General features: G+C 63.9%; 63 protein-coding genes (2 of these 63 cut by a window edge). 33 read left to right on the plus strand and 30 right to left on the minus strand.

Annotated features, from left to right (window positions below):
* The 4 genes from B9Y97_RS04485 to B9Y97_RS04500 form a co-directional block, all read right to left on the minus strand.
* Window positions 1–1,311 carry the 5' portion of an efflux RND transporter periplasmic adaptor subunit gene (locus tag B9Y97_RS04485; protein WP_085525622.1) on the minus strand. Its footprint begins 42 nt before the window's first position, so only the first 1,311 of its 1,353 coding nucleotides appear in the window; it begins with the start codon at window positions 1,309–1,311; the stop codon falls past the left edge of the window.
* Window positions 1,308–1,895, minus strand: coding sequence for a TetR/AcrR family transcriptional regulator (locus B9Y97_RS04490; RefSeq protein ID WP_085525623.1), 588 nt, complete (start codon window positions 1,893–1,895; stop codon window positions 1,308–1,310). The genes B9Y97_RS04485 and B9Y97_RS04490 overlap by 4 nt, the downstream gene beginning before the upstream one ends.
* A complete protein-coding gene (locus B9Y97_RS04495) occupies window positions 1,892–2,239 on the minus strand; it encodes a hypothetical protein (RefSeq protein ID WP_139828224.1) in 348 nt (115 codons plus the stop codon). Before B9Y97_RS04495 ends, B9Y97_RS04490 begins: the two co-directional genes overlap by 4 nt.
* A gap of 288 nt (window positions 2,240–2,527) precedes the next feature.
* Window positions 2,528–3,196: an ArsR/SmtB family transcription factor gene (locus tag B9Y97_RS04500; RefSeq protein WP_085525625.1), complete on the minus strand. Its 669-nt coding sequence runs from the start codon at window positions 3,194–3,196 to the stop codon at window positions 2,528–2,530.
* 87 nt (window positions 3,197–3,283) lie between these two features.
* On the opposite strand from B9Y97_RS04500, the gene B9Y97_RS04505 reads away from it, so the two are divergent.
* Genes B9Y97_RS04505 through B9Y97_RS04530 form a run of 6 tightly spaced genes read left to right on the plus strand, consistent with a single transcriptional unit; the run spans window position 3,284 to window position 7,274 of the window.
* A complete protein-coding gene (locus B9Y97_RS04505; protein WP_085525626.1) occupies window positions 3,284–4,138 on the plus strand; it encodes a sterol desaturase family protein in 855 nt (284 codons plus the stop codon).
* A complete protein-coding gene (locus B9Y97_RS04510; RefSeq protein WP_085525627.1) occupies window positions 4,135–5,445 on the plus strand; it encodes an MFS transporter in 1,311 nt (436 codons plus the stop codon). The genes B9Y97_RS04505 and B9Y97_RS04510 overlap by 4 nt, the downstream gene beginning before the upstream one ends.
* Window positions 5,438–6,157 (plus strand): DUF1499 domain-containing protein, encoded by a 720-nt coding sequence (locus B9Y97_RS04515; protein WP_085525628.1) that lies wholly within the window; start codon window positions 5,438–5,440, stop codon window positions 6,155–6,157. The genes B9Y97_RS04510 and B9Y97_RS04515 overlap by 8 nt, the downstream gene beginning before the upstream one ends.
* A gap of 9 nt (window positions 6,158–6,166) precedes the next feature.
* The gene (locus B9Y97_RS04520; RefSeq protein ID WP_085525629.1) at window positions 6,167–6,520 is read left to right on the plus strand and encodes a DsrE/DsrF/TusD sulfur relay family protein; all 354 of its coding nucleotides are present in this window, start codon (window positions 6,167–6,169) and stop codon (window positions 6,518–6,520) included.
* Complete coding sequence (locus B9Y97_RS04525) at window positions 6,520–6,816, plus strand: rhodanese-like domain-containing protein (protein ID WP_085525630.1); 297 nt, start codon at window positions 6,520–6,522, stop codon at window positions 6,814–6,816. The genes B9Y97_RS04520 and B9Y97_RS04525 overlap by 1 nt, the downstream gene beginning before the upstream one ends.
* Before the next feature lie 32 nt (window positions 6,817–6,848).
* Window positions 6,849–7,274 (plus strand): rhodanese-like domain-containing protein, encoded by a 426-nt coding sequence (locus tag B9Y97_RS04530; RefSeq protein WP_085525631.1) that lies wholly within the window; start codon window positions 6,849–6,851, stop codon window positions 7,272–7,274.
* A 4-nt stretch (window positions 7,275–7,278) separates the two neighbouring features.
* On the opposite strand, the gene B9Y97_RS18320 is transcribed toward B9Y97_RS04530, so the two are convergent.
* Together B9Y97_RS18320 and B9Y97_RS04540 are read right to left on the minus strand one after the other, a co-directional pair.
* Window positions 7,279–7,380, minus strand: a complete 102-nt coding sequence (locus B9Y97_RS18320; protein WP_254900847.1) for a YnfA family protein — start codon at window positions 7,378–7,380, stop codon at window positions 7,279–7,281.
* 94 nt (window positions 7,381–7,474) lie between these two features.
* A complete protein-coding gene (locus tag B9Y97_RS04540) occupies window positions 7,475–8,011 on the minus strand; it encodes a Crp/Fnr family transcriptional regulator (RefSeq protein WP_176224298.1) in 537 nt (178 codons plus the stop codon).
* A gap of 68 nt (window positions 8,012–8,079) precedes the next feature.
* On the opposite strand from B9Y97_RS04540, the gene B9Y97_RS04545 reads away from it, so the two are divergent.
* Window positions 8,080–9,297, plus strand: a complete 1,218-nt coding sequence (locus B9Y97_RS04545) for an acetolactate decarboxylase (RefSeq protein WP_085525633.1) — start codon at window positions 8,080–8,082, stop codon at window positions 9,295–9,297.
* Window positions 9,298–9,599: 302 nt separating this feature from the next.
* On the opposite strand, the gene B9Y97_RS04550 is transcribed toward B9Y97_RS04545, so the two are convergent.
* Window positions 9,600–10,055, minus strand: a complete 456-nt coding sequence (locus B9Y97_RS04550) for an Lrp/AsnC family transcriptional regulator (protein WP_085528105.1) — start codon at window positions 10,053–10,055, stop codon at window positions 9,600–9,602.
* A 108-nt stretch (window positions 10,056–10,163) separates the two neighbouring features.
* Here B9Y97_RS04550 and B9Y97_RS04555 point away from each other — a divergent pair, with 108 nt between their 5' ends.
* The 3 genes from B9Y97_RS04555 to B9Y97_RS04565 all read left to right on the plus strand — a co-directional run bounded on the left by B9Y97_RS04555 (window position 10,164) and on the right by B9Y97_RS04565 (window position 14,560).
* The gene (locus B9Y97_RS04555; protein ID WP_085525634.1) at window positions 10,164–11,366 is read left to right on the plus strand and encodes a methionine gamma-lyase; all 1,203 of its coding nucleotides are present in this window, start codon (window positions 10,164–10,166) and stop codon (window positions 11,364–11,366) included.
* A 16-nt stretch (window positions 11,367–11,382) separates the two neighbouring features.
* A complete protein-coding gene (locus B9Y97_RS04560; protein WP_085525635.1) occupies window positions 11,383–13,749 on the plus strand; it encodes a 1-deoxy-D-xylulose-5-phosphate synthase N-terminal domain-containing protein in 2,367 nt (788 codons plus the stop codon).
* A gap of 298 nt (window positions 13,750–14,047) precedes the next feature.
* The gene (locus tag B9Y97_RS04565; protein WP_254900965.1) at window positions 14,048–14,560 is read left to right on the plus strand and encodes an RNA polymerase sigma factor; all 513 of its coding nucleotides are present in this window, start codon (window positions 14,048–14,050) and stop codon (window positions 14,558–14,560) included.
* A 163-nt stretch (window positions 14,561–14,723) separates the two neighbouring features.
* Here the strand turns inward: B9Y97_RS04565 and B9Y97_RS04570 are convergent, their stop codons facing one another.
* Together B9Y97_RS04570 and B9Y97_RS04575 are read right to left on the minus strand one after the other, a co-directional pair.
* A complete protein-coding gene (locus tag B9Y97_RS04570) occupies window positions 14,724–15,407 on the minus strand; it encodes a hypothetical protein (protein ID WP_085525637.1) in 684 nt (227 codons plus the stop codon).
* The gene (locus B9Y97_RS04575; RefSeq protein WP_085525638.1) at window positions 15,400–15,735 is read right to left on the minus strand and encodes a hypothetical protein; all 336 of its coding nucleotides are present in this window, start codon (window positions 15,733–15,735) and stop codon (window positions 15,400–15,402) included. Before B9Y97_RS04575 ends, B9Y97_RS04570 begins: the two co-directional genes overlap by 8 nt.
* Window positions 15,736–15,998: 263 nt before the next feature.
* Here B9Y97_RS04575 and B9Y97_RS04580 point away from each other — a divergent pair, with 263 nt between their 5' ends.
* A complete protein-coding gene (locus tag B9Y97_RS04580) occupies window positions 15,999–16,325 on the plus strand; it encodes a hypothetical protein (RefSeq protein ID WP_085525639.1) in 327 nt (108 codons plus the stop codon).
* Window positions 16,326–16,527: 202 nt separating this feature from the next.
* Here the strand turns inward: B9Y97_RS04580 and fghA are convergent, their stop codons facing one another.
* The 11 genes from fghA to B9Y97_RS04635 form a co-directional block, all read right to left on the minus strand.
* Entirely contained in the window at window positions 16,528–17,373 is an 846-nt protein-coding gene (gene fghA, locus B9Y97_RS04585) for an S-formylglutathione hydrolase (RefSeq protein ID WP_085525640.1), read from the minus strand.
* Complete coding sequence (locus B9Y97_RS04590) at window positions 17,373–18,482, minus strand: S-(hydroxymethyl)glutathione dehydrogenase/class III alcohol dehydrogenase (RefSeq protein WP_085525641.1); 1,110 nt, start codon at window positions 18,480–18,482, stop codon at window positions 17,373–17,375. Before B9Y97_RS04590 ends, fghA begins: the two co-directional genes overlap by 1 nt.
* Window positions 18,483–18,612: 130 nt before the next feature.
* Window positions 18,613–18,834, minus strand: coding sequence for a hypothetical protein (locus B9Y97_RS04595; protein ID WP_176224300.1), 222 nt, complete (start codon window positions 18,832–18,834; stop codon window positions 18,613–18,615).
* 124 nt (window positions 18,835–18,958) lie between these two features.
* Complete coding sequence (locus tag B9Y97_RS04600) at window positions 18,959–20,185, minus strand: cytochrome P450 (protein ID WP_085525642.1); 1,227 nt, start codon at window positions 20,183–20,185, stop codon at window positions 18,959–18,961.
* Between the two features lie 10 nt (window positions 20,186–20,195).
* Entirely contained in the window at window positions 20,196–21,539 is a 1,344-nt protein-coding gene (locus B9Y97_RS04605) for an MmgE/PrpD family protein (RefSeq protein ID WP_085525643.1), read from the minus strand.
* The gene (locus tag B9Y97_RS04610) at window positions 21,536–22,651 is read right to left on the minus strand and encodes a CapA family protein (RefSeq protein ID WP_085525644.1); all 1,116 of its coding nucleotides are present in this window, start codon (window positions 22,649–22,651) and stop codon (window positions 21,536–21,538) included. Before B9Y97_RS04610 ends, B9Y97_RS04605 begins: the two co-directional genes overlap by 4 nt.
* A gap of 1 nt (window position 22,652) precedes the next feature.
* Window positions 22,653–23,609: an ABC transporter ATP-binding protein gene (locus B9Y97_RS04615; RefSeq protein ID WP_085525645.1), complete on the minus strand. Its 957-nt coding sequence runs from the start codon at window positions 23,607–23,609 to the stop codon at window positions 22,653–22,655.
* Complete coding sequence (locus tag B9Y97_RS04620; protein WP_085525646.1) at window positions 23,606–24,571, minus strand: ABC transporter ATP-binding protein; 966 nt, start codon at window positions 24,569–24,571, stop codon at window positions 23,606–23,608. Before B9Y97_RS04620 ends, B9Y97_RS04615 begins: the two co-directional genes overlap by 4 nt.
* On the minus strand, window positions 24,568–25,398 hold the full coding sequence (locus tag B9Y97_RS04625; RefSeq protein WP_085525647.1) for an ABC transporter permease: 831 nt from the start codon (window positions 25,396–25,398) through the stop codon (window positions 24,568–24,570). The genes B9Y97_RS04620 and B9Y97_RS04625 overlap by 4 nt, the downstream gene beginning before the upstream one ends.
* The gene (locus tag B9Y97_RS04630) at window positions 25,398–26,321 is read right to left on the minus strand and encodes an ABC transporter permease (RefSeq protein ID WP_176224301.1); all 924 of its coding nucleotides are present in this window, start codon (window positions 26,319–26,321) and stop codon (window positions 25,398–25,400) included. Before B9Y97_RS04630 ends, B9Y97_RS04625 begins: the two co-directional genes overlap by 1 nt.
* Window positions 26,322–26,382: 61 nt before the next feature.
* The gene (locus B9Y97_RS04635; RefSeq protein WP_217809438.1) at window positions 26,383–27,873 is read right to left on the minus strand and encodes an ABC transporter substrate-binding protein; all 1,491 of its coding nucleotides are present in this window, start codon (window positions 27,871–27,873) and stop codon (window positions 26,383–26,385) included.
* A 216-nt stretch (window positions 27,874–28,089) separates the two neighbouring features.
* Here B9Y97_RS04635 and B9Y97_RS04640 point away from each other — a divergent pair, with 216 nt between their 5' ends.
* The gene (locus B9Y97_RS04640; RefSeq protein WP_085525650.1) at window positions 28,090–28,761 is read left to right on the plus strand and encodes a GntR family transcriptional regulator; all 672 of its coding nucleotides are present in this window, start codon (window positions 28,090–28,092) and stop codon (window positions 28,759–28,761) included.
* A 1-nt stretch (window position 28,762) separates the two neighbouring features.
* Here the strand turns inward: B9Y97_RS04640 and B9Y97_RS04645 are convergent, their stop codons facing one another.
* Both B9Y97_RS04645 and B9Y97_RS04650 read right to left on the minus strand, forming a co-directional pair.
* Window positions 28,763–29,920: a CaiB/BaiF CoA transferase family protein gene (locus B9Y97_RS04645; protein ID WP_085525651.1), complete on the minus strand. Its 1,158-nt coding sequence runs from the start codon at window positions 29,918–29,920 to the stop codon at window positions 28,763–28,765.
* 88 nt (window positions 29,921–30,008) lie between these two features.
* Entirely contained in the window at window positions 30,009–30,500 is a 492-nt protein-coding gene (locus B9Y97_RS04650) for a MarR family winged helix-turn-helix transcriptional regulator (protein ID WP_176224302.1), read from the minus strand.
* A gap of 134 nt (window positions 30,501–30,634) precedes the next feature.
* Between B9Y97_RS04650 and B9Y97_RS04655 the strand changes: the two genes are divergently transcribed.
* From B9Y97_RS04655 to B9Y97_RS04690, 8 genes are read left to right on the plus strand one after another with little or no spacing between them, the layout of a single operon-like run.
* Entirely contained in the window at window positions 30,635–31,702 is a 1,068-nt protein-coding gene (locus B9Y97_RS04655) for a 2-hydroxyacyl-CoA dehydratase family protein (RefSeq protein WP_139828225.1), read from the plus strand.
* Entirely contained in the window at window positions 31,699–32,946 is a 1,248-nt protein-coding gene (locus B9Y97_RS04660; protein ID WP_085525654.1) for a 2-hydroxyacyl-CoA dehydratase family protein, read from the plus strand. The genes B9Y97_RS04655 and B9Y97_RS04660 overlap by 4 nt, the downstream gene beginning before the upstream one ends.
* On the plus strand, window positions 32,943–34,064 hold the full coding sequence (locus B9Y97_RS04665) for a CaiB/BaiF CoA transferase family protein (RefSeq protein ID WP_254900848.1): 1,122 nt from the start codon (window positions 32,943–32,945) through the stop codon (window positions 34,062–34,064). The genes B9Y97_RS04660 and B9Y97_RS04665 overlap by 4 nt, the downstream gene beginning before the upstream one ends.
* Window positions 34,061–35,047 carry a CoA transferase gene (locus tag B9Y97_RS04670; protein WP_085525656.1) on the plus strand — a complete coding sequence of 329 codons (987 nt, stop codon included), beginning with the start codon at window positions 34,061–34,063 and terminating at the stop codon, window positions 35,045–35,047. Before B9Y97_RS04665 ends, B9Y97_RS04670 begins: the two co-directional genes overlap by 4 nt.
* Window positions 35,044–36,237: a CaiB/BaiF CoA transferase family protein gene (locus tag B9Y97_RS04675; protein ID WP_085525657.1), complete on the plus strand. Its 1,194-nt coding sequence runs from the start codon at window positions 35,044–35,046 to the stop codon at window positions 36,235–36,237. The genes B9Y97_RS04670 and B9Y97_RS04675 overlap by 4 nt, the downstream gene beginning before the upstream one ends.
* Window positions 36,238–36,262: 25 nt before the next feature.
* Window positions 36,263–37,258, plus strand: coding sequence for a TRAP transporter substrate-binding protein (locus B9Y97_RS04680; protein ID WP_085525658.1), 996 nt, complete (start codon window positions 36,263–36,265; stop codon window positions 37,256–37,258).
* Between the two features lie 52 nt (window positions 37,259–37,310).
* Window positions 37,311–37,799, plus strand: a complete 489-nt coding sequence (locus B9Y97_RS04685) for a TRAP transporter small permease (protein ID WP_176224304.1) — start codon at window positions 37,311–37,313, stop codon at window positions 37,797–37,799.
* Window positions 37,796–39,091, plus strand: a complete 1,296-nt coding sequence (locus B9Y97_RS04690; protein ID WP_085525660.1) for a TRAP transporter large permease — start codon at window positions 37,796–37,798, stop codon at window positions 39,089–39,091. The genes B9Y97_RS04685 and B9Y97_RS04690 overlap by 4 nt, the downstream gene beginning before the upstream one ends.
* Before the next feature lie 455 nt (window positions 39,092–39,546).
* Here the strand turns inward: B9Y97_RS04690 and B9Y97_RS04695 are convergent, their stop codons facing one another.
* From B9Y97_RS04695 to B9Y97_RS04705, 3 genes are all read right to left on the minus strand, one after another.
* Window positions 39,547–40,260 carry a 5-formyltetrahydrofolate cyclo-ligase gene (locus B9Y97_RS04695; RefSeq protein ID WP_254900849.1) on the minus strand — a complete coding sequence of 238 codons (714 nt, stop codon included), beginning with the start codon at window positions 40,258–40,260 and terminating at the stop codon, window positions 39,547–39,549.
* Window positions 40,261–40,388: 128 nt separating this feature from the next.
* Window positions 40,389–40,877 carry a hemerythrin domain-containing protein gene (locus B9Y97_RS04700; protein ID WP_085525661.1) on the minus strand — a complete coding sequence of 163 codons (489 nt, stop codon included), beginning with the start codon at window positions 40,875–40,877 and terminating at the stop codon, window positions 40,389–40,391.
* A 15-nt stretch (window positions 40,878–40,892) separates the two neighbouring features.
* On the minus strand, window positions 40,893–41,285 hold the full coding sequence (locus B9Y97_RS04705; protein WP_254900850.1) for a group III truncated hemoglobin: 393 nt from the start codon (window positions 41,283–41,285) through the stop codon (window positions 40,893–40,895).
* A 147-nt stretch (window positions 41,286–41,432) separates the two neighbouring features.
* On the opposite strand from B9Y97_RS04705, the gene B9Y97_RS04710 reads away from it, so the two are divergent.
* The 4 genes from B9Y97_RS04710 to B9Y97_RS04720 all read left to right on the plus strand — a co-directional run bounded on the left by B9Y97_RS04710 (window position 41,433) and on the right by B9Y97_RS04720 (window position 43,386).
* Window positions 41,433–41,849 (plus strand): Rrf2 family transcriptional regulator, encoded by a 417-nt coding sequence (locus tag B9Y97_RS04710; protein WP_085525663.1) that lies wholly within the window; start codon window positions 41,433–41,435, stop codon window positions 41,847–41,849.
* Window positions 41,850–41,920: 71 nt separating this feature from the next.
* The gene (locus B9Y97_RS04715) at window positions 41,921–42,154 is read left to right on the plus strand and encodes a hexameric tyrosine-coordinated heme protein (RefSeq protein ID WP_085525664.1); all 234 of its coding nucleotides are present in this window, start codon (window positions 41,921–41,923) and stop codon (window positions 42,152–42,154) included.
* A complete protein-coding gene (locus tag B9Y97_RS18425) occupies window positions 42,136–42,309 on the plus strand; it encodes a DUF6522 family protein (RefSeq protein ID WP_369596648.1) in 174 nt (57 codons plus the stop codon). Before B9Y97_RS04715 ends, B9Y97_RS18425 begins: the two co-directional genes overlap by 19 nt.
* Window positions 42,310–42,555: 246 nt before the next feature.
* Complete coding sequence (locus B9Y97_RS04720; protein ID WP_085525665.1) at window positions 42,556–43,386, plus strand: DEAD/DEAH box-containing ATP-dependent helicase; 831 nt, start codon at window positions 42,556–42,558, stop codon at window positions 43,384–43,386.
* A 208-nt stretch (window positions 43,387–43,594) separates the two neighbouring features.
* Here the strand turns inward: B9Y97_RS04720 and B9Y97_RS04725 are convergent, their stop codons facing one another.
* A complete protein-coding gene (locus B9Y97_RS04725; RefSeq protein ID WP_085525666.1) occupies window positions 43,595–43,891 on the minus strand; it encodes a hypothetical protein in 297 nt (98 codons plus the stop codon).
* A gap of 31 nt (window positions 43,892–43,922) precedes the next feature.
* On the opposite strand from B9Y97_RS04725, the gene B9Y97_RS04730 reads away from it, so the two are divergent.
* From B9Y97_RS04730 to B9Y97_RS04765, 8 genes are all read left to right on the plus strand, one after another.
* Window positions 43,923–44,120: a hypothetical protein gene (locus tag B9Y97_RS04730; RefSeq protein WP_254900851.1), complete on the plus strand. Its 198-nt coding sequence runs from the start codon at window positions 43,923–43,925 to the stop codon at window positions 44,118–44,120.
* 37 nt (window positions 44,121–44,157) lie between these two features.
* On the plus strand, window positions 44,158–44,466 hold the full coding sequence (gene cas2, locus B9Y97_RS04735) for a CRISPR-associated endonuclease Cas2 (RefSeq protein WP_254900852.1): 309 nt from the start codon (window positions 44,158–44,160) through the stop codon (window positions 44,464–44,466).
* A 455-nt stretch (window positions 44,467–44,921) separates the two neighbouring features.
* Window positions 44,922–46,121, plus strand: a complete 1,200-nt coding sequence (locus B9Y97_RS04740; RefSeq protein WP_085525667.1) for a tyrosine-type recombinase/integrase — start codon at window positions 44,922–44,924, stop codon at window positions 46,119–46,121.
* Window positions 46,081–46,626 carry a hypothetical protein gene (locus B9Y97_RS04745; RefSeq protein WP_139828226.1) on the plus strand — a complete coding sequence of 182 codons (546 nt, stop codon included), beginning with the start codon at window positions 46,081–46,083 and terminating at the stop codon, window positions 46,624–46,626. The genes B9Y97_RS04740 and B9Y97_RS04745 overlap by 41 nt, the downstream gene beginning before the upstream one ends.
* Before the next feature lie 96 nt (window positions 46,627–46,722).
* A complete protein-coding gene (locus B9Y97_RS04750) occupies window positions 46,723–46,950 on the plus strand; it encodes a helix-turn-helix transcriptional regulator (protein WP_085525669.1) in 228 nt (75 codons plus the stop codon).
* A 6-nt stretch (window positions 46,951–46,956) separates the two neighbouring features.
* A complete protein-coding gene (locus tag B9Y97_RS04755) occupies window positions 46,957–47,163 on the plus strand; it encodes a hypothetical protein (RefSeq protein WP_085525670.1) in 207 nt (68 codons plus the stop codon).
* Window positions 47,164–47,274: 111 nt separating this feature from the next.
* The gene (locus tag B9Y97_RS04760; protein ID WP_085528107.1) at window positions 47,275–48,234 is read left to right on the plus strand and encodes a DNA-primase RepB domain-containing protein; all 960 of its coding nucleotides are present in this window, start codon (window positions 47,275–47,277) and stop codon (window positions 48,232–48,234) included.
* On the plus strand, window positions 48,231–49,217 hold the full coding sequence (locus B9Y97_RS04765; RefSeq protein ID WP_085525671.1) for an AAA family ATPase: 987 nt from the start codon (window positions 48,231–48,233) through the stop codon (window positions 49,215–49,217). Before B9Y97_RS04760 ends, B9Y97_RS04765 begins: the two co-directional genes overlap by 4 nt.
* 394 nt (window positions 49,218–49,611) lie before the next feature.
* On the opposite strand, the gene B9Y97_RS04770 is transcribed toward B9Y97_RS04765, so the two are convergent.
* Together B9Y97_RS04770 and B9Y97_RS17890 are read right to left on the minus strand one after the other, a co-directional pair.
* The gene (locus tag B9Y97_RS04770) at window positions 49,612–49,842 is read right to left on the minus strand and encodes a hypothetical protein (protein ID WP_085525672.1); all 231 of its coding nucleotides are present in this window, start codon (window positions 49,840–49,842) and stop codon (window positions 49,612–49,614) included.
* Between the two features lie 268 nt (window positions 49,843–50,110).
* On the minus strand, window positions 50,111–50,425 hold the full coding sequence (locus B9Y97_RS17890) for a hypothetical protein (protein WP_139828227.1): 315 nt from the start codon (window positions 50,423–50,425) through the stop codon (window positions 50,111–50,113).
* Window positions 50,426–50,805: 380 nt separating this feature from the next.
* Here B9Y97_RS17890 and B9Y97_RS04775 point away from each other — a divergent pair, with 380 nt between their 5' ends.
* Window positions 50,806–51,045, plus strand: a complete 240-nt coding sequence (locus B9Y97_RS04775; protein ID WP_085525673.1) for a hypothetical protein — start codon at window positions 50,806–50,808, stop codon at window positions 51,043–51,045.
* A 240-nt stretch (window positions 51,046–51,285) separates the two neighbouring features.
* Here B9Y97_RS04775 and B9Y97_RS04780 read toward each other — a convergent pair whose 3' ends face one another.
* Entirely contained in the window at window positions 51,286–53,418 is a 2,133-nt protein-coding gene (locus tag B9Y97_RS04780) for a Druantia anti-phage system protein DruA (protein WP_085525674.1), read from the minus strand.
* A 63-nt stretch (window positions 53,419–53,481) separates the two neighbouring features.
* Window positions 53,482–53,551: the 3' portion of an ATP-binding protein gene (locus B9Y97_RS04785; RefSeq protein WP_085525675.1), read on the minus strand. It continues 1,745 nt past the right edge of the window; 70 of the gene's 1,815 nt are visible here — the last part of the coding sequence; its start codon lies beyond the right edge, outside the window; the stop codon is at window positions 53,482–53,484.

Consider the following 53,551-nt stretch of genomic DNA (forward strand, 5'->3'; position numbering starts at 1 on the left):
GACCGGCGCGAGAAGCATCCCCGGCAACGCGAACGGGATATCGCTCGCCACCACGCGGGCACCTGCGTCGAGCCCCTCGCCGATCACCGCAAGCTCATCCTGTGTCAGCAGCGGGGCAACCGTCGCCGCGACAAGCCGGTCGTCCGCGCCGACCAGCCAGAGGCTATTGCCCGACAGGGCCGCGCGCGGCACCACCAGGCCCTCGACAGGCTTCCCGGCAATCTCGACCTCGACGAACATGCCCTTGGTCAGTGGCGGGCGCTCGGCAGGGGCGGCACCGGAATAGGCATCCTCGACCTCGACGATCACCCCGAGCATACCTGTCCGGGGGTCGATGGTTTCGCTCACCCGGGCAACGCGTGCGGGCCAGGTGAGGGTTTCATCCCCCAGAACAAGCCGCACCTCCGCCTTTAGCGAAAGGCTCTGGAGCAGCATGGTCATCGCCGCCGGGTCGGCGGCGAAGGCTGCGGCGTCGGGGGCGGCATGGCGCAGGAGCGCGCGCAGACGGGCGACCGGAACCTGAGCTTCCACCTCGGCCACGCCGGTCCCGTCCAGCGTTGCCGCCACTTCGCCCGACCGCAGGAAGCGCCCCGCTTCCACCGTGACCGAGGCCACCCGGGCCTCGATGGGCAGGGTAAGCGTGGTGCGCCCGAGGTTCAGCCGGGCCGCTTCTGCGGCAGCGCGCGATACGGCGATCTGTTCCTGCTGCACCGCGCGCTGGGTGGGGATGAGCGCAAGCCCCGCCTCGATCCCCTGTACCTTCTGACGCTGGACCAGCTCGGCGGACCGGGCATTGTCGAGCCCCGATTGTGGCAGGTTGCCGCCTTCGAACAGGCTGCGGGCGCGGGCGAGATCGGCTGCCTTGAGCGCAAGCGCCTCGCGCTCGATCTCGAGGGCGGCGCGTTGGTTGTCTTGCGAGACCGCGAGTTCGTCCAGCTTCGCCTCGGCGGCGCGCAGGTTGGCCTCGGCCTGGGCGAGCGCGAGGTCGTAATCCTCCTCGGCGATGCGCAGCAGCGGCGTGCCGGCAGGCAGGGCCACCCCGCGTTGCAGGCCGGGGTTCGTCCAGGCCACCGTGCCGGAAACCTGGGCGATAGCCTCGAAGGTTTCCGCCGGGGTCACCAGTCCGTAGCCGCGCAGCGTGGGAGCCACCGCCCCGGCGCGCGCAGGGATCACGCGCACCGCGACCGCCCGCTCGGCGGCCACGACCTGATCCGGCGGTGCCTTGGTCTGAACCGTGAAGGCGAGATAACCCACCCCCGCCCCGATCAGCGGCAGGGTGAGCAGGATCAATTTCAAGGCGTTGCGCATCATGCCTCGCTTTCCCGCGCGAGGGCGGAGATTTGCAGAGTGAGGAGCCGTTCGCCCTCATCCAGGAGTTTCGTGGGGTCGCGGTTCAGCAAGAGACGTAGGACGAGGCTCTGCATGACGCCCATCAGCAGGGTTGCCATATCGTTCGGCGAGATATTCCCGCCCAGCGCACCCTCGGACCGGGCGTCGGCGCAGAGCCGAACGAGGACCGTCTGGAAAGCCAGAATGCGCTCCTGCATCGCCGCGCGGACGGCGGCTTTTTCGTCGTCTATATCGCGTGTGACCATGATCTCAGGCAATGCCGGCGTGCGACTTACCAAGGCGAGATGGCCAAGCACGAGGGCGCGCAGCCGGTCGATGGCGGGGGCTTCGAGGGACACGGCGGCGTCGATGTTGGCGGCAATCTCGCCGCCCAGCCGGTCGGTGATTGCGCGCCAGAGATCGGCCTTGGATCGGAAGTGCCGGTAGATCGCAGGTTGGGTCAGACCAAGGCGCCGGGCGATGGCCACTGTGGTTACCGCCTTCGGTCCGCCATCGAAGGCGAGCGCAAGCGCGGTATCGAGAATCTGGGTGCGGCGATTGCTCATCCACGGGCCCTTCGCGCGAACAGGGCGACAAGGAGCCAGAACGCCATCCGGACGCCCAGCGCGACGGCGGTCCGAGGCTCGACCTGCGTGCCGCGCAAAGCCTCGACGGCGAAGCCGAGGGCGGCGATCAGGGTGGCGGCGGCGATGGCGAGCGCCAGTTGCCAGGCCCAGGGGCTGCCGATGAAGAGAAGAACCGCTGCCGCGATATAGCCGAAACCGAGGAACAGGTTGGCCCACAGCACCAAGGGGATCGTTGCGCCGGCAAGGCCTTGTCCCGGGCCGAAAAGCACCGCCCCCGCAGCGACGATCGTCAATACCCCAAAGCCCGCGGCCACAAGGGCCACCACACCTGTGATCCGGGAGCGCGGGTTTCGAGAATTGGCCATGGTCGGGCTTCACAGTCTGGTGAGTCGGCAGTGTTATACCGATATAACACGACCATGGCGAGGCCCTTTTTTGAAACCGGCGGCGGAGCGGACTTCCTTGGTTGAGGCCGGTATCGTTTCAGCCTTCGGCCCGCTGGAAACCGAGAACCCGACACGCGCGCAGGGCCGCAGTGCCGTCGGGCTCATGCGCAGGCGCGCTTGCCCTGAACATGTCGCCCCCACGATCCTTGTGCAGTTGCCTGTGCTCTAGGAAGCGGCACGCAACGCAACCTTGCGCCCCTCCTCGCGCCATTCCGGCAGGCCACCCTCCATGCGCCGGGCGTTCAGGCCGTGGCGTCTCAACGCGGTGACGGCCTGGTGGGCGTAGACGCAATATGGCCCCCGGCAATAGGCAACGATCTCGGAGTCCGGGTCCAGCGTGGGCGCAATCCGCTCGATGTCTGCAAGCGTCGCGTTCAGCGCGCCGGGAATGTGGCCCGCGGCGAATTCGTCGGCGGGCCGAACATCGAGCACGGTGACGGAGCCTGCGGCGAGCCGTGCCGCCAGATCCTTCCGGTTCACCGGTTCTGGTGCGTCCTCGCCGCCCGAGAGCCCCCGCAGGATGCGCTCGACCTGCGCAAGGTTGCGCTCGGCGACGATGCGCAGAAGGTCCATCAGCTCCAACGTCTTCGAATCAGTCAGCCGGTAGATCATTGCCTTGCCGTCGCGGCGGCTGGTCACGAGGCCCGAGCGGCGCAACTGCTGCAGATGCTGCGAGCAGTTGGCGATCGTGAGGTCGGTCTTTGCCGCGAGCGCCTCTACCCCGCGTTCTCCTTGCGCCAGTTGTTCCAGCAGCGAGAGCCGCGCCGGCGCGGAAAGCGCACGGGCGACAAGCGCATATTCTTCGAGCAGAGCTGCCTTCGGGTTGGTTGACACGGGTCTTCTCCAGTCGTTAGATCATTCAAGCGACTATTTGAATGATAACGATTCCATCGCATCCCACAAGGCTTAAGTCGAAATCCCATGTCCGAGACCATCCTTGCCGCCGAACCGACCATCCGCCTCGCTGCCTTTCTCGGCATCCTCGCGGTAATGGCACTCTGGGAGGTGGCCGCGCCGCGCCGGCGGCGAGAAATCCCGCGCGTTGTCCGCTGGACCAACAACCTCGCGCTCGTGGTGCTCGACACCGCGATCCTGCGGCTGACCTTTCCCATCGTCGCGGTCGGCCTTGCGGTCATGGCCGAGGACCACGGCTGGGGATTGTTCAACAACGTCAATGCGCCCGTATGGGTTGCCATCGTCGCCTCGATGCTGCTGCTCGATCTCGCGATCTATCTTCAGCACGTGATGTTCCACGCGATCCCTGGCCTCTGGAGGCTGCACCGAATGCACCATGCCGATCTCGAATTCGACACGACGACAGGCTTGCGATTCCACCCGGTTGAAATCCTGATCTCGATGGGCATCAAGCTGGCGGTGGTCGCGTCCCTCGGCCCGCCCGCTATCGCGGTGCTGCTGTTCGAGGTGCTGCTGAATGCCACCGCGCTGTTCAACCACGCCAATATCGACCTGCCGCGTCCGGTCGACCGCGTGCTGCGCCTGTTCGTGGTGACGCCGGACATGCACCGCGTCCACCATTCCGTCGATCCGCGCGAGACCAACTCGAACTATGGCTTCAACCTGCCGTGGTGGGACAGGCTGCTCGGCACCTACATCGCCCAGCCCGCCAGGGGGCATCAGGGCATGGAGATTGGCATCGAGCAGTTCCGCACCAGGCGCGACTTGTGGCTTGACCGGATGCTGATCCAGCCCGTCCGCGGCCCGGCATCGGGCCACGCGCTCGATCCGCGCATCACCAGCAAGGAGACACCCGAATGACGACCGGCAACCTGCAACGCGGCATCCGCGAGAACCTTGGACAGGTCTCGCATCAGCTTATCCAGGTCATGTTGGTCGGCTTTGCCATCGGCATGACACGCACCGTCGTTCCGGCGCTGGGCGAGAGCGAGTTCGGGCTTGAACGTGGCTCATTCCTGCTGCTCGCCTCCTTCGTGGTGGCCTTCGGCGCGGTAAAGGCGGTGATGAACTTCGTCGCCGGGCGCTGGTCGGAGCGGATCGGACGCCAGCGCGTGCTGTTCTGGGGCTGGGTGGTGGCGTTGCCGATCCCGGTGATGATCTGGTATGCGCCGGATTGGAGCTGGATTGTCGCCGCGACCGTATTGCTCGGCGTCAACCAGGGCCTTTGCTGGTCGATGACACAGACCGCGAAGCTCGACATCACCAAGGCCGAGGAACGCGGGCTGACCATGGGGCTCAACGAGTTCTCGGGCTATGTCGGCGTGGCGATTGCCGGTATTGTAACGGCCTATGCCGCCGAAGCCCTGGGTGCGCGCGTGGGCTTGCTCGTTTTCGGCATGACCGTCGTCCTGCTGGCGCTGGTGCTCACCGTGGTCTGGGTCAAGGACACGCTGCCCTGGGCCAAGGCCGAAACCGCCGCGCACAAGGCAGCACCGCCGAAATCGCTGCCGCGCTACCCTGTGGGCGTCTCTGAGCATCCCACCACCGGCGAGGTGTTCGCGCTGATGAGCTGGCGCGACCGGCGGCTGTTCGCGATCAGCCAGGCAGGGCTCGTCGAGAAGTTCGTCGATGCGCTGGTCTGGGCGTTGTTCCCGGTTTTCCTCGTGACGCGGGGCGCGAGCCTGCCTGAAGTCGGCTGGATCGTCGGCGTCTACGGTTTCGTCTGGGGTGGGTCACAGCTCTTCACCGGGCGGCTCTCGGATCATGTCGGCCGGTTCTGGCCCAACGTTCTGGGTATGTGGATCAGCGGCGCAGGCGTCGCGATGGTGGTGCTGGGCGAGGGCAGCCTGTGGTGGTCGGTTTCGGCCGGTGTGGCGGGCTTCGGCATGGCGCTGCTCTATCCCAACCTCTCGGCGGCCGTGGCCGACATCACGCCGCCCGCATGGCGCGGATCGGCGATCGGCATCTACCGTTTCTGGCGCGACCTCGGCTACGCCATCGGCGCGCTCGGCCTCGGGCTGGCGGCCAGCCTGACCGGCGCGGCAGAGGCGGCGTTCTGGTTCGTCGCGATCTCGATGTTCGTCTCGGGCGCCGTGCTGTTCTGGCTCGGAGAGGAAACCCACCCGCGCCTGAACCCCGCCGATCAGCCGGAGACCGTTGATGCATAGCGCCTCGGCCCGCCGCCTCGGCCTGCTTTCGATCCTGTTGGGGCTCGCATCCCTCGGGCTTCTGGCGGTGTCGATCCGGGGTTTCCGGGCGGGTGGCTGGCCTTGGCCACAAGCCTATGAGCTTGCCGGTTGGGGGGTATGGGCGGCAACTGGCGGTGTTGTCGCCGCCCTTGGCGGGCTGGTGGCCCGGGGGCGCAACCCGCGCGGCGGGGGTGGTATCGTCCTGTTGGGGCTGATCCTGTCGCTGCCCGTCGCGGGCCTCGGTGCCGCCTTCGAGATCACCGCCCGCACCACGTCGCCGATCAACGACATCTCGACCGACACGGACGATCCTCCCGTGTTCTGGTTTACCGCCACGCCCAGCGATTACCCGGCGGAGAACACCGGGCCGCAGCGCGCTGCCTATCCGGATGTGCGCCCGCTGGATCTGCCGGTCGCCGCAGACGAGGCCTTCGCGGCGGCGCTTGCCCTCGTGGAAAACCACGGCTGGGAGGTGCTCTCCGCCGACCCTGCGGAAAGCCAGATCGAGGCCATCGCCACCAGCCGCCTGTTTGGCTTCGAGGACGAGGTGGCGATCCGCATCACGAAGACCGACACGGGCACCCGCATCGACATGCGCTCGCGCTCGCGTCTCGGCCAGATCGACCGCGGCGCGAATGCCCGGCGGATCGAAGCATATCTCGAAAAACTTGAAACGCGCGCCCAAGACTGAGGACTGACCATGAAACACCTGATCCTGCTCAATGACCCGCCCTATGGCACCGAGCGCAGCTTCAACGGCCTGCGCATGGCCCATGCGCTCGCCAAGAACGACCCGGAGGCGGAGATCACCGTCTTCCTGATGGCCGATGCGGTGCTCTGCGCCAAGTCCGGGCAGACGACGCCCGATGGCTTCTACAACCTCGAGCGGATGATCCGCCGTGTCTTGTCCGCCAAGGGCCGCGTGTTGATGTGCGGCACCTGCATGGATGCGCGCGGCCTCGCCGAAGGCGACATGATGGCGGGGGCGACCCGCTCGACGATGGACGAACTTGCCCAGGCGACGCTCGCCGCCGACAAGGTGCTGGTGTTCTGATGGCCGGGATGCTGACGCTCGGTGCCCTCGCGGCCGACCCTGATCGCTTCCACCTGATCGACGTCCGTGATGCCGAAGACTACGCCGCCGCGCATGTCGCGGGCGCCGTGCATGTCCCGCTGTCAGACCTCGCGGCCCGGGCAGACGAAATCCCCGCCGGAAAAACGCCGGTGACGATCTGCGGCAAGGGCGGCGGGCGGTCCGCCGAGGGCGCGGACATCCTGGACAAGCTCGGCCACCCGGGTGCCCTCTGGCTCGAAGGCGGCACGAACGGCTGGCTTGCAAAAAACACCTGAACACCACGTAACCGGAACGGAGGAGACCCCGGATGACCCTGAAACACCTTCTCGCGGCGGCAAGTGTCGCGCTCGGGCTGCACGCAGCGCCCGCGCTGGCACAGGATGCGGCCGTCGAGGCCATGCAGGAATACATGATGTTCTCGGACTACGAGTCCGGCATCATCCTGCCCCAGCAACTTGATCAGACCGTCTTCGAGACCGCGCTCTTCGTCGACACCCGCGACGCCGGCCAGTTCGGCGAAGGCACGATTCCCGGTGCCGTCAACATCGAATGGCGCGAAGTGCTCGACCGGATCGACGAGATCCCCGAGGACGGCATGACCATCCTGTTCTGCAACACCGGCAGTCTCTCGGCGCAGGCGGCCTTCGCGTTGCGCGTGGCCGGGCGGTCGAACGTCGTCGCCATGCAGACCGGCTTCACCGGCTGGCAGCAGGACGCGGCCTACAAACCGTAAGCCGTCATCCGCGTTGCGGCAGCAGGATCACCGCGCTGCCGATCAGACAGAGCGCCAAGCCGGCCAGATCCCAGAGGTCTGGCCGGTTTCCCCCGATCGGCCACATCCAGGTTATCGAGGCGGCGACACAGATCCCGCCATAGGCCGCTTATGTCTTCCCGCGATCTCGGCAACGGCTGCGGCAATGAACCAGACATAGCTCATGCGGATGGCGCTTTCCGGCGTCGGGCCAGTTCGCGGTAAAGGGCTTCACGGGAAATCCCCAGTTCATTCGCCACATCCTGCCAATGGCCCTTTTCCGGCAACTGGTTTCCCTCTGCGATCCAGGCATCCAGCCGGTCGGCCACCCGTGGCAACGACCGGATTTCAGACCTGAACCGAGCGGCCTGAACGCCCCGGGCCAGCGTGGCAGCCCAGTTGGCCGCGAGGTCGGGGTTGGCAGCCAACGCCGATAGAAACACGGATCTCGGCAAGGCGAGAAGGACGGAGTCCGTCGCGGCAATCGCGTCACAATGGTAGGTTTCCGAATAGGCCGACGCTTCGGCCACGACCATTCCCGGCATGGCTCGCTGCAAGACCATTTCCGAGCCGTGCATCGTGTGACGGCACAGGTGGATCTGTCCCTCGGCAACCATGAACATCTCCGAAACTGGTGCCGTGCTGCGGAACAAGACCGCTCCCGCATGGAGATCAACGGATCGTGATCCTGCGAACAGGGTTTCAAGGCTTCCCGACATGATTGCGATCATATGACGGGGGCATCGGTCCTGCAATATGGGCGAAACAGGAAACGAGAGACCACCCGATGAAGCTGATCCCACTCACATTGATTGCTGCAACCTTGCCCTGCCTTGCACTTGCGCAGGAGCTGACGGTGCATGGCAATTTCCGCCACATGATGCACACAGGCGAAACCGGGGGCACGGTAGCGCTCGATACGCTGAACGCCCCTTCGGCATGGGGCGTCGGGGCCACTGCCGGCCTGCGCGGCGAAGTGGTGATCCGTGACGGTTCGGTTCTGGTCAGCCGTGGCGACGACCCCGAGGCGCGCGTGACGCCGCCGGAAGCCGGGGAGGAGGCGGTCATCCTCGCCTTTGGCACGGTTGCCGACTGGCAGTCCGTTACGATCCCGCATGACATGGCACCCGACCGGTTGGCGCATTTCATCGAGATGCAGGCGGAAAGCCTTGGTCTCGATCCGGCGGGCGGATTTCCGATCCGCGTGCAAGGCCGCTTTCCACAACTGGTCTGGCACGTGGTGACCGGCGAGGCCCCGGCGCCGGGCGCGCAGGGAGGTCATGGCGCGGAAAACGGCGGAGGCCATGCCAACAGCCAGTCGGGGATGAACCTTTATGACGAAGCGGGCTCCAGCGGCGAGATCATCGGGGCCTACACCGGTGCCGCGCTGGAAGGCGTTGCCTCGCATCCGGGCGAGCGCCTGCACCTGCATTTCGTGTCGGCGGACGGAACGCGGTCAGGCCATGTCGACGAGATCCTGATCCCCGCAGATGCTGTGCTGTTGCTTCCCACGGCTTCGCCTTCCGCAGCTCATGATCATGATGCGCATGACGCCGCGCCCACCCTGCGTGAAGGTGGACAATCCGCCTTTGCCGCCATTCAGGAAATCACCGCCGCGCTGATGGCCGACCCCGCGACGGACTGGAGCAGGGTCGATATCGAGGCCCTGCGCCAGCACCTCATCGACATGGACAACGTGACCCTGCGCGCGGCGGTCGCCAGCGAAGAGATCGACGGCGGGGCGCGGTTCACAATCACCTCCGCCGATCCGGCTGTCGTGGCGTCGATCCGCGCGATGGTGATCGCCCATGTGGCCACGATGAACGGCGTGGAAGGCTGGACCATGCAGGCCGAAGAGACCGCGGGCGGCGCGATCATGTCCGTGACCGGACCCGACGCAGCCCGCATTCGCGGCCTTGGCTTCATCGGGTTGATGACCGTGGGCATGCACCATCAAGCCCATCACCTGGCGCTGGCCTCTGGCCGCAACCCGCACGACCACTGAGGCTTGCCCCAAAAAGCCCCGGTTTGGTCCTTGCCGCCCGAGCCGGGGCCGCGATGTTGGGTAAAGGCTATTGGCAAGCGCAGGGCGCGACGGAGATCGTCGGGGCCGGCTCATGCGGATGGGAGCTTCGAGACCGACGATGCGCCCGAAACTTGCGGACGTCAGATCGAGATCTCTCGCTGATAGCAAGCCATCGGGCTGCCTTTCCCTGGGGCGGTCAACACCCCCACCGAAACGCGAGGCCGCTCGCGAGCGCGAGAGACTTGCGTTCTCAGGCGCAACTGCTTCACAGGATGCGGGATCTACCGCATCGGAAATACCATGCGGTCCTTCACGGTGCCGTAGGCAAAGCTCGTGTCGATCGACCCGATGCCTCCGACTCGCTGCAGTCGCGCGCGGATGAACCGCTCGTAATCATCCAGCGACTCCACGACGACGCGCAATTGGTAATCGGTCTGGCCGGTCATCACATGACATTCCAGCACCTCGTCCATCTGACCGACCTCGCGTTCGAAGGTCTGGACGGTGGCTTCATCGTGCCGCTCCAGCCGGATGCGGACGAAAGCGGTGATCGGCAATCCGTAGGCGCGGGCGTCCACCCGCGCTGCATAGCCGAAGATGACGCCGGTCTTCTCAAGGTTGCGCAAGCGGCGGAGGCAGGGCGAAGGCGAGAGATTGACCGCCGCCGCCAGATCCTGGTTCGACATGCGCCCATCGCATTGCAGGGCCCGGATGATCTGGCGGTCCTTATCGTCCATTCCGACCTCGATTTGGCAGTATATGCCAATTTGATCGCAGATCAGGGTCACAAACGCAATCCGTAGGCGCCAATCTCGCGATAACCTGCCACAAACAGGAGATCGAACATGACTCAATCCCAAGGCTTCGCAACCCGCGCCATTCACCTCGGCTACGACCCGGCCGACCACGAGGGTGCCCTCACGCCTCCCCTGCACCTGACCTCGACCTTTGCCTTCGAGTCGGCCGAGGCAGGGGCCGAGATCTTTGCCGGGGAGCGCGCGGGCCATGTCTATTCACGGATCTCGAACCCCACGCTCGACCTGCTCGAACGCCGCGTTGCGGATCTGGAAGGGGCCGAGGCAGGGCTGGGGCTGGCCTCGGGCATGGGGGCGATCACGGCCGTGCTCTGGACGCTGCTCTCGCCGGGTGATGAGGTGATCGTCGACACGACGCTCTACGGCTGCACTTTCGCCTTCATGCACCACGGGTTGCGCAAGTTCGGCATCACCATCACCCATGTCGATCTGACCGACCCGGCCAACCTCGCACCCGCCATGACCGACCGCACCCGCGTGGTCTATTTCGAGACGCCCGCCAATCCCAACATGCGCCTGGTGGATATCGAGGCGGTCGCCGCCGTGGCCCACGCGGGCGGCGCGCAGGTGGTCGTCGACAATACCTACGCCACGCCCTACCTGACCCGGCCCATCGCGCTCGGGGCCGACCTGGTGCTGCATTCGGCCACCAAGTACCTCGGCGGTCATGGTGATCTGGTCGCGGGCATCGTGGTCGGCCGGGCCGAGGCGATCACCGAGATCCGGCTGGTGGGCATGAAGGACATGACAGGAGCGGTCATGGCCCCCTTCAACGCCATGCTGATCCTGCGCGGCCTGAAAACCCTCGCGCTTCGGATGGAGCGGCATTGCACCAGCGCGCAGGCGGTGGCCGCGTGGCTGGAGGATCATCCCGAGGTCGCCACGGTGCATTATCCGGGGCTGGAGAGTTTCGGCCAGCACGCGCTGGCCTGCCGCCAGATGGCGCGCCCCGGCGCGATGATCGCCTTCGAGCTGAAAGGCGGGCTGGAGGCGGGGCGGCGCATGATGAACGGGCTGCGGATGATCGCGCGGGCGGTGTCGCTTGGCGATGCCGAAACCCTGATCCAGCACCCGGCTTCGATGACGCATTCCACCTATACCCCCGAAGAACGCACCGCCCATGGCATCGCCGACGGGCTGATCCGCCTGTCGGTGGGGCTCGAGGACGTGGCCGACATCCTAGCCGATCTGGATGGCGCGCTGGCCCCTCTACGCGCTATGGGTAACGCCTGAGACCTGCGAGGATACGATGAACTCCGACGCACACCACCTGAACACCATTGAGCAGCGGCTGTTGTGGCTGTCGCATTGGATGATCCACCATGCAAACCACAACCGCCCCAAGGTGGATGGCATCAAGACAGGCGGCCACCAGGCGTCCTCGGCGTCGATGGTGTCGATCATGACCGCGCTCTACTTCTCGGCGCTGCGTCCCGAAGACAGGGTGGCGGTGAAGCCTCACGCGTCGCCGGTCTTTCACGCCATGCAATATCTCATGGGCAACCAGACCCGCGCCCGGATGGAGGCGTTCCGGGGCTTCGGCGGGGTGCAGAGCTACCCGAGCCGGACCAAGGACGTCGACGACGTGGATTTCTCCACCGGCTCGGTCGGTCTTGGCGTAGCGATCACGTCTTTCGCCTCGCTGGTGCAGGATTACGTCGCGGCCAAGGACTGGGGCGCGGGGCTGCCGATGGGGCGTATGGTGGCGCTGGTGGGCGATGCGGAGCTGGACGAAGGCAATATCTACGAGGCGTTGCAGGAGGGCTGGAAGAACGACCTTCGCAATTGCTGGTGGATCATCGACTACAACCGCCAGTCGCTTGACGGGATCGTGCGCGAGGGGCTGTTCGGCCGGGTCGAGAAGATCTTCGACGCCTTCGGCTGGGACGTGGTGCGGGTGAAATATGGCGCGCTTCAACGCGCGGCTTTCGAGGAACCGGGCGGGGAGGCCTTGCGCGACTGGATCGACCGTTGCCCGAACGCGGAATATTCGGCCCTGACCTACCGCGGCGGCGCGGTCTGGAGGCAACGGCTGATGGACGATCTCGGCGACCAGGGCGACGTGACCGCGCTGATCGACCGGCGCTCGGACAGGGAACTGGCCGCGCTGATGGAGAACCTCGGCGGCAACTGCGTGCAGACCATGGCGGAGACCTTCGCCGCCGTCGACCACGACCGCCCGACCTGTTTTCTTGCCTACACGATCAAGGGCTGGGGCACCCCCATCGCGGGGCACAAGGACAACCACGGCGGGCTGATGACCAAGGCCCAGATGGCCGAGTGGCAGCAGCATATGGGCGTGCCGGAAGGGCAGGAATGGGAGCCCTTCGCCGGGGTCGCGGACCCGGACGCCCTGCGCGCCTTCCTCGACCGGGTGCCCTTCTTCGCCAAGGGGACGCGCCGCCATTCCGACGACAAGCTCGCGGCACCCCGGATCTCTGTTGCGACCGACCGCGAGACCTCGACCCAGATCGCCTTCGGCAAGATCCTCGACGACCTCGCGAAGGGTGACAGCGGGTTCGCCGACCGGATCGTGACGATGTCGCCGGACGTGACCGGCACCACCTCGCTCGGCCCCTGGGTCAACCGGCGCAAGCTCTTTGCGCGGAAAGCCCTTAAGGACGCCTTCATCGAGCACCGCATCCCCTCGACCGCGAAATGGGAGTTCACGCCGCAGGGCCAGCACATCGAACTCGGCATCGCCGAGATGAACCTGTTCCTGCTGCTCGGTGCCGCCGGCCTGTCGCACAGCCTGTTCGGCAAGCGGCTGATCCCCATCGGCACGGTCTACGATCCCTTCGTCCATCGCGGCCTCGATGCGCTGAACTACGCTTGCTACCAGGACGCGCGCTTCCTCATCGTCGGCACGCCCTCGGGCGTGACGCTCGCGCCCGAGGGCGGTGCGCATCAGTCCATCGGGACGCCGCTGACCGGTATGGCGCAGGACGGTCTGGCCAGTTTCGAGCCGGCTTTCGCCGATGAATTGGCCGTGATCATGGAATGGGCCTTCGACTACCTGCAGCGGGATGGCGAGGACGACCCGGACGAGCGCACCTGGCTGCGCGACGAGACCGGCGGCTCGGTCTATCTGCGGCTGACCACGAAACCGCTGGAACAGCCGGGCAAGCGCCACGACGACGCCTTCCGGCAGGGCGCGATCGACGGTGCCTACTGGCTGCGTCCGCCCGGCCCCAACTGCGAGGTGGTGATCGCCTATCAGGGTGCCGTGGCCGACGAGGCGATCGCGGCGGCGGGCATGATCGGCGGGGTGCGGCGCGACATTGGCGTGCTGGCCGTGACCTCGGCCGACCGGCTGAACGCAGGCTGGACTGCGGCGCAGCGCGAACGCGCGCGGGGCAATCCGGCGTCGGTGAGCCATGTCGAGCGGCTGCTCGCCCCCTTGCCACGGCATTGCAGCCTTGTCACCGTGCTGGACGGCCACCCGGCCACCCTGAGCTGGCTCGGTTCGGTCGCGGGGCATCGTGTCATTGCCCACGGGGTTGAACATTTCGGACAGACGGGGACGATCGGCGATCTCTACCGGCATTTCCGCATCGACCGCGACGCGCTGGTGGCCTCGGTAAACGGGCTGACGAGCGGCGCCCGGTCTGGGTGAGCTGCGTGTCCGGGATACCAAGCATGGCCCATCGCCTGTCGCTGCACGGTGCGGCTGGTCTTGAGCCGGTCAGAAGATCTTGAATGCGCTCCCGCCCTGTCCGGAGCGTGGCCGACATCCACCCGCGCGTTCCTGACATCGCACAACGAAGGGCCGGTCCCGCACGGAGGCAACCCGCTCAATACGAGCATGCGCAAGCATCGCAGGAGGCCGGTTTTGCAGCGCCACCCGCAGCCCGGTATGACCGTTCAGCCGCAATCCGACGAATGACCGGCCCCGGCACTTCTGCCGCCGGCCACTGTCCTGCGCGTCCCTTCAAGTACAGCCGTCAGAATGTGCGGCCTTTGAAGAGCTCTACCGCAAGCATAACGCGGCGATGGTGCGGATGTGCGCCGGGCTCATGCGCAATCATGCGACGGCGGAAGAACTGGCGCAGGAAATCTGGATCGCGGTGCTCAAGAACATCGGCGGGTTCGAGGGGCGGTCGTCTCTGGCGGGCTGGATCTTCACTATCCTGCTGAACAAGGCCCGTTCGCGGCTGAAGCGCGACGGGCGCAGCGTGTCGTTCGACGAGATCGGCAAAGACAATGGTTTGCAGGCCGCGTTTGACGGGCGGGGGCGCTGGAAAGACATGCTTGGGCTGTGGAACGAATTCACGCCGGAACGGGTGGTGGAAGGCCGCAGCGTGCTCGAACATGTGAACGCCGCGATCGAGGCGTTGCCCTCGGCTCAGCGGGCGGTGCTGATCCTGCGTGGCCAGCAGGGGCTCGATGCCGCCGAGGCCTGGCCTTCGGGATCATGGCACCGATGATGACGCGCGCGCTGCACCTCGTTTTCGGGGCCGTCCCGGACGGTGTATTCCAGGCGCTGACCAACGGTCGCAGCGTGCCGGCCTGAAGTCCTTGGCCCATCCATCGACCACGGGTGGGCCCAATGTCTTTACTTCACACCACCCGGCACGCACGGGATCGCCCTCACTTCAGCCAGCCTGTCGCATCAGTCCCGAAGCACCAATACAGCAGCGGCACCGGCGCAACGGCAAGGGCCAGCGTGGCGACCGTGCCCAATGGCGAAAACAGGCGGCTGAAACCGGCGAGAAACAGGATACCTCCGCCGCCACCAGCCGCCGCGTTCCCCGGAATGTTCACCAACAGCGCAACCACAAGGTAGCGAAACCGCAGGAGGGGCCGCAGCCGCACCGGCGTGACACTCCGCAGCAACTCAAGCCGCGCATCGGGGCCGAGCGGCGCGACACGTGCGAGCAGATGGCAGGCGCGGGTGAGGCGCAGATCGGCGAGGACCCGGTGCAGGAGCGCGTAAGGCACCAACGCCCCGGCGGCATAGGCGAGCGTGAGCCCGCACAGCGTTGCCAGATAGATCCAGGGCGCGATCGTCGGCCCCTCGATCGCCATCAGTGCCAAGCCGATCTCGACCCCCGGCACAAACGGTACCGCGATCATCAGGGCGTAGAGTGCAAGCGTGCCAATTATGAGCATGGGCATCAGCGTTCCCGCCGGTCCCCCTGTGCCCAGCCGGAGGCGGGCCCAGCCAAGCCCGAGATGCAGGCCCCAGACCACCGCGGCGACCACGCAGAGCCGCACGAGGTTGCGGCGCAGCGCCCCTGATGTCGGCAGGGTATCCAAGCGGCGGTCAACCATCCCGGTTGGTCCCGGCACAGCGGTCGAAACGCCCGAAGCTCGCGCGTGTGTCCCGCCCGCCCACAGGCACCGGGCGCGAACCGCTTTCGAGGCTTTGAGGTGTGTCGACGCCAGAGCCAACACCGCGCCCGGCGTGGTTCAGGCACAGCGTTTCACCGGCCGCGTGGCTGCGCCCGGCGCGCCCAGCCGGGTCGATCCCGCGTGCCGTGACCTGAGACCGCTCCGCCGTCGCATTCGAGAAGCGCAGCAACGCGGTGTCCGGCGATCCGGCAAGCATTGCGCCGGGGGCGGCGTCGATGACCAGAGCTATGAGCACGCGCCTGTTCATGAGAACTCCCGCGACCAACCTCGGGCCCGGCATGGCCCGCGGCAACAAAACAACGCGTGATCTCGCACGGAGGTGATCGCGCGGCATCGGTTACCGAAACGTGGCCGGCGCGTGAAAAACGACTGCGCCGCGTGGTCGTCCTGTGGCCAGTCACACCAAAGGGAGGACAGCCATGAAACACGTTATTATCGCCGCCGTGCCCTTCGCCGCCGCGATTTGGGACCCAGGCCGATGCCGACTACGCGGCGCTGATCCGGGAGGCGATGCAGGCCGTGCGCCTCGCCGGGCCCGGCATGATCCACCACACCCCCTACGAGGGCACCGACCCGCACGGCATGCAGCTCGAAACCTTCTACTCCACCGCCACGGTCGACGGTCACGAGGGCGATCTGATCGTCAAGCGCAACTATGGGCCCGAAGGGGTCAATCCGCACCGCCTGACCTGGGCCGCTTCCCCGGACGTGCCCGACAAGGCCGGCGCGCGCGCCACAGCATGCAGGCCAAGGCGACGACGACAAACCGACCGAAGCACCGGAACCGGCCGGTTAACCCATCCGCGGCGAGGGAGGCCACAACGCAATGCTTGCTGAAACGGAAGGCCTTGCGCTGTTGGTGTCTGCCGGACCGAATGCCGAAACCGAGAACAAGAGGCTGATGACGATGGTTGGAAGACTGAGATTCATACTGCGCGCGAATTATCTGAAACCTTGGATCGGTGCTTGAACCTGTGTCGACGGCCATTGTGCGCCTGCGGCGCGATCCCCCAGGGTGTTTGAAAACCATTCGCGCGGGTCAGGCTCTCAGCCGATCGGCGTGCCAGGCGATATGGTCGGGCATGAAGGTCGAGATGAAGAAATACGAATGGTCGTACCCTTCCTGCATTCTCAGTGTCAGATTGATGCCCGTCCCGTCACAGGCCCTCTCGAGCAGATGCGGGCGGAGCTGTCCTTCGAGGAAACCGTCAGCAGTTCCCTGGTCGACGAGAAGTTCCGGCACGCGCGCGCCGGCCTCGATCACGGCGCAGGCGTCGTGGTCGCGCCACTTGGCGCGGTCGGGGCCAAGATAGCCGGCAAGTGCCTTTTCGCCCCAAGGCACCGAACTTGGAGCCACGATCGGCGCGAAGGCCGACGTGGCACTATAGCGGCCCGGATTGCGCAGCGAAAGCGTGAGCGCACCATGGCCGCCCATGGAATGGCCCATGATCGACTGGCGCGTCAGGTCGGCCGGGAAGTGCGCGGCGAGGACGCCCGGCAACTCGTCTTCGAGGTAGCCCCGCATCCGGTAATGCCGATCGAAGGGCGGCTCCGTCGCATCGAGGTAGAACCCCGCCCCGAGACCGAAATCATAGGCGCCCTCGGGGTCGTCCGGCACGTCCGCACCACGGGGACTGGTGTCGGGCGCGACGAAGATCAGCCCGTGTTCGGCGCAGGCGGCCCGAAATTCACCCTTCTCGGTAACATTGGCCTGGGTGCAGGTGAGCCCGGAGAGATACCAGACTACTGGCAGCGTCTGGCCCGGTGCATGGTCAGGCACGAAGACCGAGAATTCCATCGGCGTGCCCGTCGCCGTTGAGGCATGACGGTAGACGCCCTGCACCCCGCCATGAGCCTTCGCGGTCGAAATCGTCTCCAACGTCATCAGAACACCACGACCGAGCGGATCGACTTGCCCTCGTGCATCAGGTCGAAGCCCTTGTTGATCTCCTCGAGCGAGAGCACGTGGGTGATCATCGGGTCGATCTCGATCTTGCCGTTCATGTACCAGTCCACGATCTTCGGCACGTCCGTGCGCCCCTTGGCGCCCCCGAAAGCCGTGCCTTTCCAGACCCGGCCGGTGACGAGCTGGAACGGGCGGGTGGAGATCTCCTTGCCGGATTCGGCCACGCCGATGACGGTGGAAACACCCCAGCCACGGTGACAGGCCTCAAGCGCGGTGCGCATCACGTCGGTGTTGCCGGTACAGTCGAAGGTGTAGTCGGCGCCACCGTCCGTCAGCTCGACAAGGTGCGCGACGAGATCGCCTTTCACCTTGGTCGGATTGACGAAGTGAGTCATGCCGAAGCGTTCGCCCCAGCTTTTCTTTTCGTCGTTGATATCGACGCCGATGATCTTGTCGGCCCCGACCATGCGGGCGCCCTGGATCACGTTGAGCCCGATCCCGCCGAGGCCGAACACGATGACATTGGCACCGGGCTCGACCTTGGCAGTGTGGATCACGGCCCCGACCCCGGTGGTTACGCCGCAGCCAATGTAACAGGCCTTGTCGAAGGGGGCATCCTCGCGGATCTTTGCCACCGCGATCTCGGGCAGAACGGTAAAGTTCGAGAAGGTCGAGCACCCCATGTAATGGTAGATCGTCTGCCCCTTGTAGGAGAAACGCGAGGTGCCATCGGGCATGACCCCCTTGCCTTGCGTCGAGCGGATCGAGGTGCAGAGGTTGGTCTTGCCCGACGTGCAGCTTTTGCATTCGCGGCATTCGGGCGTGTAGAGCGGGATCACGTGATCGCCGGGCTTGACGGATTTCACCCCCGCGCCGACCTCGCGCACGATCCCCGCGCCCTCGTGGCCGAGCACGGAGGGGAAAATACCCTCGCTGTCGAAGCCGTCGAGCGTGTAGGCATCGGTGTGGCAGATCCCGGTGGCCATGATTTCCACCAGCACCTCGCCTTCTTTCGGACCTTCGAGATCAAGCTCGACGATTTCGAGCCGTTGCTTCGCCGCGAAGGCCACGGCTGCACGGGTTTTCATGTGTTTGTCTCCTTGGTGATCGCTGGCGGCGGGACCCGGATGGCCCGCCGGAAAGATGCAAGTTCGCCCGACACTTCTGTTGCGCGGGGTCTCGGTTTCTGCGCCGGATGCGGTGCCCGGCCACCTGCGCTCAAGCGCCGGGATCGACCAGCACCTTGCACTGGGTGGTGCGCTGCCGCAATGCCTCGAAGGCGTCGGGCATGTTCAGAAGCGGCACCTTGTCGGAAACCAGATGCTGCGGGGCGTATGTGCCCCCGTCAAGCGCCCGGATCGCCATTTCGAACTCCGGCATGGTGAAAAACACCGACATCACGATTTCAACTTCCTTCGAGATCGCGCGGAAGCTGTTCATGTGATCGGGCGCGGTGCAAAGACCAAGCACAACAACCTTGCCGCGCGGCGCGACGACCGCCTCAAGGCCCGGTGACCGGGTGAACCGGCCTTGGCCGCACTTCGCGATTGTCCGGCCTTTTTTTCTATTTCACCGGGGTAATCGCCAGCGGGACGCTGAGCGGCCCGTATTCCGGCCATGTCGTCATCGGGATCGGACCGGTGATGTCGAACCGCTCGATGTGCCGCACGAAAAGCTCCAGTGTCGCCGTGATCATAACCAGCGCAATGCCGCGCCCAGCGCACATGTGCGGGCCGCGCCCGAAGGCCAGATGTGGCGGTTCACTCTGCCGGTCGAGGCGAAATTCGTCGGGTTCCCGGAACACCGCCGGGTCACGATTGGCGGCCGTGAAGGCCAGCGCGATCGGCTCGTCCTGGCGGATGGTGCGCCCGCAGACGGTGACTTCATCGACGGGCGTGCGGGCGAAACCGCGATAGGGTGTATAGAGGCGCAGAAGTTCGTCCACCGCGGCCGGGATCTTGTCGGGCTCCTTGCGCAGCAAAGCAAGGTGCTCGGGATGGCGCTCAAAGTGGATGGCCATGGAGCCGATGAAGGTGGTCGGCGCGATGATCCCGACCACAAGCAACTGGCGCACCGTTCCGAGGATACCATCATCGGGCAGCGGTTTTCCTTCGTGCCGCATGGCCAGCATTGCGCTGACCGGATCCGAGCCCGGATCGCGGGGGGTGGCCTTGCGGTCCTCGATCAGCCGTGCGGCAGCCTCGTAGAGCACGAGCGAGGACTTCTGGATCATCTCCATATCCATCTTCTCAAGCGCGATGGTGAAGTCATTGCCGATCCGGCGGATGGTCTCGGCATCCTCCGCCGAGATCCCGAAAAACTCCGCCAGCACCTTGGCGGGCAACGGATAGCCAAAATCGCGGCAGGCGTCGAATTCGCCACGGGCAAGCAGGGGCTGGAAAAGCTCCTCGGCCATTTCGCGGATCGACCCTTCCCAGAACTCCATCCGCTCGCGGCGGAACAGCGGCGTCAGAGAACGGCGGTAGGGCGTATGTTCCGGCGGATCGAGATGAAGCGGCGGTCGGCGCCCGGTGGTGGCGACGCGGGGCACGACGTTCTGAACGGTCGTCGTGTATTCTGAGGGGGTTGAGATGGCGTGCTCGACATCCTCGTAACGGGTGAACAACCAAAAGCCCCCGAGGTCATTGGAATGCGCGACCGGACAGCGCCCGCGCAGATCTGCGAAGAGGGCGTGAACGGCGTCGAAATCGTCAACGCTCGCATCGAAATCGTGCGCCTTCGAGAAACGGTCGGTGTTGCGGGGCTGCGGGCGGTTATCGAGGGGGCGCATGGCGTGTCCTTCAGTTGGGCCGAGCCGTCGCGAGCACGGTCATCAGGGCGCTGACCGGCAGCGATGGGTCGGCAGTTTCGAGAGAAAGCAGCGTGTCGAGTGCCTGCGACGGGCCGAGGCAGTCGCGCAGTTTCGGGGATATATCGGTGTAGCTTGCCGTGCCGGCCCGCAATTCGGGTGGCGGCGGCAGGGTGCGATCGCGCGTGGTGCCGTCCTTGAAGACAAGCCGCGCCTTTCGTCCCATGGCGTCGCCGCAGGCACCAAGCTCGACCTTGTCGGCCAGTGCCAGCGTGGGAACATCCCGCCGCGCCGTATCGGAAAATGCGTCAAGGCCGGGTGCGCCGTGCAGTAAAGCGCGGGCGAAACAGAAGGGAACGGAGAATTTCGCCGTTATCGCAGAGCCAGGCCTGATTCGATCCGCGCGCGGCGCAAAGAGCATGTCATCGGGTGGTTCAACGGTGAAAACCACGGCTTCGAGATCATCCGGCACGATACCCTCGCGGCGCAATGCAAGTGCCAGCGCGATGGCCGGATGGGTGCCCCGACAGCAAGGCCAGAGCTTCAGGGAAAGCTCCGACGTCAGGAAGGTCTTGCCAAAGGAGGCGAAGGGGGCTGGATCCGGTGCCGCGCAGGTCAGCAGATGGACAAGGCCGCCTTCCTCGCTGAGCGGATCGGCAGTTCCGGTCACACCGGCGCGGGCCAGAAGCACCGCCTCGGTTGCGGCGCGCGCGGCGAACCCATCACGGACGGCACGCAGATCGGAGGCGGGGCTTCGCTTCAGCGCGTCGGTCAGGGCGAATTGCACTTGCACCAGCGAGAGAGCCGCCACCGTTTGATCGGGCGAGAGGCCCAGCAGCTTCGCCCCCGCCAGAGCCGCGCCCACGGCCCCTATCATCGGCGGATGATACCAGCCGCGCCGGCCGGGATCGGTGGTCAGTGACAGACCGATCCGGCAGGCCAGATCGGCACCGAGTGCCATGGCCGGCAAGATGTCACCCAGCGTCTTGCCTTCCGCCTCGGCGATCGCCAGCACGGTCGGGATCACCGCTGCATTGGGATGCAGCCCCACCTGATCGAAGGTGTCCTCGAAATCCAGCGCGTGGGCGAGCGCGCCGTTGGCAAGCGCTGCGGCGGGCACCGGTGCGGTCCCTCCCGCGAGCAAACTCGCCTGCCCCGGACCATAAAGCCGTGCTTGCGCTGAGAAGGGCACCACCACGGGTTCGTGCCGCAGTGCGCCCAGCATCACGGCCAGCCCGTCGGCAAGGCACAGCCGGGCGGCATGACGCGCCTCGGACGGCAGCGTGTTCCATCCGCAGGCGCCCACGCGCACCGCGATATCCCGTGTCAGGTTCATGCCGGTTCCGGCCGGATCGTATCGCCCAGAGCTTCATAGCGTGTGGGCAGATCCGCGATCGCGGTGATTTTGCGCAGGTAGGCCAGGATGCGGTCGAACTCGGGCTCTCGTTGCGACACGAAGCGCGGAGCGGAATCCTTTTCGATCCAGACCGGAACCAGTGCGAGATCGCGTAGACCTTCGCGCGTCAGCGTGGCTTCAACCGCGATGCTCATGCGGCTATCGGGGGGGAAGTTGTAGCTTGAGGTGAAATCCGGCTCCCAGCCCGGGCTCAGGGCCTGGATTTCGCGAAACCCCCGCGACGCGGCGTGTTCCGGCGTCATCCACAGATCCAGCGCGAAATTGGCCAGCGAATGCACGATGGGCTTGCCGCGATGGAACTCGATCCCTTTCAGAATATGCGCGTGACATCCCAAGACCATGTCCGCCCCCGCGTCGATGGCTGCGCGCCCGACCGCGCGCTGGTAATCGGGGATCACGGCGGGCACGAAGTGGATGCCCGCGTGGTGTGACAGGATCACGATGTCCACCTGCTCTTTCAGAGCGCGGATCGAGCTGGTCAGGGCCTCGAGATCTTCATTATGCGGAAAGGTGTGCACACGGGCGGGCGTGCCGGGCTGGTCGTGTTCGATCTGCTCGTAGACCGTGTGCCCTCGCATCGGCGCGCAGCCGGGCTTGTCATGATCGGCCCAGTAGTTCTGTGGCAGGATCGAGTTGACGGCGAGGAACCCGACGCGCACACCGCCGCGCGCCTCGATCACGGGCGCACGGGCCTCCAAGATATTCGCCCCGGCCCCCATGTGCCGCGCCCCCGCGCGGTCGAGATTGGCCAGCGTGTCGAACATCCCTTCCGGCCCCCAGTCCATCGTGTGGTTCCCGGCGAATGACACGATGCCAAGGCCGGTATCGACCAGTGCGTTGGCGATCTCGGGCTTGCCCCGCATCGTGTGGCGCGCCTGCGGAACGCGCTGTCCGCGCGTGGTCAGGTTCACCTCGAGTTGACAATAGCCGAGATCGGCGGCGCGGATCCGGTCGCGAACATGGGCAAAGATCGACTTCGGATCGTCGCGGTCCGGGGCGATGTCGCCCACCGCCATGAATCGGCAGGTCATGTCACCAGCCTCCCTGGTTGACCATGTGACAGGCAACCGCCCCGCCCGCTTCGTCGGCCTCCGCCCTGGGGCGCACGCTCCTGCAGATCTCGCGCGCGAATGGGCAGCGCGTGTGATAGGCACAGCCCGGCGGTGGCGCGAGCGGCGATGGGATCTCTCCCTCCGGCGGGACAGCCATGGCGGGCGCGTCGGGATCGGCGGGCAGCGTCGCGGCGAGCAGCGCCTGTGTATAGGGGTGGCGCGGTGCCGTGCAGATCAGGTTGGCCGGGCCATGCTCCACGATGCGTCCAAGGTAGATCACCACGACTTCGTCACACATGAATCGCACCGTTGCGAGGTCGTGGCTCACGAACAGCGTCGCGAGCCCGTATTCGTCCCGAAGCTCCGTGAGCACGTTGAGGATCTGCGCCCGGATCGAGATGTCCTGAGACGAGACCGGTTCGTCCAGCAGCATGAGCTCCGGCTTAGATGCGAGTGCCCGGGCAATCGCGATGCGTTGGCGCTGCCCGCCCGAGAACTCGGCCGGAAGCCGGTTGGCATCGCGGGCCGTCAGGCCCACCGCCTCCAGCACCTCGTCGACGCGGGCGTCGATCTGCGGACCGCTCAGGTCGGTGTTGGCTGCCAGCGGTTCGCGGATGATCCGGCGCACACGCAGACGGGGATTAAGCGAGGAATAGGGGTTCTGAAAAACCGGCTGCACAGCGCGGCGATAGGCGCGGCGCTCAGCGACGGAAAGCATGCGAAGCGGTTTGCCCTTGAACCGAACCTCGCCCTCCGTGGGGGTGTCGAGCATCAGGATCAGCCGGTTCAGCGTGGTCTTTCCGCAGCCTGACTCGCCCACCACACCCAGGGAATGGCGCGGCATGCAATCGATGCTGACATCGCTGAGGGCATGCAGGGGACCGCCACGCGTGCGGAAGGTGCGCCCGAGGGCATGTGTCGATAGAATAGCGTTCATGCGGCGGCCTCCTCGCGGGCACGCCAGCAGGCGGCTTCGTGGCGGGGGGCCAGCCTCTCCATCGGCGGTTGACGTTGGCAATCTGGCCCCGCCATTGGACAGCGCGGGTGAAAGGCGCAGCCGCCGGGACGGTTGCCGATGGAGGGCGGCGCGCCCTCGATCACCGGCAGACGGTCCGGCGCGGTCGAGGTCGAAGGCACTGCCGCCAGCAGCGCGCGGGTATACGGGTGTCGCGGATTGCTGAAGATTTCTCGCACCGGCCCGGTTTCCACGATCCGGCCCGCATACATCACGGCGACACGATCGCAGATGCGTGCGACCACGCCGAAATCGTGGGTAACGAACAGCATCGCCATTCCGTGGGCCCCTTGAAGTGCACGCAGCAGTTCAAGGAACTGATACTGGATGGTGGCATCGAGCGCGGTGGTCGGCTCATCGCAGATGATCAGCCGCGGCTCCTGCGCCAACCCGATGGCCGATACCACGCGCTGCCGCATCCCGCCCGACATCTGGTGCGGGTAGGACCGCAGCCGCTCGGCAGGTGACGGGATTCTAACCTCGGCCAGCGCGGCCTCGGCCGCTTGCATCAGGTCGCTGCGCCCCGCGCGGCGCAGCGCCTCGGTCAGTTGCGAACCAATCGAAAAGACCGGGTTCAGCGAGGCCATGGGATCCTGGAGGATCATGGAGATCTCGGCCCCGCGCAACGCGCGCAGATCCCGCCCCCGCATCGTCAGGATATCGCGCCCGTCCCACAGGATCTCCCCGCTGGTCCCTTCGGCAAGGCGCGGCGGCGTCAGGCGCAGCACCGACATGCCCAACGTCGATTTGCCCGACCCGCTTTCGCCGACAAGACCGAGCGTTTCGCCCGGCATGACATCGAGCGAAACCTCTTCGAGGATCGTTGGCGCAAGTGCATCGCGCCCCAGTCGAACAGTGAGATTTCGGATGGATAGAAGGGTCATGCCGTGCGCCCCCTGAGCGCGGGATTGATGCGATCCGTCAGCGCGTCACCGACGATATTGACTGCCATCACGACCAGCAGGATCGCGATGCCGGGGAACAGCGATACCCACCATGCGGTGACAACATATGACCTTCCGTCGGCCACCATGGATCCCCATGACGGGTTCGGCGGCGGCACGCCTACCCCGAGGAAGGAGAGCGACGCCTCCAGAACGATCACCACGCCAACCTGTAGCGTCGCCACGACGATCAGGGCGGGCGCGATATTGGGCAGGATATGCCGCGCGATGATCCGCACGTGGCCCAGACCGGATGTGCGGGCGAGATCGACGTAGTCCTCGTTCTTCACGCGCAACGTCTCGCCTCGCGCCATGCGGGCATATTGCGACCAGAGCACGAGGCTGATCACCAGCACGATATTCCCGAAGGACGGCCCCGAGACGGCACCGACCAGCAGCGCAAGCAGAATGACGGGCAGCGAAAGGGCAAGGTCAACGAGCCGCATCAGGACACGGTCGAGCCAGCCACCGACATAGCCCGACAGCATGCCGAGCGCGGTTCCGATGCTGCCCGCGATGGCAATGACGACGACACAGACAGTGAGCGAGATCCGCGCGCCGGAAACGATCCGGGCCAGCATATCGCGGCCCAGCCGGTCGGTGCCGAGCAGATGCTCCGACGTTCCACCTGCCCAAAGCGGCGGCTCCAGCCGCGCACGCAGGCTCCCTTTCAACGGGTCGTGCTCGACAAGATAAGGGCCGAAGACCGCCGTCAGGACGAAGAGCGCGAGCAGGACAAGCGCGGCGCGGAAAGTGACGTTTTGCATCAGCCGCGATCCCTCATGCGTGGGTCGATGGCGAGATAGAGCATATCGACGCAGAAATTGGCGAGGATGAATGAGGCGGTAATGACCAGCACGACGGTCTGGATCACCGGGAAATCGCGCGAGACGATGCTCTCATACGCAAGCCGCCCGATCCCGGGCCAGGCAAAAACGGTTTCGACCACCACCGCGCCGGTGATCATCGTCGCGAAGAATGCGCCCATGAAGGTCACGACCGGAATGAGGCTGTTCGACAGCGCGTGCTTGAGGATCACCGTGGCCTCCGGAAGACCCTTGATCCGCGCGAGCTTGATGTATTCCGAGCCCAGCGCATCGAGCATCGAAGCCCGCACCAGCCGGGTCACGGCGGCGAGGGTGAAGGTTCCCATCGTCAGCGCGGGCAGGATGTAATGCGCGGTCGTCCCATAGCCCGAGGTCGGCAACCAGCCCCATTGCACGGCCACGATGTAGATCAGAACGATGCCAAGCCAAAAGGCCGGGACCGACTGGCCCAGCAGCGCCACGATCCGCACCAACAAATCCACGGCACTGCCGCGCGTTATGGCGGCAAGCACCCCCATGGCTATACCGGTCACCAGGGTGAAGCCAAGCGCCACGCCGGCCAACGACAGCGAGGCTGGCAAACGGTCCAGCACCAGTTCCAGTGCGTCGCGTCGGCCCGCAGCGACCGATTGCCCGAAATCCCCGGTCAGCGCATTGCCCAGGAAGGAGATGTATTGCTCCCACAGCGGACGGTCGAGACGAAGCTGCGCGATCAGCAGGTCACGGTCTTCGGCCGTGGCACCATCGCCCAGCAGCAGCGCCACCGGATCGCCGGTGACGCGGCTCAACAAGAAGATTGCGAGGCTCATCAGCAGAAGCGCGGCAAGCGCCTCGGCCAGACGGCCCATGATCAGGCGAGTCATTCGGTGCATTCCAAAGAGTCAAGGTTGAGGCGGGCGGGACGCGACGCCCCGCCCTGCGTGATCACTGGGCCTTTCCGGCCCGATCGAAGTTGTAGACATAGGAGGTGTCGATCGACCAATCGCTTACATCTGCCCCTACACCGTAAGGCTCGTTGGCAAGCACCATGAAGATCGCCCCGGCCTCGTCGCGGATATACTGCCCGATATCGGTCAGTTTCTCCCGCCGTTCGGCGCGGTCGGTCTCGGCCGCAAGGCTCGCCAGCTTGGCCTCCAGCTCATCGGAGGTGAAGGAGGCGAACAGCGACCGCTCGGAGAACCCTGCCTCCACCCCGTTCTCGGGGTTGGGGAAGGGAAAGCCCCGATGCGTCATGGCGAAGTCGAGCTTGCCACCGCCGGTCCATTCCGAACGGACGCTGGGCCAGTCGGTCGGCTCAATGGTGGCGTTGATGCCGACCTCGGCGAGATAGAGCGCCGCGGCTTCGGCCATCAGCGGCAGCTCTGCGCCGGGCGTGGTGGTGAAGGTTTTTAGCACCATGTCGAACCCGTCCGCATAGCCCGCCTCGGCCAACAGGTCCCTCGCCTTGTCCGGGTCATAGGGATAGGGCGGCACGCTATCCCACGCGGCGACCGGCGTGTCGCCACTGGCCACGGTGCCCTGCCCCGCGAAAAGCTCATCGATGATCGTCTGCTTGTCGATGGCATAATTCATCGCCTGCCGCACGCGCTTGTCCGCCCAAGGCAGCTCGGCGTTGAACCGCTCGGGATCGGACTGCACCACGCCGCCGAGCCGAATGACCGGAGACCACGTCTTCTCCGCCGAGACAATGCGAATGCCTGCCTCTTCCAGGCCCGCGATGCTGTCAAAGTTCACCGGCGCGATATCCGCCTCGCCTGCGCGTAGCATGGCGACGCGCGTCGCCTCCTCCGGCACGGCGCGGAAGCTGATACGCTCCCACTGCGGGTCGACACGCCAATGATCGCCATCGCGGCGCACCATGTTGATCTCGGACCCGTCGACCAAACTTTCCAGCACATATGCCCCGGTGCCCACCGGCGGCGCGGAATCAACCGCTTCGCCCTGAGATTCCGAATAGCTCTTGCAGACGATGCCAAGCTGTTGCGCCTCGCCGAAATACCCGGCATCGAGCAGGAAATCCGGTGCCGAAAGGTTGACCACCACCGTGCGTTCATCCGGTGTCTCGACCGTGTCGATAATCCGCCGCATGGTCGAGGCCGGGCCGGCGCGGCTGTCCTCGGCAATCAGCCGTTCGATAGAGTATTTCACGTCTTCCGCCGTGACCGTTCCACAGCTTTCGTCCGAGAACGGCACGCCCTCGCGAAGGGTGAACGTCCATCTCGTGCCGTCGTTCTCGACCGTCCAGCTCTCGGCAAGTCCGGGCTCGGTATTTCCTTCGGCGTCGAGATAGACGAGGTATTCATAGACCGTGTCGAGGTAGGTCTTGCGTTGGCCAGACCCACCCCATGGCGTCATCGTCTGTTCAGAAAAGGTTGGCAGCGCGACGACGAGCGTGTCGTCCTCCGACTGCGCCATGACGGGCAGTGCGACGGCGCAGGCGGCAAGAGCCGCCAGGCTTCCGCGAATAAATCCATGGTCTTGCATCGTTTCCTCCCTGTTGATGCGCGCATGTTTGTTTTTTGTTTTCCAAAAGTTTCATTTGGAAACTGTATTTCTGTCAACAATTCTTTTAGGAAACTTGCCTGAGAGGCGGATATCTGGCCATTTTGTCGACAAAAGAAGGATACGACCATGCAAGAGATCGGCACACCTCACCCGTCGAACACCACGGAAGACATCGTCGCGACGCTGAAATCGCGAATCTTCTCGGGCGAACTGCGGCCGGGGACTCGCTTGATCGAAACCGAACTCTCCAAGGCTTTCGATGTCGGACGGGGTCGCATCCGCGAGGCGTTTCGCGTTCTTGTTGGCGAGGGACACCTGGAATCCCTCGCAAACCGCGGCGTCGCGGTGCGCCGCTACACCCGGGCTGAACTTCTCGACATGGGCCGGGTCCGCGAGGTGTTGGAAAGCCTCGCCGCCCGCCTTGCCGCCGAGAAGCCCTTGACCGACGAGCGGCGCACCGCCCTGCGCGAGGCGCAGGAGCGGATGGACGCCGCGGAGGCCGCGCAAGACCTCGAGACCTACAGCCGCGAGAACCGCGCCTATCACACCCTGATCGAAACCATCGCCGACAACGCGCATCTGGCCGACCTGATCGAACGGGTGCGCATTCCCTATCTTGGGCTACGCCTGCCCCGGATATTCGAGATCGAACAGATGCGGCAATCGAACGAGGGCCATCGGTTCGTCACCTACGCGATCCTCGCAGGGGCTCAGGACGTCGCCGAAGCCGCGATGCGCAGCCACATTCGCGCTGGAAACACGCACACGGCGGCCCTGCCCGACGATGTCTTCGACTGAGTCAACCGGCATCCGCAGAGATCCCGAGCGCCTCCAGCACCTCGGCGGTATCCGCCCCGAGCCCCGGTGCGACCTGGTCGACACCCGGCCCGTCGTGATCAAAGCGGAACCCCGCATTCAGAACCCGTGAGCCATCGCCAAGATCGAGGAACAGGCCGCGCTGTTGAAGTTGGTCCATCTCGATCGCCTCGGCCAGCGGCCGCACCTTGCCCGCAGGCACCCCGGCCGCAGCCAGGGCTGCCTCCCAGTCCGTGGCGCTGCGCGCGGCAAAGCGCTCGACAAGCAGGGCCCGCAGCGCCGAGTCATGGGTCATGCGCGCCTCCGGCGTGGCAAAGCGTGCGTCCTCGAGCAACTCCGCGCAGCCCAGGGTTCTGAACAAGCGGGCTACCTGAACCTGCTGCACCGCGCCGATGGTGATCTCCCCTTCGGCCGTGGGAAACGTGTCTGCCGTGGGTGCGCCGGAAAAGCCCCGGTTGCCAGCCCGCACCGGTTGCTGACCCGTCAGGATCATCGGCATCACAACCGAGCTCATCATCACCATTGTCGCATCCAGCATCGACACGTCGATCACCTGCCCGCGCCGCTGCGGATCACGCTCGCGCTGCAGGACTGCCGAGAGAATCGCGAAGGCGGAGAGCAGCGCCGAATAGGTATCAACGATGGGAAAGCCGATGCGTTCCGCCGGTTCGCCCTCCTGCCCGGACAACAGCATCAGGCCAGACACACTCTGGATCACCTGGTCGATGGCGGGAAAATCGCGCATCGGCCCGCCCTGCCCGAAGCCCGACACCGAGCAGCAGATCAGTGACGGATGCGCGTGGATCAATGTCTCGACCCCCAGCCCCAGCCGGTCCGCGACGCCGGGGCGGAAATTCTCGACGAAAACATCTGCCGAGGCGACCAGCCCCCGCGCAGCGGCGCGCCCGGTCTCGGACTTGAGGTCCAGCACCACGGATTTCTTGCCCGCGTTGGCCCCCACGAAAGGCTCCGCCATCCCGCGTCGCGCCGGATCACGGGTGTAGAACCGCATCGGATCACCGGCGGGCGGCTCGACCTTGATGACCTCCGCCCCCAGCAGATTCAGGAACTGCGTTGCCAGCGGACCAGCGATGACGTGGCTGAAATCTGCCACGCGGATCCCCTCGAGCGGTTTCGCCATGCCATTCTCCTCAGCCTGTCAACCGGCCCGAAACACGACCGCGCCAACACCAATTTGGTTTCAAAGAGAAACCGTTTGTCAAAGGCTGTCAAGGGTCCAGACGATTCGACGGGTCTCTCCTGCCCGAAGCGGAGTCGATCAGCCGCCACAGAAGTTCGAACAATAGCGCACGCTCGGCCTGTGACAGCGGCGCGAGCAGTTCTTCCTGCATCCGCGACATGTCGAGACGCATCCGACCGACCCGTGCCGCACCCGCCTCGGTCAGGTAAAGGGCGTTGAGCCGTTTGTCCGTAGCTTCCTTCCTGCGCTCGATCAGCCCCACGCACTCAAGCTCGTTGACCAGCTTGGTCAGGGCGGATTTGCGAAGCACGATGGCTTGGGCCAGGTCCTTTTGACTCAAACCCGGATTGATCGCGATCAGGTTCAGAACCGCCACCTCACCACCGGCCACCTCGTGCTTGGTGAAGAACTCTTCGTTGCGTTCGAGTATTCTTGATCGGAGAATGCGCGTGACAAAGGAAATGTCGGAATAGAGGTGGCCAAGGTCGAGCCTGCCTTCGGGTTCTTCTTCATACTCCATGGCCATCCTGTCCCCATGTTTTCCATTCGCTATGCCGAATGTCTCCCACTTGTCAAATATGGGTGTTGACAGGATCTAAAAAAGGTTTCCATGATGAACCAAATGAAACGGACACCAACGCAGGGGAGGGCGCGGTGCCAGTTCATGCCACGTTGCAACAAGCCTTTGCCGAACGCGCCGATGGCGTGCAAGCTGATGGCGCCCCGCTGGTAGGCGTCTTTGGCGAAGGCGTTCCCCTGCCCCTCGTCGCTGCGCTCGGCGGACTCGCGGTCGATGTCAAGGCACCGCCGCTGTCGGACGAGACGGAAGGTCCGTATTCCGATCTTGTCGCGTCGGTTACCGAACCCTTCCTCGATCCCTTCACCACCCGCTTCCTGCACCGCTTCGCGGCCGGCGCGTTCGACAGGTTCGCCACGCTGCTTTTCGCGCGTGACGACGTGGCCGCGCTGGCTGCCTATCAATACGCGCTGGAATTGCGCCGGCAGGGTCGGGTTCCCGGTGCCGCTCCGCGACTTCACCTTTGGAATCTGCTGCACACCGACAGCATTCCCGCCGAAACCTTCAACCGACATGAACTCGAGCGGCTCGTCTCGCATCTGGAGGAGACCCTTGCGACCCGGTTGGACCATGACCGGCTGTCCGAGGCCATCGAGGCCGAGAAGAGGCGTAGCGCGGCGCTCGATGCGCTCCCTCCCGGCGGGCGCGACGTATTCATCGCACGCAATGCGGGCCGCTGGATGACCCCCGCGACCCACGCCGCCTTGCTCGACCCGCTGCCGCGCCCGCGGCCCTCCGGTCCGGCAATCGTGTTGCTGGGAACGGCATGCGATATTCCCCTCCTGCACGACCTCTGCGCCGAATTCGGACAGGTCCGCGCCGACATTCAGGACTATGGCCGACGCGCCCCGCAGCCAACTGGCGCCGCCGATCTCCTGCGCGACATCGTCCACGATCCGCTCGCGCCAAGGGCCGCGCCACCTGCACGCTTCACCCGTGCGCTGCACGACACGATCAAGAGTGCCGATCTGGTCATCGCCAGCCTCGACACCAACGACGATTCCTTCGGCTGGGACTTGCCGCGTTTGCGCGACGTTGCAACCGCCCGGGGCGCACGGTTCCTGAACCTCGGCTTCCGCCCTTTCCGCCCCGACGAGGCGTGGAGGGCGATGGCCCGCGCAGGCATCGCGGAGGCGCTCGCATGACCTGTGCCAACACCGCAACCGCCTTCCAGCGCGACTGGCTCAAGGGCCTGCGAGCGCGCATCACCGATGGGGCCGCGTTCGCCTTCGTCAACGCCGATACGCCTCACGAGCTGTTTCACTTCATGGACACGCCCATTGTGACAAACCAGTGGTGGTCTGCCGTGATATCTGCAAAGCAACTGGCACCGCATTATTTCGACCGGATGGAAGGGCTCGGGTTCCATGCCCATCTGCCACGCTATTCCAGCCTGCCTCTGATTGCGCAGATGGAAGGTGATTTCGACCGCCAGCCTTGGGGCGGCCTGCCCGCCCCCGCCATCCTTTGCGCAAGGGCGAGTTCGGACGAGCATCCACGCCTTTTCCAGCTTTGGGCCGAACTGACCGGCGCCGAACTGCACCTTCTCTCCGCGCCTGCCACGCCGGACCCAACGCCCGACTGGTGGATCCACGCCCGCGAAGACTGGGAAGACTTGTACGGAACCGCACGGCTGGACCTCATGGTAGCCGAGATGGAGGATCTCATCGCCGCTCTGGAACGTCTTACCGGGCGAGTGTTCGACCACGAGGGTTTTGCTGCCTACATGGCGCGGATCGACGAACAGGAGCGCGTGCTTGACGAGGTCGCCCAGTTGATCGCCGAGGCCGCTCAATGTCCGATGGGCATCGCCGAGCAGATGCCCAACGTGATGATTCCGCAATGGCATCGCGGCTCTGACTGGGCGATGAGCCATGTCCGGGCCTTCCGAGACGAGGTGGCCGGACGGATCGGGCGGGGCGATGCAATCTGTGAGAACGAACGCATCCGCATGATGTGGATCGGTGCCGGCCTGTGGTTCGACACCTCCTTCTACCGTGCCTTCGAAGAGACGCATGGCGCGGTCTTTGTCTGGTCGATGTATCTGCCGTTTGCCGCCGATGGCTATATCCGCGCTGATCACGGCGATCCGTTGCGCGCACTGGCCGCACGGGTCTCGGCGATGAACGAACAGCTTCATCAACCGCCCTGGGTCAACGAATGGCTCGTCCGGGAAGCGCGGCGCTGGCGCATCGACGTGGCGGTGATGCTGGTGCCGGAACATGACCGATTCTCGGGATACGGATCCTATTTTGCGCGCGAGGCGCTTGTCACGGCGGGCATCAAGGTTGTCGAGGTCCATTCGGACATGGTCGATCCCCGCGACTGGGATCGCGCCGCCATGGAGGCGCGCGTCAGCGCGGCGCTGGATGAGTTGGAGGCCGGATGATGGGAGCGCTCGACGGGCTCAAGGTGGCGGATTTCTCGTGGGTGGGTGCAGGCCCACGTGCGACCAAGGATCTCGCCGACAACGGGGCGACGGTGGTCAAGATCGAGTCGGCCCGTCGTCTCGATCTGGGGCGGCGCTCACCACCCTTCGCCGGCGGCGACGGGCGCAACCCCGATGCCTCGGTGTTCTTTGCCCAGACCAACACCTCGAAGCGCAGCGTGACGATCAACCTGTCGGACCCACGCGGCGTGGATGTCGCGAAACGGCTCGTCGCCTGGGCGGACGTGGTGGTGGAGAATTTCGGCCCCGGCTACATGGATCGTATCGGGCTCGGCTGGGACAGCCTGCAGGACATCAGGCCCGGGATCATCCTCGCGAGTGTCTCGGTGGCCGGACGCACCGGGCCGATGGCGGGCTTTCGTGGCTACGGCAATTCCGCCGCCGCCTGGTCGGGCCATTGCGACATGACCGGCTGGCCGGGTAGCGAGCCGCATATGCCGCCCTTCGCCTATGGCGACGTGGTGGCGCCGATGATGCTGACCGTGGCGATCCTTTCGGCCTTGGAGCATCGTGACAGGACCGGAGCGGGCGTCTGGGTGGATGTCAGTCAGATCGAAGCGATGGTGCAGGTCGCGGGCGACCTGTTTGCCGAAATGCCTGCGGAGAAGCCCGCCAATGACGATCCGGACATGACGCCCCATGGTGTCTTCCCATGCCGCGATAGCCAATGGATCGCCATCGCCTGCGAGAACGACGCGCAGCGGGCGGCGCTGGAAGAGATCCTCGGAAACGCAGCGGTCGCGGAGGCGACGGCCGGCCGGGACGCGTCCGCGTTGGAGACTGATCTGGTCGCGGCAGGCATTCCGGCAGCAGCGGTGCTGGACGGAAAGGGCGTGTCGGAGCACCCTGCCCTGAACGCGGCGGGTCATTTCGTTCGCGTCGAACACCCGGTGATCGGCCCGGCGAAGATGCCCGCGCCGCCCTACACATTCAGCGACACGCCGGGCGATGTGCGCCCGTCGCCCTGCCTTGGCGCAGACAACGCAGCCGTATTCGAGAAAATCGGACTGACCGAGGCGGAAGTCGCCGAACTGGTGGCCGAGGGGGCATTGGCATGAAGTTGCTGGAAGGCATCAGGGCGGTGGTCTTGGCCGACCACCTCGTGGATTTCGGTGGCAGCATCCTGGCGCGGCTGGGGGCCGAGGTCGTGCTCGCGCAGGCGGCTCCGCTCACCCCGGCGCGCGCGAAGGCCTGGCACAAGGGCATGGTCCGCAGCGACGCACCGCTGGAGACGCTCCTCGACGACGCCGACATCCTGCTCGACGACCGCCGCAGCACCCCCCGCCATCACGTGGACGCCATGGCGGCACGGTATGAGCGCCTTGTGCATGTGGTCGCCACCGGCTTTCCCGGCGAGACACGCCCGGTCACCGACCTGACGCTGATGGCGCAGTCGGGGCTGATGCATGTGACCGGCACGCCCGACCGACCGCCGCTACGCCTGCCGGGCGAGCAAGCCTATGCGCTGACCGGTATCCAGGCGGCGACTGCCGCGCTCATGGGGCTTCGGGCGCGGCGCCATACCGGCCGGGGCCAGCGCATCACGCTCTCGGCGCTGCAGGCCACCGCGCTCGCCAATTATCGCGAGGCGGTGATGTACGAACATACAGGGCGGATCGGCACGCGTCGCGGCAACATGTTGGTGCGCGGCAAGTCCGGAGTGCGCCAGATCTGGCCCTGCGCGGATGGCTATGTAACCTGGTCGATGATCGACAATCCCGGCATGATGCGCGCGCTGGTCCGAGTGATGCAGACCGAGGGCGCGGCCGGTGAACTGGCGCAGATCGACTGGGAAGAAATCCTAGTCGCCGACACGGATCAGGCGGTCATCGACCGCTGGCAGGATGTTGTCGCGGCCTTCTTTGCCCGCCATGACCGAAAAACGCTGGCGGATTGGTCCCTCGAACATGGCTGGGGACTGTCGCCGATCATCCGGTTGAGCGAAGTGCGGGACACACCCCAACTGAAGGCGCGGGGCGTGTTCGACCCCGACGGGGTGCCGGGGGCGATCTTCGCCGTCCATGCGGGGCGCAGGCCATGACTGCGCTGACGGGTCTTCGCGTTCTCGACTTCTCGCGGCTCCTGCCGGGGCCCTACTGCACCTGGCTCCTTGCCGACCAGGGTGCCGAGGTGATCCGGGTGGAGCATCCTCGCGAACTGGCCAAACAGGCGAAAGTCTTCGGTTGGGACCGGCTCGACGACGCCGGGCGCGCGCGGCAACGGGCACGCGACATGCTGGCGCGGGGCAAGAAATCCATCTGCCTCGACCTTGGCGAATCCCGGGCCCAGTCCGTGCTCAGACGCTTGGCGGCAACCGTGGACGTGGTGGTCGAGGATTACCGCCCCGGCGTCCTGGACCGGCTGGGGCTTGGCTATGACAGGTTGTCGGCTGAAAATACCGCGCTCGTTTTCACATCGTTGACCCTCTGCGGCCAGACCGGACCGCTGCGCGACAAGCCCGGGCACGACCCGGTCGCATTGGCGCTCGCCGGGGTGTTGAGCCGCACGGGCGAGAATCCGGACGCCCCCGGCCTGCCCGGTTTTGCCGCCGCAGACGTGACCACGGGCGCACATGCCGCTTTCGCCACGCTGGCCGCCGTGATGCAGGCGCGGTCGACCGGCAAGGGACAGCATGTCGACGTGTCCATGACCGACTGCGCGCTCGTCCTGCTGGCCAACCTCATCGCCCGCTACGAAGACCTGTCAGACCTTCCACCGCGCGGCTCGAGGCGGGCCGACGTGGGGCTCTGGCGCTGCGCGGATGACCAATGGCTGGTGACCACCGACATGGAGCCGCGCTACTGGTCCGCCTTCTGCACCGCCATCGGCAAACCGGAATACGCTGCTTGGCAGATGGACGAAAGCCGCCGAGCCGAGATCCGCGCCGGGCTTCAGGCAATCTTCGCCACGCAACCCCGCGCGCACTGGCTGAAGCTTCTTGAAGCGGCTGGCACGCAGTTCGCCCCGGTCAACAGCCTCGCCGAGGCACTTCAGGAACCGCATCTGCGCGCGCGCGGCATGGTGATCGCGCTCGAAGCACCCGGAGGATCCCTCACGCAAGCCGGGCCACCTGTGCGGCTGGGGCCTTTCACACCGCCTGATCCGGCGGTGTTACCAGGAACCCATACTGGCGAGGTCCTGCGCGGCCTCGGCCTTTCGGATAAGGACATAACCGCGCTGGTGCCCGTGCCCGCGCAACAGACCGGGCCATCAACCCCGGCACACGACTGACCCACAATCCAGGGAGGACCAAACCATGCTCAGAACAACCATAATTGCCACGCTCTGCATATCCGCGCTGCCCGCCTGGGCAGCCGATTTCAACCTGACCTACGCCTCGCCTTATACCGAGACGCACCCCTACGGCGCGGCCGATGCGGAGTGGATCGCGCGGATTGAAGAACAATCCGGCGGGCGCGTGGAAATCACGCCCTATTGGGGCGGTGCCCTTGTCACCTCGCGCGAAGGAGTGGACGAACTGGCCGCCGGCGTCGCAGATGTCTCCTATATCGCGCCGATCTATGCGCGCTCTGGATATGACATGAACCGGCTCGTGCCTGGGATGTTCTACGGCTACACCGACCCCGAGAAGGTTCTGGACGTCTACATGGACCTCGTTGAGGAATTCCCCGTCTTCGGCGAGGAATTGAACGGCGTTCATGTCGTTGGCTACAACGTCGGGACACCGATGCACCTGTTGTTGCGCGATGCGCCCGTCGAGACGTTGGATGACCTTCAAGGCCTGCGTATCCGCTCGGCGGTGGATTTCATCGGCCCGCTCGCGGCCTTCGGCGCCGAAGGCGTGACCATGCCAATGACCGAGACCTATCCCTCGCTGGAGAAGGGTGTCGTGGATGGCGTGATCGCTCCCTACGAGGCGTTGAAATCTCTGAGCTTCGCGGAGGTGGTGAATTTCTATTCCGAACTGCCGCATTCCCGCGGTGCCTATCCGTCACGCGCAGTCAACGGCGATGTCTGGGCCAGCCTGCCGGAAGACATCCAGCAGGTATTCGACGACAACGCCGAGTGGCTGAGCCTGCGCACGCTTGAACTGGCCCAGGAGGCCGAGGACGCGGGCCGGGAATATGGCCTGGAGCAGGGCGTGCAATTCAATGCCGTCGCACCGGAGGTTGTCGCGGAATATTCCGAAACCTTCGCGCCCGCGATCCGCACGGTCGCCGAGCAACTCGACGCCATGGGCAAGCCGGGCACCGAGGTGCACGAAGCGATCCGCGCGGCATCTGGCGAATAGGCGGAATGGGGGGCGCAAGGCCTGCGCCCCCCGCTTTCGGAAAGGAAGAGCCATGCGGCCGGTCGAAAGATTTCTGGGCGTGATCGTGCAAGGGGCGGCGGTTCTCGGCATAGTATCACTGTTGGCACTGATGGCGTTGACTGTCGTGACGGTGACATTTCGCGCCATCGGGATCGCCTTTCCCGGCACCTATGTGCTGGCAGAGTTGCTGCTGATCCCCACCGTTTCCTGTGCGCTTGTCTTCGCCGCGCGAGAGGACGCCCATACCCGGGTCGATCTCCTGGTTCAGAGTTTCAACCGACGCCTTTCGGGCCTGTCGAAGGGGCTCACGCTGCTGGCTGGCACCGTCTTCTGGGGCTTCGTCCTCTATGCCGGGATCGAGGAGGCACTGCGCCGTGGAAAACAGGGTGAGGTAACGCCGCTGCTCGATATCCCGGTCGCTCCGTTTCGATGGCTCATGGTCACGGCGATAGCCGTGCTGATTGCCGTTTGCGTGCTGGGAGCGACCCGGCTCATCGCCGGATGGGAGGCTCGGAAATGACACCGGTTCTGGCTGGAGTGATCGGAATCGCAGCGATGTTCGGCTTCATCGCTTTCGGCATGCCCATCGGCTTTGCGATGGGGCTGGTCGGGGTGATCGGCTTCGGGCTGCTGATCAGCTTTCACGCCGCCGTCATCAAGGTCGGGGTGATCGCTTTCGACCTGGCCACGAACTACGCCATCGGAACGGTGCCGCTCTTTTTGTTCATGGCGCATGTGCTGTTCGCCTCTGGCATCGGGAAAGATCTCTACGATTTCGCGGCCCGGATGCTCGGGCACCGCCGCGGCGGGCTGGCAATGGCGACGATAGGTGCCTCGGCCGGCTTCGCCTCGGTCAATGCCTCGTCGCTGGCGACCACCGCGACGATGGGGCTGGTTTCGCTCCCGGAGATGCGCCGTCATGGCTACTCGCTGTCACTGGCCTCGGGGTCGGTCGCGGCCGGCGGCACCATCGGCAGCCTGATCCCGCCCTCGGGAATGTTCATCATCTACGGCATCCTGACCGAGACCTCGATCGGCGACATGTTTGCCGCCGGCATCATCCCGGGTATCCTGCTTGCGCTTTTCTACATGTCGGTCATCGCCATCCGGTGCCGGATCAAGCCCGCTCTCGGTCCGGCAGGCCCCCGATACGACTGGCGCGAGCGCTGGCAGGGTTTTGTGCGCACGGGCGATGTCATCCTGCTGTTCATCTTCGTGATGGGCGGCATTCTCTGGGGCTGGTTCACACCCACCGAGGCAGGGGCCATGGGCGCCTTCGGAGCACTGCTCATCTCCGGTCTGCGCGGCAAGCTCAACCTGTCCGCCTTGCGCACCGCCGCCTTCGACACCTTGCGGACCACGGGGATGATCTTCGGCATCCTGTTCGGCGCACTGGTTTTCAACGCTTTTGTCACCGTCACGACGATCCCGCTCAACCTGGTCAACTGGGTCGGCGCCGTCGACCTTCCGCCACTGGCCGTGCTCCTGATCATCCTTGCGCTCTACCTGTTCCTCGGAATGATCCTCGATGCTTCGGCGATGATGACGCTCACCGTACCGCTGTTCTTTCCGCTGGTCACCGGGCTGGGATACGACGCGGTCCTCTTCGGCGTTCTGGTGGTTCGGATGACCGAGATTGCCCTGATCACGCCACCGGTGGGAATGAACGTCTACGTGCTGAGTGGCGTTGCCCGCGATATTCCGCTGACGACGATCTTCCGGGGGACGGCACCTTTCGTCCTTGCCGACTTGATTCACGTCGCGCTGTTGTTGGCCGTGCCCGCCCTTGTCCTCTGGCTTCCTTCGTTGTGATGCACAAGCCCAGATCACCGGGGGGCGGATCATCAAGGGTGCGATATCGAATTTCTGACGCCACCGGTCCATGCACCGCTATCTTGGTGCAGACGCCCTGACGGTCGGCCAGCCAGCGCATCCGGCATTCCGAAATCGGCTGCACCGTCTTATCCGTCGAAACAGCGCATCCGCCGCCGTCTGCAACGTCCCCCAAAAACGGCGAGGGTCGCCAGAACCTGCCGCGAGGGGGCACGACATGATCCGCGCCCATCTTCATCGGTGAGCCGGGGATGCGCGGCGCGCGCCGACCTTCAAGATCAGGTGCCAATAGGCGCGGCTATCTGGAAGCCCTGTTCGATGGACAGCGACGCCGCCAACTGGCTCCGCGCGTGGACGCCGATCCGGGTTTCGCGCGGACGAAGATCGACGACCTCGGCGGGCGGAGGCGTGTTTCAGAGCATTTAGCTGTTCTCCTATGGCTGTTCTGCACTTTCATGGGGGAACATGACCTGCCCCCCTTCCTCGGTGAGGATCGCGTCGAGCCGGATGTCGTGAGGTTGCGGATAGATCGTCGCAAGTTCAGCCGCCTGCAGGCCCACGCCGATCACGAAGGGGCTTGGAGACAGGTAGGCGAGCGTGCGGTCGAAGTATCCGCCGCCGTAGCCGAGCCGATAGCCCTCCCGATCCCAGCCAACAAGCGGGGCCAGCGCTACATTCGGGGTCACCACCTCTGCCTCTGGAGGCGGAACGGGAATGTTCCAGTCGCCCCGAACCATCTGCGCCTCGGGCGTCCAGCGGCGGAAAACCAGCGGGGCCCGTTTTTTCTCGACCAGGGGCAGCGCGACCCGCACACCAAGCCCATGCAGGTCAGCCATCAGGCGGCGCAGGTCGGGCTCGCCCTTGATCGGCCAGTACGACGAGAAGACGAGGTCCTGCATGTCGCCGAAGCGGGTCGCCAACAGGTCTTTCAGGTGCCGGGCCAGAGCAGCGCTTACAGACTTGCGCGCCTCAACACTCATCGCCTGGCGCTCGGAACGCAATCGCAGCCGCTCGGCTCGGCGCCAAGGCCCAACGTCGCGCAGCTGCTCAGGGTCGTCGCCCAGCGGATCGACATGGTCAGGCGCCAGATCGCCCGCCATGCAGGGCGGTGAAGCGTAGCGGCCTGCTGTCCGGTCATTTTCGCGCATTTGTCGCCTCATCGTGTCTGAAGCCTTCGGACCGAAAATCCGCCAGCAAGGCTGCCACCTTCCCCGCCATCCGGCGACGGCGTGGAGCCGCTCGGCATGGGCGCATGCTTGCCTGCAGGAAGTGATGGTCACGCATGAGCCCTGTCACCGGGCTCGAACTGCGCGAACAGCACGTCGTTTTCCAGCCGTATATGTTCCTCGAGATCGGTGAGGAATTCGTCCAGACCGGCATAGAGGCTGGTCCAGGTGCGGCAGGCACCATCCGGCAATGTCAGATCGCATGTCAGCCCGCGGATTTCGGCGACAACTGCCGCATGATCGTCGTGATCAGCGCGCATCGCGGTAATCGGGTTCTCGATGCCGGGCCCACCACCCTTGCGGATGACAGGAAAGAGGATCAGCTCTTCCTTCTTCATGTGCACCTCCATCGCGCCGATCATGCGGCGCAGGACGGTAGAGAGACCTTCGGGCAGGTTGTCGTCGCCGATGTGCACAATCTCGACCTTCTCGGCCATCTCTGCGAGAGGCGGCAGTTGTTGGCGATGGCGGGCATGATAGCGCGTCTCGATAAACCGGGTCAGTTCGGCAGCATCATCGATCGGGGCGATCTCGGTCATCGGAGCATCCTTTCGTCAGCGAAGGTTGGGGACGGCGTCGGGGGCGGTCTGCGCTTCCTGCACCGCGATGTGGAGCGAGCGGGCGATCCGTTCGGCGCGCTCGATGACGTACCAAGCGCCCGCAGGCGTGCAAACCTCGTGCGCCGTCTCACGGAACAGCCTCAACCAGCGCTCGAAATGCGCCCCGTCGATCGGCAAGGGCGTGTGCGCCGGCACAGGTCGGCCGTGGTAACGCCCTGTCATCAGCGCGACCGAGGACCAGAACGCGACCATCCGATCCAGATGCGGTTCCCAGTTGGAGATGCGTGCCGCAAAGATCGGACCGAGCACCGCGTCGCGGCGGACCTTGCCGTAAAAGGAATGGACCAGGTCGCGCAGGATGCCTTCGTCGAGGCCGGTTTCCGTCATGATGGTCGCCGTCATCTCCGGCCGGGCGGAGGCGGGCTTCAAGGACGGTTCGGACGCGGACATGAAAGCCTCATGGTTTAAGTCTTGCAATCAAGCCTAGGCCTGGTAATAAGTATTGTAAATACCAATTCATGCGAGTTCGCGGCGATGCGCCTCACCTCCTTCACCGACTACGGCCTGCGCATGCTGATGCGCATGGCAAGCGCCCCGGGTCAGGCCTTCTCGACCGCTGACCTGGCCGACGAGTTCGGCCTTTCGCGCAACCATCTGGCCAAGATCATTCAGCGACTTGCAAAGGCCGGGATGATCGAGACGCGCCGTGGCGGAGGTGGCGGCGCAGCGCTTGTCAGGCCGGCGTCGGAGATCCGGCTCGGTGCCGTGGTGCGGCTGCTGGAGGACGGCCAGCCGCTCGTGGAGTGCCTGAGTGCCGACGGCGGTGCCTGCACGATCGATGGCCGTTGCCGGCTCAAGGCGCGCATGCGGTCCGCGGAGGCGGCCTTTCTCGCCGACCTCGACCGCGCAACGCTCGCCGATATCGCGCTCGACCCGATACCGGCGGGCTGACGGAAATTCGTCCTGACGGTCACCACCGGCGGGCGTGAAAAACACCAACCACAGAATGGAAGGAATGCCCGATGACTACATGGCTCCCCACCCTGAGAACCGCAACGCCGCAAGAGGGGTATGAACTGGCGGTCAAGTTGTCCCGTGTCGCCATCAAGATGACCCAGCCCGACGCGGAGGTGCGAGAGAAGCTGCGCCCGGTCTACGCCGAGGATGCGGATGCATTGATCGCCTCCAGCCAGATCGTTGCAACCCATTTCGCCACCGTGGCGGCGGCCAACGACTATTGGAAAGCGACGACGTAACGATCGTCGCGCGCAAGTCCCGGGGTGTCGTCATCAACGCCGCGCGGCCGGCGGCCGCGTTTGGCCTTTCGCAGGACGAAGTTCAGGCACGGCTGCGCGCGGGTCGAGTCACCTCCTGCTGCGAGGCCGACGTGGGAGACGACGTCTTGCGTTGACGTCTGACTTTCCCTCACGCTTTCCGTGTTCGAAATCCCAGGTGGGCGGGGGAACCATCGGTAGCCTTCCCGCCAGAGGAATCCGCGGCCGCGCCGCTTCCTTCGAGAGGGAGAGGCGTCGCACGCTGAGAGCGGCGGAGCATTGCGATCAGACTGGAGTTCCGTGAGGAACGGTGAGCGATGGCCGCTCGCTCCATGCACCTTCTCCTTGCCTTGAGAACGTGACAACCTACCGAACATGAAGAAATGACCCAAGACCTCGCTGCACGGCTCGATGCCCACCAGTCAGCCCTTGCCGAGCAGCTCCTCGCGCGCGCGACGGGAGTTTGTCTGATACACGCGCTTCCGGGCGCAGGAAAATCCACGCTGTTAAAACGCATCTCGGCGATGACCGGTGCGCCGGTGCACCGCACCGCGCCCGTCGAGCCATCACCTGCGCGGGGCCCGATCCTCATCGATCTGCAGGATGGATCAGATATCAGGCTACCGGATGAGCCGGACCGGCTCTGGATCGTTGTCACCATCCCGGAACATGTTCAAGATTATTCGCGCCTCGCGATCTACGGCAAGCTTCATCAACTCGGAAACACCGATCTCTTTGCCGCGGGTACGGCTGCAGTTGGAAGTGGTTGGCCAGCTATTGCGGTGCACCATGATCGCGCGTTCGGTGACCGCAATACGGCACGCACCTTTCTGTCGGACGTGGTTCTCAAGCAACTTCACCCCGATCTGATCGACCTTCTTCAAGCCATTGCGCTCAGTCGCAACGGTCTCGCGGAGGAGCAGTTGGATGTTGGGCATCGCGCAGATCTTCGCTGGCTGGCGCCATTGCTTACGGTGGATCCGTCAAAGGTCTGGAGACTGAAGTCCGGCTGCATAGCCGTCAGCATACTCGAAGAAATCCTCAAAATGGAGCCCGTGTCGCCGGGTGCGGCGGAGGTGCTGTTTCGCAACGCCCAGCCAGATTTCGCGATCCGCTCGTTGGTGCGAGCAGGCCAGCGCAAGTCGGCCCTGGACCTTTTGAGTCGCTGCGGAGGGGTGATGTTCGGCCACCTCCATGGAGCCCAGGCCACATGACGTGCTCGCCGCCTTCGGCCGGGATGAGGTCGACCCCAGCGTTCTTTCGCTTCGCACCATGACGTCGATGACGATGGGTCAGGTCGGCCATGCTCGCCGCGTGCTCGACCTTGCCATGAGCAATCCCGAAGCTGCGAGCGATGTGCAACTCAGGCTCGCCCGTCTTCTCATGGCGATCTACGACGACCGCCAGATGGATACCGAGATGTCAAAGGAATGCGGCGCATTGCTTGCCGAGGTACCGCCTGAGGCCCACCTCGTCCGCGGAGCGGTTTACAATATTGCGCTCGACGACAAGATCCGCCGAGGGCTTTCCGACGAAGTCGAGGCAACGGCGGCTCGTGCTTTGATGCACTACCGCAAGGGCAACGCCCCCTATCCGGCGTTCTACATACACGTCCACCGTGCATTGATGCAGCTCGTTGCAGGCACCGCAACCAAGGCTGTCCATCGTCAGGGATTTTGGGACATATGGCGGCCTGAGCCAAGAGAGGATCTGGCTCATCTGTTTGGTTTGATAATGCAGCGGCTTCGCGGTGAAGCAAGCGTCGCGTTTCGATGGTCTGGCGCGGCTCATCGTGCTTTATTTGCCGCTCGGCGACGGGCTTACGCCGGTTTCCGTCGCCCTCACCCGACTGGCAACGTCACTCGGCCGGAGCTTCGAAACCGGAAAACTCGCGCTCGCCCTGCCCGAACCGCCCGATTCACTGGTCCTTGCGGGCCTCGGGTCGTGACACAGCCTGCAACCTTCCTGTCAGGATACCGGAACATGTGGATACTGTTGATGTTCGACCTTCCCACCGAAACGAAACCGCAACGCAAAGCGGCGACAGGTTTTCCGTCCGCCACTTTTCACTCGATAAAGGCTTCGAACGCAGCCAGTTCTCGGTCTTCGCACGGTTTGTGAATGGCAAGGAAGCCTTCCAGACGCGGGTAAACCGGATCGAACGTTGTCTGCCCGCCCACGGCGACATTCAGATCCTCAACTTCACCGACAGGCAAAACCGCAATATCGTGCACTTCTCGGATCAAGGGCGTAGAGCCGCCCGCAAAAACCCGGAGCAACTGGTTCTTTTCTGATGGTTGATTCTCGGAAACCTGAAGGTCAAAGTCCCGCGAAGCACTTGAATTTCAAATGCTTGCGGGGCGGACCAAGTCTAGCTGTTCAGAATTCGAGGTCCAGCTGCATGGTGTCTCTGCGGAGGATGACCAATTCTGAGCGAAGTGGTGCCCGGGGGCGGAATCGAACCACCGACACGAGGATTTTCAATTGGTCTGTTGATCCGCGCGCACTGTCTCAGGATCGCTCAACCCGTAACGTAGCCGGTTGAAAACCTTGATCTTTGCGCTTGGCAGATCGTCTCTACCCGTCTCGCGCCGGAGCATTCAAGCACGCTGCTCCTGCTACCCCAGTGATACCCACGGACGCCGAAGACCACACGGGTATCTCGATCCAGTGCATCCCGATCCAAAACCCTGCAAACCCTCTAGGGTTGTCCCTGACGCGGCTCATCCGCCCATCTTATCATGGGCTTATGAAACGCAAACTCACCACCAAGTTCATCGAGGGGCAGAAGCCCAGCCCGTCGAAACGTCTCGATTTCCGGGACGAGTTGATGCCGGGCCTCGTCCTGCGCATCAGCACGTCCGGCACCAAGACGTTCTGCCTGCACAAGCGCATCAACGGCAAGATGCGTCGCCTGACCATCGGACGGTTCGGCGTCGTGTCGCTGGCCGAGGCGCGCGAACGGGTGCGACAGGTTCTCTACGAAATCGAGACGGGCCGGTTCGAAGATCGCACGGGCGTCGAGGCCGAAACCAAACCCACGCTGGGCGACGTGATTCCTGACTACATCGAGAAGCACGCGAAGGTTCACAACCGCGACTGGAAGCGCAAGGAAGCGCTGCTGGCGAAGTTCACGCCCCTGCACGGCAAACGGATCGACGAGATCAAGCGCGCCGATGTCGTGAAAGCCTGCGACGTGATCCACAAGTCCGCGCCGGTCAGCGCGAACCGGGCGCTGGCCCACCTCAAGCACCTCATGGGCTGGTGCGTCGAGCGCGGCATGATCGATGCCTCCCCCATCGCCGGGATGAAACCGCTGTCCAAGGAACGTTCGCGCGAGCGTGTCCTGACCGACGACGAGCTGGGCGCGCTGTGGACGGCCTGTGACGCCGAAGGCTATCCTTTCGGGGATTGCATGAAACTGTTGATCCTCAGCGGCCAGAGGCGCGCCGAGGTCGCCGAGATGCGCTGGTCGGAACTCGACCTCGAAAAACGCCTGTGGACCCTGCCTTCGCAGCGCGCCAAGAACGGCAGGCAGCACACGGTGCCGATCACCGACGCGATGCTGGACGTTCTGCGCAGGGTGCCGAGGTTCCTCGGCTCGGACTACGTGTTCACGACCACCGGCAAATCGCCCGTGTCGGGGTTCGGTCGCCTGAAAGACCGGCTAGACAAGGCGCTGCCCGAAGGCACGGAACCGTGGATCATCCACGACCTGCGCCGCACGATGTCCACGAACATGGCGATGCTGCGCGTCCCCCAGCCCGTGACCGAGGCGCTGCTGAACCACAAAACGGGTGTGGTCTCGGGCGTTGCTGCTATCTACAATGTCTATTCATACGCGGACGAGAAGCGCGAGGCGCTCGGCGCTTGGTCGCAACATGTGATGAACTTGGTCAGGTCAAGCAATGACGCCACCGAAACCGAAATTGCGCAAGCGTCAGGTTGACCTCCTGCTTCTCAGCATCATCCGCGCCTACGAACATCCCGACAGGAAAAGCGAGACCGAACGTCTGGCAATCGTGCGCGAGGCCCTATTCGGCGAAAAGCGTGGGCGTGGTCGAACGGCCGCATTCGATGATCTGGCGCTATTCAAGGTCGTTGATGAGGTGCGCAAGCGTGAGCTTGATGGTCTTCGACGAGCCATCGCGAAGAAGAACGAAAAGCCTCAAACGCCCGAATGGGAAACTGAAATCGCGCGTGACCCCATGAAAGTTCGCGAGGCCGCACGGCGTTTCGCGGAACTGGCCGGAAAAAGCGACAACGTGAGCGATGACGCTGTTGAGCATCGCCTGCGCAGGAAGGCCGGTGCCCAGTTGACGACACGGGAAATGGCCGAAATCGAGTCTCTGTTCGATCCTGACGCGCCCCATACCCGAACGATGATTGCCGTTCTCGAATTGCTCGAGAACCTCGGCGTTCAGTCTGAAGTGATCTGGGACGAAAACACCTGATTTGTGTCCCGCGCTTCGGCGCATCGCCCCTGCTAATCTTCGACTGCATGCACCCCTTTGGGGTCGACCCCTTCATCCAACCGATGGAGGACCATCATGAATATAAACGACGGTCGCAAGACCTTGGCCACACGCGCTGATCTCAAGCGCCTTGGCATCAACGTGAGCAACACGACCCTGCTGCGCTGGGAGGCCCGTGGGCGCTTTCCTCGGCGTATCAGGATGGCCGGGACCAGCGTTGCGTGGTTCCTGTCCGAGATCGAGGACTGGCTCGCTGAACGCGCCGCCGAGCGCGCCCGCACGCATTACGCAGACGCGGGGTAGCCAGCCATGAAGATCATCATGAAAAGGGGCTATTGCCCAAAATGCCTCGAAGAACTGGGCGTGCTGAACAGCCCAGATCAACTGAGGGTGCTCGAAGCCCAAGGCAAGTTTCCTCGCCGGGTCGCGCCTCTCATGTGGGACGCGGACGAGGTCGACGACTGGCTTGAGCGCTTCACGGGCATCCGTCCGCAGAGGCCGGTCTGCGACTGCTGACAACATCATCGGTGGGGCGAAAAGCGCCCTGCCACCCCCCGACATATCGCGGCCTGAAACAACGCGCGTTTCGCGCGACCAGTGCTGCTGCACCTAATGAATGGATACATCATGACAGCCGAAATCGATGATTTCTTGACGCCAACACTTTGGGAAGACGGATGGCCAGATCGCATGACCGTCAAAGATCAGGACGAGTTCCTTTTCGCGATCTGGGGACCACAGGTGGGCGACGGCGAGAAGACTTATGCCTCGCTGTGCTTCCGCAAAAAGGGTTCAACCAGAATGGTTCAGGAGTTTGTGCAGATTGACGACGACATGTGTGTGGTCGACCTATTGCGCCACTACAGTCGGCATGAATGGGATCAATATTACAGCCCAAACACATACACGCGGAAAGATCGGAAAATCACCAGCGTTTCCCAAGAATGCTGGTTTGCCTGGTGCGACGTGGACAAAGCCGACCCGTTCGCATTCAAGCCGAAGCCGTCAGTTGTCTGGGAGACGTCGCCGGGTCGAACGCAGGCTCTGTGGTTCTGGGACCGGCCGCACATGCCCGGGCTGGCGTCAGCCTATTCGAAGGCGCTCACATATCGTCATGGCGGCGACAAGGGTGGCAGCGCGCCGAACAAGCTGCTTCGGTTGCCGGGGTCATTCAACCACAAGCCGGATTACGACAAGCCGTTCATTCCCCTGTTGAAATTCGACTCAAGCCCGATCAAGACCCGCCCCAAGCTACTGTCGGGTCACCATGGCGTTGGCGCGACAAAACCCGACGCGCTGGCCATGAACCCCCATGCACATGACCGCCTCGCCGTCCTGAGGAAATATCGACCCAAGCTGGACACCTCAACGCGCCACCTGATCCGGCACAACCGCGTGAAGGCACCGGATCGATCCAGCAGGATCTTCGCGATGGTCGCTGGCCTGCACGAGGCAGGCGCAACACTCGACGAGATCGCCAGCGTGATCTGGTCCAGTCCGTATTTCCGCGACAAGTACGGCGACGACCAGAACGCGCTGGAAACCGAAATATCGCGCATCATCGCACGAGTGGGGGCAGCGCAATGACCTCCAAGAAGAAGGAACTGTTTGTCGATCTGAACACCATCGATCCGAAGGAGGTCGAATGGCTCTGGGAACCGTTCATCCCGTTCAGCATGATAACTATTATGGAGGGCGACCCCGGCGTGGGTAAATCGTTCCTCGCCATGCAGCTTGCCGCGCAGATCAGCATCGGTGGCGAACTGCCCGAGGGGCAGAAGCTGGATCGCGGTCGCGTGCTCTACCTCAGCGCTGAGGATGACGCGGCCTACACGATCAGGCCACGCATCGATGCGATGGGGGGCGATCCAACGCGCATTCGCGTGCAGGGCGATTTCCTGTCCCTCGACGAGAAGGGGCTAAACGCCCTCATGCGCGAGGTGAGGCGCAAGCCACCGGACCTGCTGATCCTCGACCCCTTGTTCGCCTACGTGCCGAGTGGGCAGGACATGTATAAGCCGAACGTGATCCGGCAGCTTCTGTCGTTCCTCAAGGACATCGCCGAAACCGGCGAGACGGCGGTGCTGATCGTCCGGCACCTGACCAAGGCCAAGCACGACAAGGCCATCTATCGTGGTGGTGGGTCGATGGACGTGATCGGCGCGGCACGGTCGGCATTTCTGGTGTGCGAACACCCGAACGACAGTTCGACCAAGCTGGTGGTTCATATCAAGCACAACATCGCGAAGCGTGGTCAGACCCAGAGCTACGAGATTTACGCCGAGGACGGCGGCATGGCGACGTTGAACTGGCTGGGGCCGTCAGACATCACCATCGATGACCTGATTTCGTCCGAGGGTGGCACGCCCAAGATGTCGGCGCTCGACGAGGCAATCCAGTTCCTGCGCGTGTTCCTCAAGAACGGTCCAGAGCCGACGACCAAGGTCGAGAAGGAAGCTGCCGCGCGCGACATTTCCGAGAAGACGCTGGAACGCGCCCGGCGATCCTTGGGCGTGGTGTCGAAGAAGAAGGGAAAAAGCTGGGTGCTGTCGCTGCCAGACGAAGAATGACCACAGGTAGGATATGAAGTGCGCCAAGAACGCCAACAGCGCCATCGTGTTTGTTGGCGCACTTCGAACCCTCAACATCGCCACGAACATGCATGACGGCCTTGGCGTTCTTGACGGTCTTGAAATCGGCTGGGGGCCGAAAATCTCGGCAGTATGTATGACCCCTTGTCCGTCCACGAGGCGCGCGCCGATAAAAAAACGCCTCCCCCCACCCCCCTGTGGTCGCCCTGTGACAGCGCCGCGCGGAACGCCTCGGACCGACCCGTTGACTATCTATCAGTCTGTCGGATGCGAGCCGGACCCAAATTGTCGTGCCAAATCATGCGGTCCGCAGTCGCGCTGGGTTTCGGTATCGCGCGCCGGGTTCCACTCGGGTGGCAAACTGCTCGGGCGGTCATTCTTGCACCCATCCCTTGCGATGGTAATGGCGCAGCACGATGGCGCGGTTGAACAGGGGGAAGCCGATCCACAGGCCGTTGAGCGTGAAGAACGACAAGATGGCCCAGAGGAACATGCCCTTGAACAGGTAATAGAAGGGGCCGAACAGCAGGCACCACAGACGGTGCCAGTTGCCCAGAATGATTTTCGTCTGGCCATTGAAGGCCCATGTCGCGCGTATAGTCATTGCCGATTTCCTCGCTGGCTGCTTGCAATGCCAGCGCAATAAGATCGGGGACCATCGCCCGTCAGGGTAATTCCCGCGCGGACTATGGAGACCACAGGGGTAGCCGTGTCCGTGCAGATGCCGGGATGATCGCAATGAGCGCGGCGCACAGCGCGCCAGCCGGTTTTGCGACGGGATCACCATGCGCGAAGCACGCCTCGGCGCTCCTGGCTCAATACAACGCCGCCGCGCGCGCGTTTCGCTGTCGATGCTCGGGGTTTGTTGCAGGTTATTCCGAGTTGCACACCGGCAGGCCGCCATGCGTCTCGACATGCTCCCAGATCAGCCGTCGCTCGGCATAGGCGATGTAGGGGTGCAGGATTTCCGGCTTGGGGTCGATGCCGTCTGGCAGGTGCACCGAAACGAACAGGCCAGCCGTGTCGCCATCGAACACGCCATGGAACGTGACGCCCCCTGCGTGGCCCTTCTGCCCGGTGGTCGCTGACCTGTGGAACGTCCGTATCCTGTGGCGTATCCCCTTCGCACCCCATGTCCGTCCGATGTAGACGGTGCTTCCCGGTTCGCCGCGCGCAATCAGATACACGCCTGCACGATCAGGCAGGCTCGCACGGTCGGTCCAAGCGACGGGATGGGACAGCGCCAGTTCCACCAAACCCCGATCTGCGAGCGCCCTCGCAATTGACTGGTGATCGGGGTGTTGGAAATCCGCTCTGACACGGACCCTGTGCCTTTAGCCGGGCGGCCTGTTGTATAACACAGGCACCCCGACCATAGGTCAAAGGCGTTCAGCCGGTTGCCCGGCCTAGTCAGAGAGGGGTTTCCACGCCCCAACACGGCTGCGTCTGCCGCGTCGAGATCAGTCATAGCAGCAGATCGAGAAAAGCTAAAGATGTTCTGGGGTTATCCCTGACACGCTGCCAGCCTTCGTCTTATCGATCTGCATCAGCAACTTAGGAGATCGACATGACCGACATTGTGACGCTCAAGGCCATCTGCGACGAACTCAAGATTGACCCACGCGAGGCCCGTGAACGCCTGCGCGCCGCAGCCAGCGACGCCAAGGCGAACCCTGAACTGGCGAAGGCGCGGAAGCCGCGCACACCGTGGCAGTGGGTGAAGGGGTCCGCCGCCGAGAAGGAAGCCCGAAAAGCTCTTTCCAATTGTGCCCCAGTAGCAGAAGACGAAGGCAAAAAGAGCAAGTGAACCAATGAGAAAAACTGAAAAACCGAAAGGGCTTTTGCCGCCTGCTCCTGCTCAGGATGCGTCACGGAAGACTTACGGAGAATGGCAGATCACGGACACCGTTTCCAGTACACGAAAAAACCTGTTCAGCATTGACCCGCACAGCGGCTATCATGTTGGGACAATTATTTCGGGCAGCAGAAGCAAGCTAGATCGTTTCGAGAGGAGCCTCACACTTATTCGATCTGCACCGGACATGCTCTATGTTTTGGAGGCCGTGGCCGCGTCTTTAAGAGCGGGTGAGGAGATTGACACAGCCGAGCTATTGTCGTTGATCGACAATGTATTGGAGCGGGTTGCCTCACCATCTGGTGAAGGTTGAGCCGCAAGCCCGCCTTTAACGGCACGGAGCTTCAGACTCTCACTGATGGAATGCGGCCCGAGATTTTTTGTTGCATCCAAGATGCCCGGTTTGTCGATTCGTGGACTTAGCCAACGTTCGATCCAGCAGTTTGAGATGCTTCGAAGTGTAGACGAAGTTCTTCTTTTAGACCGCGCGCCAAACCCAAGCATATCGTCTTTCGCGTCTTTATAAAGCTCGCACCCATACACTTTACGTCCATGCGACTGCTTCAAGAGAGAGTCGTCATTGATGCCCAAAAGGTTTAGGCCCTCGCGAATTTGGCGCATCCGCGGACTACTACCTTCGCCAAAAACACTATTGATCCTTCGACGACCATAGACGGCTGTACCCAACTGGCGCATGAGTGTCACCGTCTGCTCGCTCAGATGCGTGATGCTTACTCCTGTTCCGCTTTCCAGCTTTTTCCAGACCACATCAGCGCTGAGACGCTCAAACCGTTCGCGCCGCAGCGCAAGACTCGAATACTGATTACTACCAACACCGTATAGGCTGGTTGTGGTGATGAGCTTAAGATCTGAACTTCGAACTATCGAGCGCCCCGCAATTTGGGATGCGATCTCACTGACTTGATTTGAGTACCGTTTACCATAGAGCTTTCGCGCCTCGCGTGAGGCCATCGCGAGTGCAACCAGCTTACCACCAAGTAGAGTATTGTAAGGCGCGATTGCACCACACACAGCCAAGTCGGCCACCTCAGTCGCTAGGTGCCGTTTCTTTATCTCATTGAGCGCAACACGAATGGCGCTCTGCCCATTTTTGTCAGTGAATGCGAGATAAGTAGCAGCCGCTGGCTCCTTCCGTATTCCCAATTGGACAAGGGTTTGCACAGCTTTGAGTAAGGGGGCTAGCTGTTCAGCCCTCTTTTTTCGGAATAGCCCTGTTTCTGAAAGGCGTCGCCACCCGTCGTCACCGATTTCTTCTTTCTTGTAGCCTCTAATATCGATTGGCTCATTGTCTTCGGTCGACGACAAGTCTCGTTTTCTTTGTGCGGCGCCTTCTGCAGCGCCACGCTCCAAACGGATCAATGTGTCAAAAGTCGGATGCACGATCTCATCGTCTGTGATCAGATCATCGTGGCGGATATCGTTGATTGCGTTCTCAAGCGCAATTAACAGGCGTTTTCCCACACGCGCCGCTTCATACTCACCGGCCATAATCTTTTCAGAAAGCGCATCAACCTGCCAGCCGATCCATCTATCCCGGCTGCCCAAATTTGCAGTTGGACTTGCGAGCATGGCAATGCCTATAACGGGGTGGTTTTTTCGTGCCCCGTTTCGCAATAGGAATCTCTGCGTTCGTCCCGGTAGGGGGTTGTATTCAAGGGACCACGTGTATCGAAAGTAGCGCCAGATGTCTTGAAGCTTGAATCCAGTGTACTCGCACCTTGCATCGGTCGAGCACTCTTGCAAGACAGGCCGAACGATTTTTCCCAACGCGTCCATTCGGCCTTCCCGCGTTTGCGAGTTCTGCGCCTGTTGCAGCGCAGACGCCAAATCCGCTCCATTATCAATCAAAGAAAGAATTGAAACCTTTTTCCCTTCAAAGGGCCGTTCACGCTCCATTCGCTTCATAAAATCTTGAACCGAAGCCTCGCCAAGCTGGCGATTACTTGCAATTTCAAGGCCGGCTCGAATTCGTTTTTTGGCGTGATCAACGGTTTCGCCTTCAAGTGGAGAAAACGAGGCAGACTCCACGGTAATTCCGAAATCATTGAAATCGATTTTCCAACCTTGCGCGATAAGGTCGGATAGGATTGAGTAAGCTACGGCCATACGCAGGTTGCCACATGCGTCCGTATCCGTCGCGAGCATACTGAATTTATCTGCAAAGCGCCGGAACTCTCTTGCTCTTTCCTCGAAATCAATATTCTTAGTATCTTCAACTTTCTGTTGGATACGCTTTCTTCCTCCTTCAGATATCTTCGAAGGGAAGAAGTAGCTCGGGCCATTGGTTTTTTCTTGATTTTTCATGTGGCGTTCATAACAGAATGCACGGGCCACCTAAATGGCCCGCGCTGCATAGTGAAGGAAAACTTATTCTGCGGCGATGTTGTCGTCTTCGCTGTCCACAACATCTTCGTCGTGACCGAAGCGATGCAGAACG

Source organism: Maritimibacter sp. HL-12 (assembly GCF_900177545.1).
Lineage (GTDB): Bacteria > Pseudomonadota > Alphaproteobacteria > Rhodobacterales > Rhodobacteraceae > Sinisalibacter.

Bases quoted from the DNA above. Each gene is read 5' to 3' on its own strand.
- B9Y97_RS04490 (WP_085525623.1), bottom strand. From the start codon at position 1,895: ATGAGCAATCGCCGCACCCAGATTCTCGATACCGCGCTTGCGCTCGCC.
- B9Y97_RS04505 (WP_085525626.1), top strand. From the start codon at position 3,284: ATGTCCGAGACCATCCTTGCCGCCGAACCGACCATCCGCCTCGCTGCC.
- B9Y97_RS04510 (WP_085525627.1), top strand. From the start codon at position 4,135: ATGACGACCGGCAACCTGCAACGCGGCATCCGCGAGAACCTTGGACAG.
- B9Y97_RS04515 (WP_085525628.1), top strand. From the start codon at position 5,438: ATGCATAGCGCCTCGGCCCGCCGCCTCGGCCTGCTTTCGATCCTGTTG.
- B9Y97_RS04520 (WP_085525629.1), top strand. From the start codon at position 6,167: ATGAAACACCTGATCCTGCTCAATGACCCGCCCTATGGCACCGAGCGC.
- B9Y97_RS04525 (WP_085525630.1), top strand. From the start codon at position 6,520: ATGGCCGGGATGCTGACGCTCGGTGCCCTCGCGGCCGACCCTGATCGC.
- B9Y97_RS04530 (WP_085525631.1), top strand. From the start codon at position 6,849: ATGACCCTGAAACACCTTCTCGCGGCGGCAAGTGTCGCGCTCGGGCTG.
- B9Y97_RS18320 (WP_254900847.1), bottom strand. From the start codon at position 7,380: ATGTGGCCGATCGGGGGAAACCGGCCAGACCTCTGGGATCTGGCCGGC.
- B9Y97_RS04540 (WP_176224298.1), bottom strand. From the start codon at position 8,011: ATGTCGGGAAGCCTTGAAACCCTGTTCGCAGGATCACGATCCGTTGAT.
- B9Y97_RS04545 (WP_085525633.1), top strand. From the start codon at position 8,080: ATGAAGCTGATCCCACTCACATTGATTGCTGCAACCTTGCCCTGCCTT.
- B9Y97_RS04550 (WP_085528105.1), bottom strand. From the start codon at position 10,055: ATGGACGATAAGGACCGCCAGATCATCCGGGCCCTGCAATGCGATGGG.
- B9Y97_RS04555 (WP_085525634.1), top strand. From the start codon at position 10,164: ATGACTCAATCCCAAGGCTTCGCAACCCGCGCCATTCACCTCGGCTAC.
- B9Y97_RS04560 (WP_085525635.1), top strand. From the start codon at position 11,383: ATGAACTCCGACGCACACCACCTGAACACCATTGAGCAGCGGCTGTTG.
- B9Y97_RS04570 (WP_085525637.1), bottom strand. From the start codon at position 15,407: ATGGTTGACCGCCGCTTGGATACCCTGCCGACATCAGGGGCGCTGCGC.
- B9Y97_RS04575 (WP_085525638.1), bottom strand. From the start codon at position 15,735: ATGAACAGGCGCGTGCTCATAGCTCTGGTCATCGACGCCGCCCCCGGC.
- B9Y97_RS04580 (WP_085525639.1), top strand. From the start codon at position 15,999: ATGCAGGCCGTGCGCCTCGCCGGGCCCGGCATGATCCACCACACCCCC.
- fghA (WP_085525640.1), bottom strand. From the start codon at position 17,373: ATGACGTTGGAGACGATTTCGACCGCGAAGGCTCATGGCGGGGTGCAG.
- B9Y97_RS04590 (WP_085525641.1), bottom strand. From the start codon at position 18,482: ATGAAAACCCGTGCAGCCGTGGCCTTCGCGGCGAAGCAACGGCTCGAA.
- B9Y97_RS04595 (WP_176224300.1), bottom strand. From the start codon at position 18,834: ATGAACAGCTTCCGCGCGATCTCGAAGGAAGTTGAAATCGTGATGTCG.
- B9Y97_RS04600 (WP_085525642.1), bottom strand. From the start codon at position 20,185: ATGCGCCCCCTCGATAACCGCCCGCAGCCCCGCAACACCGACCGTTTC.
- B9Y97_RS04605 (WP_085525643.1), bottom strand. From the start codon at position 21,539: ATGAACCTGACACGGGATATCGCGGTGCGCGTGGGCGCCTGCGGATGG.
- B9Y97_RS04610 (WP_085525644.1), bottom strand. From the start codon at position 22,651: ATGACCTGCCGATTCATGGCGGTGGGCGACATCGCCCCGGACCGCGAC.
- B9Y97_RS04615 (WP_085525645.1), bottom strand. From the start codon at position 23,609: ATGAACGCTATTCTATCGACACATGCCCTCGGGCGCACCTTCCGCACG.
- B9Y97_RS04620 (WP_085525646.1), bottom strand. From the start codon at position 24,571: ATGACCCTTCTATCCATCCGAAATCTCACTGTTCGACTGGGGCGCGAT.
- B9Y97_RS04625 (WP_085525647.1), bottom strand. From the start codon at position 25,398: ATGCAAAACGTCACTTTCCGCGCCGCGCTTGTCCTGCTCGCGCTCTTC.
- B9Y97_RS04630 (WP_176224301.1), bottom strand. From the start codon at position 26,321: ATGACTCGCCTGATCATGGGCCGTCTGGCCGAGGCGCTTGCCGCGCTT.
- B9Y97_RS04635 (WP_217809438.1), bottom strand. From the start codon at position 27,873: ATGGCGCAGTCGGAGGACGACACGCTCGTCGTCGCGCTGCCAACCTTT.
- B9Y97_RS04640 (WP_085525650.1), top strand. From the start codon at position 28,090: ATGCAAGAGATCGGCACACCTCACCCGTCGAACACCACGGAAGACATC.
- B9Y97_RS04645 (WP_085525651.1), bottom strand. From the start codon at position 29,920: ATGGCGAAACCGCTCGAGGGGATCCGCGTGGCAGATTTCAGCCACGTC.
- B9Y97_RS04650 (WP_176224302.1), bottom strand. From the start codon at position 30,500: ATGGAGTATGAAGAAGAACCCGAAGGCAGGCTCGACCTTGGCCACCTC.
- B9Y97_RS04660 (WP_085525654.1), top strand. From the start codon at position 31,699: ATGACCTGTGCCAACACCGCAACCGCCTTCCAGCGCGACTGGCTCAAG.
- B9Y97_RS04665 (WP_254900848.1), top strand. From the start codon at position 32,943: ATGATGGGAGCGCTCGACGGGCTCAAGGTGGCGGATTTCTCGTGGGTG.
- B9Y97_RS04670 (WP_085525656.1), top strand. From the start codon at position 34,061: ATGAAGTTGCTGGAAGGCATCAGGGCGGTGGTCTTGGCCGACCACCTC.
- B9Y97_RS04675 (WP_085525657.1), top strand. From the start codon at position 35,044: ATGACTGCGCTGACGGGTCTTCGCGTTCTCGACTTCTCGCGGCTCCTG.
- B9Y97_RS04680 (WP_085525658.1), top strand. From the start codon at position 36,263: ATGCTCAGAACAACCATAATTGCCACGCTCTGCATATCCGCGCTGCCC.
- B9Y97_RS04685 (WP_176224304.1), top strand. From the start codon at position 37,311: ATGCGGCCGGTCGAAAGATTTCTGGGCGTGATCGTGCAAGGGGCGGCG.
- B9Y97_RS04690 (WP_085525660.1), top strand. From the start codon at position 37,796: ATGACACCGGTTCTGGCTGGAGTGATCGGAATCGCAGCGATGTTCGGC.
- B9Y97_RS04695 (WP_254900849.1), bottom strand. From the start codon at position 40,260: ATGCGCGAAAATGACCGGACAGCAGGCCGCTACGCTTCACCGCCCTGC.
- B9Y97_RS04700 (WP_085525661.1), bottom strand. From the start codon at position 40,877: ATGACCGAGATCGCCCCGATCGATGATGCTGCCGAACTGACCCGGTTT.
- B9Y97_RS04705 (WP_254900850.1), bottom strand. From the start codon at position 41,285: ATGACGGAAACCGGCCTCGACGAAGGCATCCTGCGCGACCTGGTCCAT.
- B9Y97_RS04710 (WP_085525663.1), top strand. From the start codon at position 41,433: ATGCGCCTCACCTCCTTCACCGACTACGGCCTGCGCATGCTGATGCGC.
- B9Y97_RS04715 (WP_085525664.1), top strand. From the start codon at position 41,921: ATGACTACATGGCTCCCCACCCTGAGAACCGCAACGCCGCAAGAGGGG.
- B9Y97_RS04720 (WP_085525665.1), top strand. From the start codon at position 42,556: ATGACCCAAGACCTCGCTGCACGGCTCGATGCCCACCAGTCAGCCCTT.
- B9Y97_RS04725 (WP_085525666.1), bottom strand. From the start codon at position 43,891: ATGAGCCAGATCCTCTCTTGGCTCAGGCCGCCATATGTCCCAAAATCC.
- B9Y97_RS04740 (WP_085525667.1), top strand. From the start codon at position 44,922: ATGAAACGCAAACTCACCACCAAGTTCATCGAGGGGCAGAAGCCCAGC.
- B9Y97_RS04745 (WP_139828226.1), top strand. From the start codon at position 46,081: ATGACGCCACCGAAACCGAAATTGCGCAAGCGTCAGGTTGACCTCCTG.
- B9Y97_RS04750 (WP_085525669.1), top strand. From the start codon at position 46,723: ATGAATATAAACGACGGTCGCAAGACCTTGGCCACACGCGCTGATCTC.
- B9Y97_RS04755 (WP_085525670.1), top strand. From the start codon at position 46,957: ATGAAGATCATCATGAAAAGGGGCTATTGCCCAAAATGCCTCGAAGAA.
- B9Y97_RS04760 (WP_085528107.1), top strand. From the start codon at position 47,275: ATGACAGCCGAAATCGATGATTTCTTGACGCCAACACTTTGGGAAGAC.
- B9Y97_RS04765 (WP_085525671.1), top strand. From the start codon at position 48,231: ATGACCTCCAAGAAGAAGGAACTGTTTGTCGATCTGAACACCATCGAT.
- B9Y97_RS04770 (WP_085525672.1), bottom strand. From the start codon at position 49,842: ATGACTATACGCGCGACATGGGCCTTCAATGGCCAGACGAAAATCATT.
- B9Y97_RS04775 (WP_085525673.1), top strand. From the start codon at position 50,806: ATGACCGACATTGTGACGCTCAAGGCCATCTGCGACGAACTCAAGATT.
- B9Y97_RS04780 (WP_085525674.1), bottom strand. From the start codon at position 53,418: ATGAAAAATCAAGAAAAAACCAATGGCCCGAGCTACTTCTTCCCTTCG.